The organism is Streptomyces sp. NPDC051020, from assembly GCF_040683105.1.
In the GTDB taxonomy this organism is placed as follows: Bacteria; Actinomycetota; Actinomycetes; order Streptomycetales; family Streptomycetaceae; genus Streptomyces.
This window is the reverse complement of sequence record NZ_JBFBCG010000021.1, coordinates 55338-103384: the sequence shown is the minus strand read 5'-3', so window position 1 is coordinate 103384 and position 48047 is coordinate 55338. Positions and strand designations below refer to the sequence as shown.

The window sequence follows — 48047 nt, the reverse complement described above, 5'->3', positions numbered from 1 at the left end:
TGATGCCCTGGGACGCGGCCCACCGCTGGTTCACCAAGTGGCGCCGGGACGGCACCTGGGACCGCGTCCACGACGAGCTCCGCCGCCAGGTCCGGGTCGGGGCCGGACGCGATCCCGAGCCGTCGGCCGCCGTGATCGACGCCCAGTCGATCAAGACCAGCGAGGGCGGCGAGGCACGTGGGTTCGATGCGGGCAAGCGAACGACAGGGCGAAAGAGACACGTGATCGTGGACACGATGGGCCTGCTGCTGGTCGTCGCGGTCACCTCCGCGTCCGTGCAGGACCGGGCCGGAGGCCGCATCGTCCTGGCCCGTCTCGCGAAGGGATTCCGCACGGTCAGTCTCGTGTGGGCCGACGGCGGATACGCCAACTCCGTTGATTCCAAGCTTCTTTCATGGGCCCGGGATGCGTTGAACATCGTTGTCGAGATCGTGAAGCGGACCGACGACGTCAAGGGCTTCAAGGTCCTGCCCCGCCGCTGGGTGGTGGAGCGAAGTTTCGGCTGGCTGGTCCGAAACCGTCGGCTGGCCCGTGACTACGAACGGCTGACCGCGACCTCCGAGGCCATGATCAAGGTGGCGATGATCCGCTTGATGCTCGTCCGGCTTGCCGGGCAGTCCTTGCGGTGGAGCCATGAATCCCACCGCAAGACCGCACGAGCCGACACCGTCGAGGACTACATCGCAGCGTAATCAACCGGCCACCCGACAGGCTCTCAGAGGTGCGCCACCCCACCCTGTACACGGTCGACCGCGCCTCGGGGGCACTGGGCGGGCCCATCGCGGTCAACGGCCCCGCCGTACCGATGGGCGTCGCCGACGGCAGGCTCGTATTCCTTCAAGTACACATGGAGGGAACGGCGCTGGCCGGCTACGACGGGGTGGCGCGGGTCGACCCGGCGTCGCGGAAGGTCACGTACTCCCGACTGGCCAAGACATACGCGGGGACGCCCGGCATGGCGGACGGCACCGTCTACGTGAGCGGGCAGACCGGTCTCGTCACCGCGCTCGACCCCGCGACCGGCCGGAACAAGTGGTCGCGGCAGACTGGCGTGGAGGGTGCGTCGGGTCCCGTTGCGGGAGCCGACGCGCTGTATTTCAGTTCGGCCACCGGCCGGTTGGTCGCGCTGTCGCCGTACGATGGCAAACCCCTGTGGACAACAGACCCGCAGGCCGATGGTTTGACGGGCGAGCAGGGCGCAAGCCCGCGCGTGACCGTTGCGGGGCGTGCGGTGATCGTGGCCGCGGCCAAGAACACTCTCTTCGCCTTTGACGCCCAGAAGGCGCCGAAGTCGGGCTGACCGGGGCGGCACCGGACGCCGGCAGCTTTCCTTGCCGTGCGGACACCTCGGCGGCTCACTCGGTCGCCTACGCAGCCGGCGACGAGGTGCAGCTGTCTGGGGGGCTGGATCGTCACACTGGTCCGCCGTAGATCCCCCACACCTGCCAAGGGGCAAACAAATACCCAATAACGTACGGTGTGATGAACGCAGCAAGCCGGGCTCGCCGTGACGGAAGTGGCTACGCAGCGCGCGGTGGTCCCGGCTCGTCGAGGCCGGGAGAAGAAGCATGACAATACGCGTCCGGCAGCGGCCCAGGAGCCGCCGCTGCACAGCCCTGCGCACCGGGGCCCCGCTGGTCACTCTGGCGCTCGCCGTCACAGGCTTCGGTGCATCGGTCCCGCCCGGGGCAATAGCCGACTCCCCCCGATCCCTCGCTGCCAGCCATGGCACACGAGACCCGGGTGCCGCCAGTGCACTGCCGAGCCGTACCAGCAGTGATGCTGCCCCGGCCACCGCGAGTACTGCCCCGTCGGCACCTGCCGCCACCTGCACCGACCGATACCTGTCCGGCATGACCACTGCTCAACGGGTCGGACAGCTTTTCATGGGGGGAATCTCCGCGGCCCACCCCGATCAAGCTCAGCTGCGCACTCTGCGCGACAACCATGTGGGGTCAGTCATGCTGACCGGCCGCAGCACCGCCGGTACGACGGCGACCAGAAAGCTCGTCGACGGTTTCCGAGGCCAAGCGGATCGGGTTGCCGACCGGCGGGTCGGCCTCCTGGTCGCGACCGATCAGGAGGGCGGCCGGGTGCAGGTGCTCAACGGCCCCGGCTTCTCGGCCATGCCCAGCGGCCTGACCCAGGGCAGCTGGCCGACCGCGACGCTGCGTACCCAGGCCGCCGGATGGGCCAAGCAGCTCAAGGCTGCTGGGGTCAACCTGAATCTGGCACCGGTCGCCGACGTGGTCCCGGCCGCTCTGGGGACCCGCAACATCCCCATCGGTTCCTTCCAGCGCGAGTACGGCCATACCGCGGACACCGTGACCTCCCACACCGGCGCCTTCGCCGCCGGCTTCGCGCAGTCGGGCGTGATGACCACGCTCAAGCACTTTCCCGGGCTGGGCCAGGTGATCGGCAACACCGACACCACCGCCAACGTCGTGGACTCGGTGACGACCACCGGCAGTTCCAGCCTCACGCCGTTCCGGGCCGGGATCCGGGCCGGGTCACCTTTCGTGATGGTCTCGTCGGCCACCTACACCAAGATCGACCCCAAGCACCTGGCGGCCTTCTCACCGACGGTCATCGATCACCTGCTGCGCAGCCAACTCGGCTTCAAGGGAGTGGTCATCTCGGATGACCTCGGGAACGCGGTCGCGGTACGGTCCTTCAGCCCTGCCCAGCGGGCCGTGAACTTCATCGCGGCCGGCGGAGACATGATCCTCACGGTGCGGCCGAGCATCGTACCCGCGATGACACAGGCCATCCAGACCCGGATGCGACAGGACGCTTCGTTCCGGGCCAAGGTCAACGACAGCGTGCGGCGGATACTCGACGCCAAGAGCAACGCGGGCTTGCTCGACTGCCGCTGAGGCCTTGAAGTATCAGCACGGTGCGAAGCGCTGTGTGCATCCACCCGGGATCAATGGCCACGCCCACAGTGCGTTCCATCCCTGATCCAGGGCCGCGACGGGGCAAACCTTGCCGGTCGCGGCACTAGCGACGGGCGGGCGCCGAATCGGGTGGTGAAGCCGGTGGCGGCGTGGGTGGGCAGGAGCGGGGCCAGCCGACGGAGGGCGGTCGTCCTGCCCGCACCAGGGCGGCTTTCGAGCAGGATCCTCGTCGGCACACTGCCCTCTTCACCCCCGCTTCCGGTGGCGGCCAGGGTGGGCTCGGCCGAACGGGGGTTTTGGGGTGCGGACCGGTGTCGGTGCCGCCGTTGCGGGTATGGCGGCGCGCATGAGCGGAATTGAACTCAGCAGCACCGCGTTCGACGACAAAACGGTGATCCCCCGGCGGTACAGCGGGGAGGGAGAGAACATCTCACCGCCCCTGACCTGGTCGGGGGTGCCCCACGAGGCCACGGAGCTAGTGCTCCTGTGCGAGGACCCGGACGCGCCGGGGACGACCTTTCTGCACTGGCTGGTGACCGGCATCGATCCGGGGACCACCGGGGCGGCGGAGGGCCAGAAGCCCCTGGGGGGCCTGCCGTGGCCCAACGGCTTCGGCCACGTGGGCTGGGGAGGGCCGATGCCGCCACCGGGGCACGGTCCGCACCGTTACTTCTTCCGCCTGTACGCCCTGTCCGAGCCGCTGCCGCTGCACGGACACCCGGGTGCCGAGGACGTGCACCGTGCCCTGAAGGGCAGGGAGCTGGCCTCCGGCACCCTGGTCGGGACCTATCAGCGCTGAGCGCGTCACCGCTGGTCGTAGCCATGGGCGCCGTACAGCCGGACGAACCGGGCCGCGGTGACCGTCCTGCGTTGCACCAGGCCGCGGGCCCGCCGCTCGTACAGCTCGACGCGCTCCCGCCCGCCCTGCCCGATCGGCTGGACGAGCCGGCCACCAGTGCGGAGCTGATCCACGAGCGGCTCAGGCACTCGCGGGAAGGCCGCGCAGACGATGACGGCGTCGTACGGGGCACGGGTCGGCATCCCGAGGGTCCCGTCGCCGAGTACGACTTCGGCATTGCCGACGCCCTGCCGGGCCAGCCGCAGGCGGGCCTCGTCGACCAGGTCGGGCCAGCGCTCGACGCTGACGACGTACGCGGCCAAGCGGGCCAGCAGCGCGGTCTGCCAGCCGTATCCGGTCCCGACCTCCAGGACCTGTTCGTCTCCGGTGAGGCCGAGAGCGGAGACCATCATGGCGATCAGCGAGGGCTGGGTGGTCACCTGCCCGTGGGGGAGCGGAACGGGCGTGTCCCGGTACGCGGATGCCACCTCGTCCGCGGGGACGAATTCGGCCCGGGGGATGCTCCGTACGGCCGCCAGGAGACGGTCGTCGGTCACGCCCACGGCGTGGGCCGCGCGGACCAGGTCCTCGGGGGTCCCTTCAAGGGCCATCGGACCGCGGGGCCGTGGCGGTGGCGCCGGCGGCCCCGGTCGTGGTGCGGTCCAGTCCGACCACGATCCCCTTCGATGTCGAGACGTCCGTCTCGTCCGCGCCGCTCCTGCTCCTGTCCATGTGCCCCATCCGCCGCCCATCCGCCGTGCTGCCGCTCCAGCCCAGTGTCGGCACGTTCCGCGCGCGGCGCGATCCGGGGCGGTCGGGCGCAAGGGGCGACCCATGATCCGGGGGGCGCAGCGCGCCGGCGTCAGGACGGGGCTCCCGGGTCGGTGTACCACAGCAGGGCGCCCACGCCCTCGGACAGCCTCAGCGCACTCTCCGGTACGACGACCAGCTCGGCACCGGTGCCGACGAGGGCCCGGACGAGGGCCTCGTCGGCGCGCTCCTCTCGCGGGGCCCGCACACCGAAGGACACCAGCTCCGCCTCGGTCAGAGCGAGCTGAGTGGGCCGGCAGCCGGCCCAGAGCCGCAGCGAGGATTCGGGCGCACCGAACCGACCGGGACGACGCGTCGTCCCGGTCGGGCAGACAAGCATGCCCCGGTCACAGCCATCCGCAACGTTGCGCCTGCAGAGCCATCTGGAACCGGCTCGTGGCACCCAGCCGGGCCATCAGGATCTGCACCCGGCGGAACAGTGTGCGGCGGCTGATTCCGATCTCCCGGGCGATGACCTCGTCGCTCGCCCCCCCGGCAAGGAGCCACAGCAGGCGGCGGTCGGCGGGCAGCAGGCCGCCCGGCCGGACGGTGCGGCCGTGGAAGGGCAGTGCGTTCTGCCATGCCTGCTCGAACAGTGCCACGAGCGCGGAGAGCAGCCCGCACGGCTGCACGACCAGCATGGTGTTGTGCACATCGGCCTCCTTGATCGACAACGACACGAGCGCGTACACGTCGTCGATGATCACGAGCTTGACCGGCACCGACGGCAGTACCCTGGCCTGTTCACCGGCCTCGATGCACGGTTCGATGACCGCCTCCAGTTGGCCCGGATGCTCCAGCGACTCCCGCGAGTACACGACACGCTGCGTCACACCGCGGGCGAGGGTGGCCAGCGAATCGTCGGTGGCGCCGGAGAGGGGGAAGTACGGCGGTGAGTCGAACTGCCGGATCTGTTCGCGGGCACTGGCCCAGGCCTGGCGCATCCTGGGACCGATGGCTTCCCCGGTGACGACTTCGACGAGATCGTTGTTGTACGCGGCGAGCCGCTGACGCCGGAACGACTCGAACGCGCCTCCGACGGTGATGCGCGACTCGTCGAGCTCGGCCGCCCGGTGCCGGCCGAGGATCTCCAGCCCTGCGCCGGGCGGAACCGGGGCCACCACGTCCCGGCCCTCCACGGCGGCACTGGCCAAGCCTGCGTCGACCAGTTCGCCGTACGCCGCGGCGAGTTCCGCGCCGTCCAGAGCTGCCGCGGCCCCGACCGCGCTCAGCGGAGCGGGCGCCAACTCCAGCAGGGCCGTATAGAGCCGGCCTGCCTCGTGACCGATCCCCAGAAGCCGAAGAGCTTCGCTGAGCTTTGCGTTCGCCATGTGAGGCATTATCGACGGCTCCCGTTCGTTCCGGGCGGGCGGTTCGGGCTGCCCGATGGCCGATCTGTGCCAGTGGCAGTCTTCGGCACCCGGTGGACGCGATGCGGGGTACCGTCCGGGAGCCGCCGACGACCGGTGGCAGCGAGTGCGCCTGGGGCTGCACCGGGAGGGAGTGCGGCCTGTCCGCACGCGCCTCTCTGCCCCTCGTCCTTGAGGAACCCACCCAGAAGAAGGTGTATGAAGTGGCGAAAGGTCGAAAGAACGGTCTCTACCAAGGGATCTCCGAAGAGCTGTCCGCCCTGATGCGGACGGGGTGGGCCGACACCGAGCGGCACGGTCTGCAGCTCAGCGACCAGGCTCCGTACGCGGCCCGCCGCCGCGCCGCGCTCTCCGCCCGTTTTCCCGGCGAACGCCTGGTGATCCCCTCGGGGAACCTCAAGACCCGATCGAACGACGACAGTTACCCGTTCCGGCCGTACTCGGGCTATGTGCACATGACCGGGGACCAGGCCCGTGACGGCGCTCTCGTGCTCGAACCCCGCGCGGACGGCGGCCACGACGCGTACTGCTACCAGCTGCCACGGGACAGCAGGGACAACGACGTCTTCTGGACAGGCGCGACGGCCGAGCTGTGGATGGGCCGGCGCCGTTCCCTCACCGAGTCGGAGCGCGTGCTCGGACTGCCCTGCCGCGACGTCCGCACGGTGGCCCGCGACCTGGCCGCTGCCGCCGGCGCACCGACGCGGATCGTCCGTGGTCACGACCCGTCCCTGGAAGCCGCTGTCACCACCGATGAGGAGCGTGACGCCGAGCTGGAGGAGGCGCTCAGCGAACTCCGCCTCGTGAAGGACGAGTGGGAGATCGCCGAGATCCGCAAGGCTGTGGACTCCACCGTGCGCGGATTCACCGACGTCATCGGGGAGCTTTCCCGGGCGATCGCGTCGTCCGAGCGGTGGATCGAGGGGACCTTCTTCCGACGGGCACGTCTCGAGGGCAACGCCGTCGGCTACGGCTCGATCTGTGCCGCGGGCGAGCATGCCACGATCATGCACTGGACGGACAACGACGGTCCGGTGCGCCCGGGCGATCTGCTCCTGTTCGACGCCGGTGTGGAGACGCACTCCCTCTACACCGCCGACATCACCCGCACACTTCCGATCAACGGGACCTTCACGACGCTGCAGCGCGAGATCTACGACGCGGTGTACGAGGCCCAGGAAGCCGGCATGGCGGCGGTCAAGCCGGGTGCCCTGTACCGCGACTTCCACGAGGCGTCGCAACGCTACCTGGCGGCGCGGCTGGTCGAGTGGGGCTTCATCGACGGCCCCGTCGACCGCGCGTACGAACTCGGCCTGCAGCGCCGCTTCACCATGGCTGGAACCGGCCACATGCTCGGTCTGGACGTCCATGACTGCGCGATGGCCCGGAACGAGGAGTACGTCGACGGCGTGTTGGAGCCAGACATGGTGCTCACCGTCGAGCCAGGCCTGTATTTCCAGGCGGACGATCTGACCGTGCCCGAGGAATGGCGCGGCATCGGCGTCCGGATCGAGGACGACCTGGTCGTCACCGACGGTGGCCACGAGAACCTGTCGGCCAGACTGCCGCGCGCCGCGGACGAAGTCGAGGCGTGGATGGCCCAGTTCGCCGGCTGAGCGGGGCGGCGTGCGCGGTGGGCGACGTACGGCCCCGGGCGGGCGCGGCACGTGCGCCGCGTCCGCCTCGGTGCCTCGGGCGATCTCCGTGGACGGCTGACCGTTGACCGGACTCGGGTGATCGAAGTACTGGCCCAGCCGGCTCCTCACGTCCGATCCACGGTGATCGGACCGCGCATGGACGGTGCGGGGCAAGCCCGGGGCCCGACCCGCACCACGGCTTCACCAGGGACCCGCCGCACGGGTCAGTCCTTGAGGTGTTCCAGGATCCGGTGCATTCCGCTGTTCCAGTTCTCCTTGAGCGCCGCGACCGCCGCGTCGAGGTCGCCGCGCTGGAGGCACTCGGCGATCCGCTCGTGCTCCACCGCGGAACGTTCCAGGATGTCCTGGTCACCCAGGGCCACCTGCTCGTAGCGGTGCATCGTCACCTTCAGGGAGGTGATCAGCTTCATCAGGCGGTCGTTCGTGCAGCCCGACAGGAGCAGGTCGTGCCACGCGTCGTCGTACCGCTCTATGACGTCGTGCGGCGCCTGCGGGGCCGAGAACGCGCGCGCCTCCTCGAGCAGCCGGGGAGCCGTCGCCGCCAGATGCTCGGGGTCGCTGGACTCCAGGGCCAGCGCCTCCAGTGTCGCGACGATCGCGGACAGGTCACGGAATTCCTGCGCGCTGAGCGGTGTGAAGCGGAAGCCCTTGCCGCGCTCACTGGTGATGACGCCCTCACGCTCCAGCGTGATCAGGGCCTCGCGCAGCGGAGTACGGCTGACGCCGAGCTCGGTGGCGAGCTGTCCCTCGTTGATGGGCGCGCCGGTCGCGATCGTGCCGCGCCCGAGGCGCTTGATCAGTTCCTCCTTGACCTGTTCGCGCAGCGGGCGGTTTTCGATTGGCATGTGAGGCTGCCCTCCCCTTCGGTGCGGTCGATTATCCGCTACCCGCGGGTCACGCGGTACCGGCGCCGTCGACCGGGATGATCGCCCCGCTCAGGAACGCCGAGGCGTCCGAGGCGAGGAACGCCACGGTCTGGCCGATGTCGCGGGGCTGCCCGATGCGGCCGAGCGGACGGTCGGCGGCGTCGGCGTAGAACGCGTCGGAGCTCTCGCCGAGCTGGCGGGCCTCCTCGGCGAGCATCCCGGTCGCCGTGTCACCGGGGCAGACGCAGTTCACGCGGATGTTGTCGGGGCCGTGGTCGATGGCCATGGCGCGGGTCATGTTGACGACGGCACCCTTCGACGCGCAGTACGAGACGGCTCGGCCGCCGCCGCGGATGCCCCAGCCGGACCCGGTGTTGACGATGGAGCCGCCGCCCCTGGCGGCCATCCCCGGGATCACGAGGCGGCTCATCAGCATCACCGAGCGGATGTTCACGGCCATCACCAGGTCCCAGTCGTCCTCGGTGATCTCACAGACCGTGGAGCGGCGGATGATGCCGGCGTTGTTGAAGAGTACGTCCACGCCGCCGAACCGCTCCTGCGCCGTGTTCACGACGGCCTCGCAGTCCTCGCGCCGGGACACGTCGCAGCGTACGAACGTCCCTCCGGTGTCCTTCGCCGTCTGTTCGCCGCCTTCCGTGTCGATGTCTGCGATCACCACGCGGGCGCCGAGCTCGGCGAGGACCTGGGCGGTGGCGCGGCCGATACCGGCTCCGCCACCGGTCACGAGGGCGCGCTTGCCATCAAGAGAGATCATCTTGGGCTCCTTCTGGGACGTGGAGGTACGGGTTTCAGGGGGTGTCGGGTCAGGTCGCGAGCCGGTACAGCGACGTACGCCGGCTGCCGGTGATGACAGGGATGTGGCCGGAGAGTTCCGCATCGAGCGCGTCGTCGCCGGTGTCGAGGAGGAGGGGGCGGCCGCCGAGCGCGGACAGTTTCTGTTCGGTGCACAGCACGAGCAGATGATCGCGGCCGCCCGCCGCGCGCAGGACCCGGGGCGAGATCTGCTGATTGCCGCGGCCGAGGAGGAAACCCTGGCCACCGATGGGGGAGAGCGCGATCCAGGCCGGACCGAGCGCGAGGAGGGTGTCCTCGGCGACGTCACGGGCCACGACGCGCGGCCGCTGACCGCTGCGCAGGCTGAGCACGTCGACCCCGGTGAGGGTGGCATCCGCGCCGAGCGCGGCCGCGACGGCGCGGGTGGTGCTCCCGGGGCCGAGTACCAGCAGCCCGTCGCCGACGCGCTCGGCAACGTCGGCCGCGATGCCGCCGACCGCCCCCAGCGCGGTGACGGTGCTGCCGGTCTTGCGCTGCTGTACGCGTACCGGTACGTCGGGGACGGGGAGCCAGCCGAAGAGCCGGGATGTGACGCGGCCTTCGCTCAGGGCATCCTCGTCGCGGTCCATCACCTCGGCGTCCCGCAGCCGTACGGCGCCCTTGCGGGAGACCCATGCAGCGGCGACCTCACCCGCGGCGCGCGGGCTGACGGCGAAGACGGCCGAGTGCATCTTCACACCGGTCGGCACGCCGAGGACGGGGCAGGGCGCGTCCCCGAGAGCGGCGAGCACGTCCCGCGCGGTGCCGTCGCCCCCGGCGAAGAGGAGCAGATCGACGCCTTCGCCAACGACGGCGCGCACCGCGGCTGCTGTGTCCGCGGCCGAGGTGTCCCGACCGTCCTCTGCCGCGTACACGACCCGCGCGGGGAGCCCGGCGGAGGCGACGGAGTCGGCGCCCAGGGAGCCGGCGGCTGTGACGACGAGGATTGGCACGTGGCGGGGGCGCCCCACCCCCGCCAACTCACCCAGTCGCAGCGTCAGTTCACCCAGCGTGGCTGCCGCGCGTGCCCCGGCCAGAGGGCGCGCCCCCAGTGAGAGTGCCACGCGGGGGCGCTCCGAGCCGTCGGTGCCGCCGAGGCCGACCCGGCCACCGAGGCCGGCGACCGGGTTGACTACCAGGCCGATCCTGGGCAGCCGGGTCAACGGGTCGCCTCGCCGAGAACCTTGCGGCGGTAGGCGCGCCAGGAGACCGCCCACGTCGCAGGGTCGTCGAGGGCCTCAGGGCGTACGCGGTGGATGGTCGAACGGTGTGGTGCCGTGCGTACGGTCTCCGGGTCGTCGTAGGCCTCGCGGGCGATCTCTGCGAGGATCGCCGCGTACTCGTCGAGGTCGGCACGCGTGTAGGACTCGGTCGGCTCCAGCGTCATGGGTTCGGGCACGACGTACGGGTGATGGCTCGTCCAGTAGTGGGTGCCGAAGTCCGCGGCGCGCAGGCCGATGTCCTCGGAGTGCAGGCCGGTGTCCTCGTGAAGCTTCTCCCAGCTGTAGCGGACCTGCTCGACGCGCGGGCGCCCGGCCGCGTAGGGGATCGAGACGCCGGGGATCTGCCGGACCTTGTGGAGAAGGTAGTTGTTGTTCAGGACCGCCGTCTCGGCGGCGGCCCGCAGACCCTCAGCGCCGAGCGACATGATCCACGCGTAGGCGCGGACCAGGTTCGGCACGACCCCGTAGAACGGCCGCATCTTGCCGACCGACTCGGGCCGGTCGTCGTCAAGCCGGTAGGCGGACCCGTCGAACTCGACCGTGGGGCGCGGCAGATACGGGGCGAGGTCCGCGGTGACCGCGCACGCGCCGGCCGCCGGACCGCCGCACGCGTGCGGTGTCGAGAACGTCTTGTGCAGGTTGAAGTGGCACAGGTCGAAGCCCGCGTCCCGCGCCCGCGTGATGCCGAGGATGCCGTTGGCGTTGGCCTGGTCGTACGAGCACAGTCCGCCCGCCTCGTGCACGATCCGTACGAAGTCCTCGATGCGCGGGTTGTAGATGCCCGTGTCCTCGGGGTTGGTGATGAGGAGGGCCGCCGTGCGCGGGCCGACCGCCGCCTTGAGGGCTTCGATGTCCGGGTAGCCGTCGGCGTCCGGGTGGAGAGTGATGACCTTGAAGCCGGCCGTCTTCGCACAGGCCGCGTTCGACGGATGGGAGAAGATCGTCGTGATCACCTCATCGCGCTGCTCCAGCTCGCCGCGCGCGGCGAAGTAGGCGCGGATCATGGCGACGTTCGTGTATATCGCCGCGGAGCCCGCGCCTGGCTGGAGCGATACCCGGTCCATGCCGGAGATCTCCTTCAGGAGCTGCTCCAGGCTGTGAATGATCCCGAGGACGCCCTGCACGGTGTCCTCGTCCTGGAGCGGATGCAGCGCGGCGATCCGTGGGTCGCGTACGAACTGGTCGTTGACCTTGGGGCTGTACTTCATGGTGCAGGTGCCCTGGCCGACGTCGATGTTGAGGTCCGCGCCCAGGTTCTCCTGCGACAGGCGCAAGTAGTGGCGCAGGACCTGCTGTTGGGACATTTCAGGGAGGGCGGGTGGCGTCGCGCGGCGCAGTGCGGCGGGTATCTCCACCTGGTCGATCGACGGATCGGCCGCTGGTACGAGAATGCCTCGTTCGCCCGGCGAACCCAGCTCGAAGATCAGTTTCTCGTCCCAGGAGGCCTGCTGGAAACGGCGGAGGCGCGGCTTGTCGGCGACGCGGGCCTCCTCGGGGGAGACGGACACGGGTGCGTGCGGGGCGGTCACTTGACGATCTCCTCGAGGGTCGCGGCGAGTCGGTCGATGTCGGCCTTGGTGTGGACTTCGGTGACGCAGTACGCGGCCTCGTGCGTGCCGGTCGGTGTGCCGCCGAAGATGCCCCGTTCCTTGAGATCGGCGCGGATCTCGGCGGCGGTCCTGTTGCCCGTGTAACGGACGGTGAAGTCGGCAAAGTGCAGGGCGTCGCCGTACGGGACCTCGATGCCGGGCACCTCGGCGAGGCGTCGACGGGCGTACCCGGTGAGCGCGAGGATCGTGTCGCCGATCTCCCGCATGCCCTGCGGTCCCATCAGCGCGAGATAGACCCCGGCGCCGATGCCGTGCAGCGCGGCGGCCGTGCCGACCCACTCCTTGCCCTCCTCGCGCAGTGCGAACGACGTCCGCTCGTAGGCGACGTCACCGAAGCCGTACTCACCCTCGACGGTCGTCGGCACGAGACCGAACAGGCGTGACGGGTACTCGGCGACCAGCATCTCTTCGTCCCGCGTGGCGATGAAGCCCGCGTTGCCGCCGCCGAAGCTCTGGTGGAGGCCGAGCGGCTGGATGTCGCCGCACGCGATGTCCGCGCCGTACGCGGAGGGTGGCGCGAGCACGCCGAGTGTGAGCGGATTGCAGCCCACGACGTACAACGCCCCTGAATCGTGGGCGAGTTCGGCGAGACGGGGCAGTGCCTCGTCGACGATGCCGAGCGCGGAGGGCGAGTCCGCGTACACGGCGGCCGTGTCGCCGACGGCGAGCGCGGCGCGTACGGCGTCGAGGTCGGCGCAGCCGGTGTCCGGGTCGACGGGCACGACCGTCACGTCGTGGTCGGGGCGTACGTAGTCGCGTATCCGGGAGAGCTTGTCGCCGACGACGGCCGTGGCGATGACCACGCGGCGGCGGCCCGTGATCCGGCCGGCCATCCGCAGCGCGGTTCCCGAGGCCTGAAAGCCGTCGTACACCGGGACGTTGACGACCTCGACATCGAGCAGCTCGGCCATCATCGACTGGTACTCCCACAGGGCCTGGAACCGGCCGTGGTCCTCGTAGGGCTCACCCGCGTACGCCGTGAGGAACTCACTGCGGTTGACCACCTCGTCCACGACCGCCGGTACGTGGTGCTGGTAGCAGCCGGAGCCGAGAAAGCTGAGCGCCTGCCGCGTCGAGGTGTTGCGTCCGAGCAACTCATCCATGTGGCGGGTGAGTTCGGCCTCCGAGCGCAGTGGGGTCGGCAGGTCGAGGGGGCGGTGCAGCCGGATGGAGTCCGGGATGTCGGCGTAGAAGTCCTCGACGCTCGCCGCGCCGATCTCCTCGAGCATCGCCTGCCGCACGGCGGGGACCGCGTTGGGGATGTAGGGGTGGATGTAAGAGGGGGCGGATTTCTGGGGTGACGTCATGCCGCGCCTTTCGCGTGAGCCGACGGAAGTCATGAACCACAGCAGCAAAAGTCTTTGGGTGTACGCCTCTTGACGGCAGGGTCCGTCATTCAGTGTTCTGAATACAGCATTAGGCATTCAGGCTCTAGGAGGCAAGAGTGTCAACGAGACCCACCCGACGACTTGTTCTGGCCACAGGTCTGGCGACCGCGGCAACGTCCCTGGTCAGCGCGTGTGCCATGGGCGGTTCGGGCGGCGGAGGCGCCCGCGGCATCAGTGGCAAGGAGGGCGACAAAAAGGGCAAGGTCAGCGGAAAGATCACTGTCTGGTCGTGGGACGTGGCCGCCCAGGCCATGAAGCGACTGGCCCGCACCTTCGAGGAGCGCCACCCCGGCACCACCGTCGATGTCGTCGACATCGGATACGACAACGCCTACGACAAGATCACCGTTGGCCTGCGCGGCGGCTCGGGCCTCGCCGATGTCCTCACGGTCGAGGGCAGCCACATGCCGCGCTACACCGGCAACTTTCCGAGCGGCTTCTACGACCTGACGAGCCTCGGCGGCCGCTACGGCGGCGACTTCGACCGCGCCGCGTGGCGCACCGTCACCGGCAAGGGGGGCGCCGTCCTCGCCCTGCCCTGGGACATCGGCCCCTGCGCGCTCTATTACCGCACGGACCACTTCCGTGCCGCCGGAGTCGACCCCAAGTCTCTCCTGACCTGGGACGACTATGTGGCGGCGGGTGTACGGATCAAGAAGGCCACCGGCCGCAAGCTGCTCATCATGGACTCCACCGACGCGGGCATCCTGCCGATGCTGCTCCAGCAGCAAGGGCAGTCCTACTTCAAGGGCGGCCGGGTCGCCGTCGACACCCCCGAGGCCGTGCAGTCCATGACCCTGATGAAGACCCTGCACGACAAGGGACTCGTCGACTACGAGAAGGGCTGGGACGGGCTCGTCACCGGCACCAAGGAGGGAAAGGCCAGCACCACGCCCACCGCCGCCTGGTGGACGGGTACGCTCACCGAGGAGATGCCCGAGCTGAAAGGGAAGTTCGGGGTGGTTCCCCTGCCCGGGTTCACCGCCGACGGCATCCGCACCTCGAACATCGGCGGCTCCACTCTCTGCGTTCCCGCGCAGAGCAAGAACCCACGCCTGGCCTGGGCGTTCATCGAGTTCCTGCTCACGGGCAAGGCGAACCAGGTCTCCATGCTGAAGCGCGAGGGCCTGTTCCCGGCGTATCTGCCCGCGCTCGACGACCCGTATCTGAGCGCGAAACAGGGGTACTTCGGCGGCCAGGCAGCCCTCGACGTGTTCGCCCGGCTCGCCCGCAACATCCCGCCGGTCGAGAACAACAAGGACGACGCGAAGGCAACCGACATCATGATCTCCGCAGTCACCGGTGTGATGCTGCGGGGCAAGGACCCGCGCGCCACGCTGAGTTCGGCGGCGCGGCAGATCGCCGCGGCCACCGGCCGCGAGAGGGTGAAGTAGCCCGATGGCCGTCCACACCACCCACGACCGGCCGGTCGCACCCGCCCGCGCCCCCGCGGCGACCCGCCGCCGGCGCCCGCGCCCCGTCGCCTGGATCTTCGCCGGACCGGCCGCCGCCCTCTTCGCTCTCTTCTTCGTTTATCCGCTCGGCGCGAGCCTCCTGCAGAGCTTCACCACCGAGGACACGGGCGCCACCCGCTGGGTCGGCCTCGACCAGTACCGGCGCATGATCCACGACCCCGCCTTCGTGGAGTCCCTGCTCAACACGGGGATCATCCTCGTTGTCCAGGTCCCGGTGATGATCGGCCTTGCCCTCGTCCTCGCCGTCCTCCTCAACCAGTCCTGGCTGCGCTTCCGTGGCACCTGGCGCGCGGTCCACTTCCTGCCCGCCGTCACCACACTCGTCGCGTACGCCGTCGTCTTCCAGGTCCTCCTCAAGACCGACGGCGGCCTCGTCAACCAGATGCTCGGCGCCATCGGCATCGGCCCGATCGACTGGCTCAACAGCCCCACGTGGGCCCGTGTTTCACTGATCGCGTCCCTGACCTGGCGCTGGACCGGCTACAACGCCGTCATTCTCCTCGCCGGGCTCCAGGCCATCGGGAAGGAGCAGTACGAGGCCGCAGACATCGATGGCTCCGGCACCCTCTCCACGTACACGCGCGTGATCCTGCCGCAGTTGCGCCCCATCGTCCTGTTCTGCGTGATCACCTCCACCATCGGCACGCTTCAGCTCTTCGACGAGAACTACGTCCTCACGCGCGGCGGACCCGACGACGCGACGCTCACCCCGGTCGTCTACCTCTACAAAGTCGGCTTCCAGCAGCTCGACTTCGGCTACGCCGCCGCCATCGCCTGGGTCGTCGTGGCTCTCATCGCCGCGATCTCCGCCCTCCAGTACGTCGCCTTCGGAAGGGAGCGCCGGCGGTGACCGCACTCCAGCAGCCCCCTGTACGCGTCCACCCCGCCCGGCGCGTCGGCCGCTACGCCGTGCGTCTGTGCCTTGCGGCGGGCGCCGTTGTCAGCCTCGTGCCGTTCCTGTGGATGGCGATCGCCGCGACACACTCCACCTCCGAACTGTTCCACTCCCCGCCACCGGTCCTGCCCGGCGGACGCCTGCTCGACAACCTCGCACGGCTCCAGGACACCATCGGCTTCGGCCGTGTCCTCCTCAACAGCCTCGGCATCGCCGTCGTGCACACCGCGCTCAGCTCGCTGATCTCAGCCATGTGCGGTTACGGGCTCGCCAAGTACCGCTTCCGCGGCCGGGGTCTGCTGCTCGGCGCCGTGCTCACCACCATGATGATCCCGTTCCAGGTGCTGCTCGTGCCGCTGTTCCAGATGATGGCGAGCGTCGGCTGGATCGACTCCTACCAAGCCGTAGTCCTGCCGTTCCTTGCCAACTCCTTCGGTATCCTGCTGATGCGGCAGGGCTTCGTCGACTTCCCCGACGAGCTCATCGAATCGGCCCGCATCGACGGATCCGGCGAGCTGCGCACCTTCTACCAGGTTGTGCTGCCGTGCGTGCGCCCACAGCTCGGCGCCCTGGTCATCTTCACGTTCATGGCGCAGTGGAACAGCTTCATCTGGCCGCTGCTCATGCTCAACTCCGAGGACAAATACACCGTGCCCGTCGCGCTCAACACCCTCACGGGGCTCTCCCATGTCGACTACTCGGGCCTGATGCTCGGCTCGTTGCTTGCGACGCTGCCCCTCATGGCCCTGTTCCTGGTCTTCCAGCGGCAGTTCGTGGCCGGACTGCTCGGCGGGGCGGTAAAGGGATGAGCCGCCTGACCCGGGTCCCGGGCGTCCTCTATGGCGGTGACTACAACCCCGAGCAGTGGCCCGAGAGCGTCTGGGCCGAGGACGCCGAGCTGATGCGCGAGGCCGGCGTCACCATGGTGACCGTCGGCGTCTTCTCCTGGGCGAGACTCCAGCCCGGCCCGGACACCTGGGACTTCGCCTGGTTCGACCGGCTCCTCGACCTGCTGCACGCCCACGGTGTCGCCGTCGACCTGGCGACCGCGACCGCGTCACCCCCCGCCTGGCTCGTGCGCGCCCACCCCGAGATCCTGCCGGTCACGGCCGACGGCGTACGTCTCGAATTCGGCTCGCGCCAGCACTACTGCCCGTCCTCGCCCGTGTACCGCGCCGCCGCCGTGCGCTTGACCCGCACCCTCGTCGAACGCTACGCACACCACCCGGCGCTCGCCCTGTGGCACATCCACAACGAGTACGGGGACCATGTCACCGAGTGCTTCTGCGCCCGCTCCGCCGATCACTTCCGTACCTGGCTGACCGACCGCTACGGCACGATCGACTCCCTCAACCGCGCCTGGGGCACGGCTTTCTGGTCGCAGCGCTACGGCACGTACGCTGAGATCGAACCCCCGCGCACCGCGCCCGGACCGGTCAACCCGACGCAGCTCCTCGACTGGCGGCGCTTCTGCTCCGACGCCCTCCTGGACTGCCACCGCGCCGAGCGCGGCGTCCTGAGCGAGCTGAGCCCGGACATCCCGGCCACCACCAACTTCATGTCGATGTTCAAGGCACTCGACTACTGGAAGTGGGCTGAGCACGAGGACCTCGTCTCCGACGACGCCTACCCGGACCCCGCCGACCCACGCGCCCACGTCAACGCCGCCCTCAACTACGACCTGATGCGCTCGCTCAAGGGCGGCCGCCCCTGGCTGCTCCTCGAGCAGGCGCCGTCCGCGGTCAGCTGGCGCCCGGTCAACGTCCCCAAGAAGTCCGGCCTGCAACGCCTCTGGTCCCTCCAGGCCCTGGCCCGCGGCGCTGACGGCATCATGTACTTCCAGTGGCGTGCCTCCCGCGCGGGCGCCGAGAAATACCACAGCGCACTGTTCCCGCACCGCGGCACAGACTCCCGCGGCTGGCGCGAGACCGTCCGCTTCGGCACCGAGCTCGCCCGGCTCGGCGAGGTCACCGGCGCCACCACCCCCGCGGACGTGGCGATCGTCCTCGACTGGGATTCCTGGTGGGCCCTCGAGGCCGACGATCACCCCTCGGCCCGCATGCGCTGGCGCGACCTCCTGCACCCCTGGTATGCGGCGCTCCACGCCCGCGCAGTCACCGCCGAGTTCGTCCCCCCGCACGCCGACCTCGACGGCTACCGGGCGGTTCTCGCGCCCAATCTCCACCTGCTGCGTCCCGAGAACGCCGAACGCATCGCCGCGTACGTCCAGGGAGGCGGCCACTTCGTGTGCGGACCCTTCAGCGGCGTCGTCGACGGCGACGATCACATCCACGACGGCGGCGCGCCTGGACCGCTGAGAGACGTACTCGGCGTGAGCGTCGACGAGTTCTGGCCGATCCCCGACGGCGAGGCGGTGCAGCTGGCCTCCGGCGCCGAGGCCACCCTGTGGAGCGAGTGGATCGAGACCGAGGGCCCGGAGACCGAGGTCGTCGACGTGTACGCGGCCGGAGAGCTGACCGGCCGCCCCGCCGTCACCCGCCACCCCTACGGCAGCGGCACCGCCTGGTACGCGAGTGCTCACCTCGGCGACGGCATCGGCGCCGTGTTCGACGCAGCCCTGCTGGAGGCCGGTGTGAGGCCCGTGCTCGACGTCCCCGAGGGAGTCGAGTCGACCGTCCGGACCGGCGAGCACGGCACCTACCTCTTCGTCCTCAACCACACGGACCACGACACACAGACGCCATTGACCGGCGCCTGTGCCGCAGGCGGCATCGATCTGCTCACCGGGACGACCGTCCGTGACCACGTACGCCTCGGCCCGCTCGGTGCCGCGGTCCTGCGCATCGCCACCGACTCCCTTGGAGGGACCCAGAAGTGACCGGAAACCGGCCCCTGAGAGCTCTGACCGCACTCCTTCTCGCCGGCGGCGCCCTCGCCGTGCCGCAAGCGGCCTCCGCCCATGAGCACCCGGCGCCGGCGTCCCCGTACGCCGACGTGCTCGACCTGCACGGCACCCCGGCCGCCGCCCTGCCCGGCGATGACGAGGACAACAACCCTGTCACCGTTTTCGCCGACCAAGGGGCCTGGCATGCCTACGCCCTGCCGAAAGCCGGTGACAAGGACGCATACGGCGGCTTCTCCGGGCCCCTTTACATTGCCCAGGAATACCCCTGGTGGCTCAGTAAGTCCTTCAGCCGTATCCGCCTCACCGAAAACGGCCGCACACTCGACCTGGCCGGCGGCGGTGCACCCCGGTTCACGTCCTTGCCCGGCCGGCTCCTCCAGTCGTACGACCTCGGCCACGGACTGCGCCTCACCCTCGAACTCCGCTTCGCGACCGGCCGCAGCGCCCTGGTGCGCGCCCAGGTCCGCAATACCGGCTCGGCGCCCCGCACGCTGGGCGCCGACTGGACGGGCAGCCTGCTGCGGCCCGCCGACAGACCGATGCGCGACGCGCCCTCGCTGACCGCCACCCGCTCGGGCGTCGGCGTCGACTTCGCCGAGGTCCGTGAGACCTGGGACTACCTCACCGACGGCACGGAACGCTTCGAGGTCACCCACAAGGACCGCGTGCGCACCACAGTGGACGGCGACACGTACCGCACCGAGACCACCGAGCCGGTGAGCCTCGCACCGGGTCGCTCGCACAGCTTCGACTGGACCGAGTCCTACACCTTCACCGCCGCCGAGAGGACCCGCGAGAAGGCGACGGTGCGGGACGTCCTCGACCACCCGGCGTCGGTCGTCTCGGCGGGCGACGCACGCTGGCACGGCTACGTCGCCGGAGTGACCCGGAACGTGCCCGCGGACCGGCGGCGCGCCGCCGTGAAGTCCCTGGAGACCCTCGTCACCAACTGGCGCAGCGCAGCGGGGCAGATCAAGCACGACGGGATCACGCCATCGATCTCCTACAAGTGGTTCACCGGCGGTATCTGGGCCTGGGACACCTGGAAGCAGGCCGTGGGCACGGCCCGCTTCGCGCCCGATCTGGCCGAGTCACAGATCCGCTCCATGTTCGACTGGCAGATCACGTCGGACTCCGCGACGCGCCCGCAGGACGCCGGGATGGTCCCCGACGTCATCTTCTACAACGACCCCTCGCGCGGCGGCGGCAACTGGAACGAGCGCAACTCCAAGCCCCCGCTGGCCGCCTGGGCCGTGTGGGAGGTGTACGCGAAGACGGGCGACAAGGCCTTCCTTCGTGAGATGTACCCGAAGCTCGCCGCCTACCAGGCCTGGTGGTACCGCAACCGCGACCACGACCACAACGGCCTCGCCGAGTACGGTGCGACCGTCGACCCCGCCAACAACTCGCCCGAGGAGCGGCGCCTCGCCGCTGCCTGGGAGAGCGGCATGGACAACGCGCCCCGCTTCGACGCCGCCCTCGGCACGAACGTCGTCGCCAACCGCGCGGCCGACGGAACACTCCTCGGCTACTCCCTCAACCAGGAATCCGTCGACCTGAACTCCTATCTCGCCTCTGACCAGGGCAACTTGGCGCGCATCGCGGGCGCGCTCGGCCGCGGTGCCGACGCCGAGCGGTGGAAGCAGCGGTCCGCCGCGACCTCCTCCGCCGTCCGCACCACGATGTACGACCCCACCGACGGCTGGTTCCACGACACCGCGCTGGGCAGCGGCGTGCCGCTCACGGCCCGCGGCCGCGGCATCGAGGGCGCGGTCCCGCTGTGGACCGGCACCGCGTCCAGGACGCAGGCTCGCGCAGTGCGCGACAAGCTGATGGACCCTGGGGAGTTCGCGACGACCGTCCCGTTCCCGACCGTGTCGAAGAGCTCCCCCTACTTCTCGCCGACGGCGTACTGGCGCGGCCCCGTGTGGTTCGACCAGGCCTACTTCGCCTGCGACGGCCTGCGCCGCTACGGCTACGTCAAGGAAGCGAACGCCCTGACGGATCGACTCCTCACCCAAGCGTCAGGCCTCACTGGCAACGGGCCGATCATGGAGAACTATGACCCGACGACGGGAGCACCGCTCAACTCGCCCAACTTCAGCTGGTCGGCCGCTCTGCTGCTGCCGATGCTGACACGGGACAAGCCGTAGTCCCGCAATGTTTGCCCTGCCGGCCACGGCGCGTAGGCGCCGGTCGTCGGCAGGGCGGATTCGCCAGACGATGTAGCGGCGGATCAGGCTGCCCGCTCCACACCCAGCCGAGGCATACCCGACCGCTCCATGATGACCTCCGCGAACCTGCAGCAGAGCGACCGGCCGGTGGTGATTCGGCCCGGGCTGCTCTTGTACGGGTGTAGACAGGGCATCAGTCACGAGGGCGCCCGTCGGGCGCGCACGTCGCGAACGTCAGGGAGGGACTGCTCATGTTCCGGAAGGTACTTGTCGCGAACCGTGGTGAGATCGCCGTCCGCGCATTCCGCGCCGCCTACGAACTGGGCGCGGGAACGGCGGCCGTGTTCCCGTACGAGGACCGCGGCTCGCTGCATCGTCTCAAGGCCGACGAGGCCTACGAGATCGGCCGGAGGGGGCACCCGGTGCGCGCCTACCTGTCGGTCGAGGAGATCGTGGGCGCGGCGCGCAGGGCCGGGGCGGACGCCGTTTACCCCGGGTACGGCTTCCTGTCCGAGAACCCGGATCTGGCCCGGGCCTGCGAGGACGCCGGAATCACGTTCATCGGTCCCAGCGTCGGGGTGCTGGAACTGACCGGCAACAAGGCGCGCGCGGTCGCCGCGGCCCGTGCGGCGGGTGTGCCGGTCCTGGGGTCGTCGCAGCCGTCGACCGACGTGGACGAGCTGGCGGCGGCCGCGGAGGAGATCGGCCTCCCGCTGTTCGTCAAGGCGGTTGCCGGAGGCGGCGGGCGCGGAATGCGGCGAGTGGACGACCCCGCGCACCTGCGCGAGGCCATCGAGGCGGCGTCCCGCGAGGCCGAGTCCGCCTTCGGCGACGCCACGGTGTTCCTGGAGAAGGCGGTCGTCGACCCCCGCCACATCGAGGTGCAGATTCTCGCCGACGGACACGGCGACATCATCCACCTGTTCGAGCGGGACTGCTCGGTGCAGCGGCGCCATCAAAAGGTCCTCGAACTGGCCCCGGCGCCCAACCTCGACCCCGTGATCCGGGACCGCATCTGCGCCGACGCGGTCGCCTTCGCGCACAGCATCGGTTACCGCAACGCCGGCACCGTCGAGTTCCTGCTCGACCGGGAAGGCAACCACGTCTTCATCGAGATGAACCCGCGCATCCAGGTCGAGCACACGGTGACCGAGGAGGTCACCGACGTCGACCTGGTCCAGGCGCAACTGCGCATCGCCGCCGGCGAGACCCTGGCCGACCTCGGTCTCGCGCAGGACGGGATCTGTCTGCGGGGTGCCGCACTGCAGTGCCGGATCACCAGCGAGGACCCGGCCAACGGGTTCCGGCCGGACACCGGCACCATCAGCGCGTACCGCTCGCCGGGCGGCTCCGGCATCAGGCTGGACGGCGGCACCGCCTTCGTCGGTTCCGAGATCAGCGCCCACTTCGACTCCATGCTGGTGAAACTGACCTGCCGGGGCCGCGACTTCGCCACCGCGGTGCGACGGGCCCGGCGCGCGGTGGCCGAGTTCCGCATCCGCGGCGTGGCCACGAACATTCCGTTCCTGCAGGCGGTTCTCGACGACCCGGACTTCCAGGAGGGCCGGGTCACCACGTCGTTCATCGAGGAGCGCCCGCATCTGCTGACCTCGCGCCACTCCGCCGACCGCGGCACCCGCCTGCTCACCTACCTCGCCGACCTCACGGTCAACAAGCCGCACGGTGAGCGCCCGCACCTGATCGACCCCACGACCAAACTGCCGGACATCGCGAACGGCGTACCGCCCGCCGGGTCGAAGCAGCAGCTGACCGAGCTGGGGCCGGAGGGCTTCGCGCGGCGCCTGCGGGAATCACCCGCGGTCGCCGTCACCGACACCACCTTCCGGGACGCCCACCAGTCCCTGCTGGCCACCCGGGTGCGGACGAAGGATCTGCTCGCCGTTGCCCCGGCCGTGGCCCGGACTCTGCCGCAGCTGCTCTCGCTGGAGTGCTGGGGCGGCGCCACCTACGACGTGGCGCTGCGCTTCCTGGCCGAGGACCCCTGGGACCGCCTGGCCCGCCTGCGTGAGGCGGTGCCCAACATCTGCCTGCAGATGCTGCTGCGTGGCCGCAATACGGTCGGCTACACCCCGTACCCCGCGGAGGTCACCACCGCCTTCGTCGAGGAGGCCACCCGGACCGGCATCGACATCTTCCGCATCTTCGACGCGCTCAATGACGTCGGCCGGATGCGGCCGGCGATCGACGCCGTGCGCGAGACCGGATCGGCCGTCGCCGAGGTGGCCCTGTGCTACACCTCGGACCTGTCCGACCTTTCCGAGAAGCTCTACACCCTCGACTACTACCTCCGGCTCGCCGAGCAGATCGTCGAGTCCGGCGCGCACGTCCTGGCGATCAAGGACATGGCGGGGCTGCTCCGGGCACCCGCCGCCGCGAAACTGGTGACCGCGCTGCGCAGGGAGTTCGAGCTGCCGGTCCACCTCCACACCCACGACACGGCCGGCGGTCAGCTGGCCACCTACCTGGCCGCGATCAACGCCGGCGCCGATGCCGTGGACGGAGCGGTGGCCTCGATGGCGGGCACCACCTCGCAGCCCTCGCTGTCGGCGATCGTCGCGGCCACCGACCACTCCGAGCGGCCGACCGGGCTGAGCCTGCGGGCGGTCGGAGACCTCGAACCGTACTGGGAGATCGTGCGCAGGATCTACGCGCCGTTCGAGGCCGGCCCGGCCTCGCCCACCGGGCGCGTGTACGACCACGGGATCCCCGGCGGTCAGCTGTCCAACCTGCGCGTCCAGGCACGGGAGTTGGGCCTCGGTGACCGGTTCGAGGACATTGAGGCGATGTATGCCGCGGCCGACCGCATGCTCGGCCGCCTGGTCAAGGTCACACCGTCGTCCAAAGTGGTCGGCGACCTCGCCCTGCACCTCGTCGGCGCGGGCGTCCCACCGGAGCGGTTCGCCGCCGAGCCCGGCGCGTACGACATCCCGGACTCCGTGATCGGTTTCCTGCGCGGCGAGTTGGGCGACCCGCCCGGCGGCTGGCCGGAGCCGTTCCGCAGCAAGGCCCTCAAGGGCCGCGCCGCGCCCAGGCCGGTCGCCGAACTGTCCGCCGGGGACCGCGACGGACTGGACAAGGACCGGCGGGCCACTCTCAACCGGCTGCTGTTCCCCGGGCCGGCGAAGGAGTTCGAGGCACATCGGGACGCCTACGGCGACACCGGAGTCCTGCCGAGCAAGGACTTCTTCTACGGTCTGCGACCGGGGGAGGAGCATGAGGTGGACCTCGAGCCCGGGGTGCGGCTGCTCATCGCACTGGAGGCGATCGGTGAAGCGGATGAGCGCGGCATGCGCACCGTGATGGCCACGCTCAATGGCCAGCTCCGGCCGATCCAGGTGCGTGACCGCTCGGTGGCTTCGGAACTTCCGGCAGCGGAGAAGGCCGACAAGTCCGACCCGAAACACGTTGCCGCACCGTTCGCCGGGGTGGTGACGCTGTCGGTCGCAGCCGGAGACCGGGTCGAGGCGGGTGCGACCATCGCGACGATCGAGGCGATGAAGATGGAGGCCGCCATCACCGCTCCGGTCGCCGGAGCGGTGGACCGCCTGGCCATCACCTCCGTTCAGCAGGTCGAGGGGGGCGACCTCCTGATGGTGATCGCCCAGCCCCAGTGAGATTGATCGCCCGGGCCCCGGGGCCGTGCAGTCGCCTGCCCGGCTCCGGGACTCCATGGCCGGGAGGTGCACCGGCCGCAAGGGCGGTGAGCTGCTGTCGGCCGGTTCACCACGCATGCGGCGATCCCGCGGTGAACCCTCCCGACCGTCTTTCCGACGCAGAGCCGCGTCGGATCCCCTGGTGAGCCGAGGGCGGTCACTGCTCCCGCATGCCCCACGGAGAGCCATACGCGCTGAGCAGGTCCAGGAAGGGGCGCGCGGGGAAGGCCTCCGGGCCGAGGACCCCCGAGCCGGTCCACGCGCCCGTGGCCAGGAGTTCGAGGGCGACGACCGGGTTGACGGCCGTCTGCCACACCACTGCCTGGGAGCCGTACTCGGCCATCGACCACTGGTTGTCCACCACGTGGTAGAGGTAGACCTCGCGTGACTCGCCGTCCTTGGTGCCGCGCACCCAGGTGCCCGCGCAGGTCTTGCCGTGCATGCGCTCGCCCAGCGTCGCCGGATCCGGCAGGCAGGCGGCCACGACGTCGCGGGGCGACACGCCCACCGGGCCCGCAGCGCTCGGCACGGTCACCGGATCGGTGCGGTCCAGGCCCAGGAGGTGCAGTGTCCTGAGGGTCTGGATGAATTCCTCGCCCAGGCCGTACTTGAAGGTCACGCGCCGCGCGTCGACCCAACGGGGAACAAGCAAAACCTCCTCGTGCTCCACGTTCACGCACTCGACCGGGCCGATGCCCTCGGGGAAGTCGAACACCTCCGGCTCGCTGAAGGGCGCGGTCGTGAACCAGCCGCGGTCCGCTTCGTAGACGACCGGCGGATTGAGACACTCCTCGATGGTGGTCCAGATGCTGAAGGAGGGTGCGAATTCGTAGCCGTCGACGGTGAGGTTCGCGCCGTCGCGGATGCCGATCTCCTCGATCTCATCGAAGAGTTCGTCGGCCGCGTACCGTGCGAAGACATCGGACAGCCCCGGCTCCACACCCATGCCGACGAGAGCCAGCGCGCCCGCCTTCTCCCAGTCGGCAGCCTGTGCGAACTGCGTGTCGCCGAGCATGACCCCGCACTCCTCGTAGGGCCGCTCGGGGTGCGGGCGCGACAGAGACATCGCCATGTCGAGGTAGGTTGCGCCGGCCGCGAGCGCCGCCTGAAAGAGGGGCATCACGAACCGCGGGTCGGTGGCATTGAGCAGGACGTCGCACCCGTGCCGCGTCAGCAGCGCCGTCACTGCGGCCTGATCGGACGCGTCGACGTGCTCGGCACGGAAGCGGCCCGCGGTGCCCGTGAGGGCAGCGACCGCGGCCTCGGCCCGGCTCAGGTCGTAGTCGGCCACGACCATCTCGTCGAAGAACGAGCGCCGGGCCGCGATCCGGGTGATCGCGGTGCCCACACCGCCGGCTCCCACAAGCAGAACACGCATGACACGGACTTCCTCTCTGTGGAGTTGGGGCATGCCCGCGCGGAACGGAGGCGCGGCGCCCCTGCCGGGAGATCCAACGCCGCGCGCTCGGATAAGGTCAATGGTGTTGGCATAAGGACCGGGGCGGGGAGGCGGCGGTGGCGAAAACGGTGGTACCCGAGGAGAAACGGCGGCGCCGCCGTCCCACCAGAAGCGGCACCGTGCTGTCCGAGCAACTGATCGTCGAGACCGCCCTGCGGATGCTGCGTGAGCACGGCAGCACGGGACTCACCGCCCGCCGTCTCGGCCTGGCCCTGAACGCCGACCCCAGCACCCTCTACCGGTACTTCCGCGGCATGGACGATCTGACCCTCGCCATCGGCGACGCCCTCATTGGGCAGGCCCTTCAAGGCTGGCGGCCCACGGGGGAGTGGCGGTCCGATCTGCGCGGCCTCGGGTTGCGCATCCACGCCGTGTATGTCGGGCATCCGCAGGCGGCACTGCTCACCGCGAACCGGGTCACCGGGCGGGCCCACGAGCTGGCCGCCGACGAGGCCATCCTTGACGTACTCCGCACGGCGGGATTCCCGCTGCCGGACACGGTACGGATCTACCACGCCTTCATCGACCAGACCCTGGCCTTCGCCGCGCTCGACGCCGCCTCGCTGGCCCTGCCACGCGAAAGCCTCAGCGCCGACGAGGACATGTGGCGCTCGACGTACGCCCGCCTGCCGCGCACCACACACCCCCGGATCGCCGAGGCGGCGCCACTCCTGGCGACCCGCATGGTCGACAGCGCCTATCCCACGGCCCTGGAGATGCTGCTGGACAGCGCCGCAGCGCAGTGGGAGGCACGACGCTCCCGGCGATAGAGGATCGTCCGGGGCCGAGGGTCACCACGAATCGCCGCACCGGCGCCTGGCCGCCCGGACGGACGGCAGTGCATGTCCGTCCGGGCGACCACCCGGTGCGGGTCACGTGGCGTGCTTGATTTCGATGTGTTTCGCCTCCGGCTTCTCCTCGCCGAGGCCAACGCTGACGGTCAGCATGCCGTCGATGTATTCGGCACGGACATCGTTCTCGTCCGCGCTCTTGGGCAGGGTGACACTGCGGGTCAGGGATCCGTAGCGGATCTCGCTGCGATGCTTGTCCACCTCGCGCTCGGTGCGCTCGGCTCTGATGGTGAGGTTGCCGTCCTCGACCGTGACGTCCAGATCCTTGACCTCGATGCCCGGGAGTTCCGCTCGAATGACGTAGCGGCCTTCCGCGGTGAACTCCTCGATCCTCATGGTGTACAGATCGGCCATCGCCGGCATGGTGAATCGGGTGGGGAAGGCCTCGAACCAGTCCGGCAGATCCGGGAACGGGAACTTCTGCTTGCGTGCGACTACAGCCATGCCCAGACCTCCTCGGTCCTGCGGTTACGACATGTCCAGTCCACTGCGCCACGCTCCCGAACGCAGGGGCCGAACAGTCCGCACCAGGGGTCCGAAGGTCCCTGGAGCCCTTCCTCGCCCTGGGGTGCAGCTCTCCGAACGGGGCCCGCTCGGCCCTCCGCCGCGCCGTCCATGTGCGTACCGTGCAGGTATGAGCTGCGGCCGCAGCCCACGGCTGCTGCTCCGTGCACGCAGACAGGTGGAGGAAGCCATGACAGCTGCCAGTGAACCACTCCCGATCATGCTCGGCGTCGACGCCGCGGAGCCGGCCGATGCGGCCCTGGCTTGGGCCGCCGACGAAGCCGCCCGCCGTGGGGTGCGTCTGCATCTGGTCCACGCCGTGTTGCCCGTGGCCCATCACGTACGCGGCGTCGAGGAGACGGCACACCACAAGGCCTTGCGCCAGCTGGGCGACGAGGCGCTCGACAAGGCGACGGCTCGTGCCCATGAGCGGCAGCCGGGTCTTGAGGTGACGACCTTCATCACGGATGGCAATCCGGCCCCGGTCCTGGTACGGAGGTCCGCTCACGCGCGGCTGGTGGTCCTCGGCTCGCGTCGGCTGGGCCGGCTGGGGGAGATGCTCAGTGCTGTCTCGACGACCGTTCCGGTCAGTGCGCACGCTGCCTGCCCGGTGGCCGTGGTGCCGGAAGCCGGGCGCACCGAGGAGGAGCCGCCGTACCTGGTGGTCGGGGTGGACGCCAGCCGGTCGGCCGAGGCCGCGCTGGAACACGCCTTGGAGGCCGCTGCCTCGCGAGGCGCCTCCGTGCGTGCGGTGTGGGTGTGGCAGCGGCGGCTGCCAGGGCTTTTCGATGAGGACGCTGCGCTCGAGGCGTGCCACAGGCAGCTGCATGAGGCAACTGCGGGGCGGTCCAGCGCCTACCGCGATGTTCCCCTGAGCCACGCGGTGTTGCGAGGGCATCCTGTCGAGGCGTTGGCGGAGGCTTCCGAGCATGCGCTGGCTGTGATCGTCGGCCGCCGTGGCCGGGAGGGTTTCACCGGTATGCGGCTGGGCTCCGTCCCGCATGGGCTGCTGCACAGGGCAACCTGCCCCGTGGTCACTGTGCCGTCGGCCGACGAAGGGATCTGAGACCGGGAGGAGACCGGACCGAAGCGCATACCGCACCGGCCGGTTGTGCGAGCCCCTCGCCCGGCGACTGCGCATGGACGAAACGGCGCGTGGGTTCGCTTCCGGAAGCCGCAAGCACGCCCGAGAGCCCGGTCATCGCCCGACCAGGCCCGGTGAACAGGGCCGTCCAGGACTGGCCGCGGCCGGGCCGGTGTAAAACGGCGCCGACCGTGGGCCGGAGACGCGCCCTGAGCGCGGCGCTGGGCGTACCGGTGCACCTCACCCAACGACGCCGATCTCGCGGCGCCGAGTGGCGTTCCACGGCGACCTGACACCCACCGTCCCGGCACACGAACAGAGCGCCGCCGCACGGTGGGGGCCCTCGCCGCTGTGAGTGGGAAACGCGTTCAAGGCCTGGCCAAAGAACGCGTTCAAGGCCTGGCCAAAGAAGGGCCCGTGCGCAAGGATCACGCTCGCACCACGCCATCCCCCGCTATTCGACACGCCACCGCACCACATCCCAGCACGGGAGGATGTACATGACTCGCCGCACACCCCGCGGCCTGATTGCCGCGGCCACCGCCACCGTGGCTCTGCTCGCTCCGGCCGGAGCGGCCTCGGCCTCGGGCGCAGTCCCAGCCCCGGCCGAACCACAGGCCCGGGTATTCATGGTCAACCCCGTCCAGTCCTCGGGCGACCAGTCGCTCTTCGATGCCAAGGACTCGGCCGACGCCGTTCCCGCCTCGAGCTATGCCTCCGCCGCGTTGCGCAATCTCGACGGCAGTGGCGGACTCTCCGGACGGTGGGCCTACATCAGGTCGGAGACCGGCGCCCCCGCGAAGACCGCCGACGCCGGCACCTACACCCGGCACGACGACCAGTTCGAGCAGGTCATGGCCTACTTCTGGGTCAATGAGGCACAGGAGTACCTGCAGGGCCTCGGCTTCGGCAGCGAACTGCCCGGCGCCAACAACCGTGCGCAGCCCGTCCGTATCAACCAGTGGGGTGCGGACAACTCCTTCTTCACCGACAAGAAGGCCGAGATCCGCTTCGGCAAGGGCGGCGTGGACGATGCCGAGGACGCCGAGGTGATCGTTCACGAGTACGGACACGCGGTGCACAACGCCCAGGTGCCCGGCTTCGGCACCTCCCCGGAGGCCGGGGCGATCGGTGAGGCCTTCGGCGACTACCTGGCAGTCGAGGTCGGCGCCCATGCGGACGCCCGGTACGGCTGGCCCCGCAAGGCCGACCTGGCGTGCGTCGCCGACTGGGACTCGGTCGCCTACAGCGTCGCCCCGCATTGTCTGCGCCGGATCGACGGGAACAAGGTGTACCGGGACCGGGTGGGCGAGGTGCACGCGGACGGCGAGATCTGGTCCCGCGCACTCCTGGACATCCGCGGGGCGCTCGGCGCCAGGGTGGCCGACCGCGTCATCGTCAACGCTCAGTTCGGCTTCGCGCCCGACACCAGCTTCGAGGACGCCGCGGTGACGACGATTGCGACGGCGCAACGCATGTACGGCAAGAGCGCGGCGGACGCGGTCCGTGCCGCGTTCAAGGCCCGCGAGATCCCTGGCATCCAGTAGGCAGTGTGACGGCGGTCACCCCCTTCCCAGGGCGGCCCTCAGCGTGGTCTCGCGTCGGCCTTGAGTCCGTTGCGAGGCCACGCGCCGGCCGGATCTATCACCGATCACTGCTACGGCAGATGTGGCAAGTGCGGGCCGGGGCCCGGGAATTGCATCCTGGCGACAGCCTTTCTGGCGGGGCGCCAACCCTTGGTTCGGCGGTGCCACGTAGACGGAGAAGACTGTGATCCCACGCGGCCGTGGCAGGGATACGGGCCGCCGGGCGCGGGCGCAGGCGGGTGGCCACGAGCGCGGCCGGCACGGCCGGGCGCCGTCGGCCCGGGACCGCCAGGGCCGCGACGGCCGGAGGCAGGACCAGGTAGCAGGCTCCGGCGTTCGACCGGCTGCCCCGCGTCGACCCGCGTGCGTCGCCGTCAATTCACCAGCTGCGCAGCGTACTTGAGGGATGACGGACATGCGCCGCGCGGCCGTCTTCACACATCCATCAAGTTTTCTGCATCTCTTCATCACGGGTTGTGTATGCTCCAGGCGCTTCATCCGCACCACTGGGGGGACTTCCTCATGCGCATACGCCATGCCATATCCACTGTCGCCGCTGCCGGGGCCATCGCGGCTGTTGCCGTTGCCCCGGCGCAGGCAGCCGAGTACTCGTCGGCGCTGAAGATCAAGGGTGTCCAGTACGACGCGCCGGGCCCGGACTCCAACAGGTGCTCCACCGGGAACACCAAGGACGAGTACCTGACGATCAAGAACTACTCGTCGAAGGCGACCGTCAATCTCAAGGGCTACGTCGTCAAGGACGCCGCGGGCAACCGCTTCACCTTCTCGACCAGCCACTACCTCGAGCCCGGCGACTACATAAAGCTGCGGGGAGGCCACGGCACCGACTCCGACGCCAAGAACGTCGTCTACCGCCAGAACTGCAACTTCATCTGGAACAACGACAAGGACACCATCTACCTGTACAAGCCGTCAGGCAGTCGGGCGGACGTCCACGCCTACACCAAGAGCGGCTCCGACCCCGACCGCAACGGCTACATCAATTACCACGGCTGACGCACCATCACCGCAGACCGCGGGGAACGGCGGCAGAGGGTGGGTGCTCTGCCGCCGGCTCACCGGCGGCCCGGCGGGTGGCGCAGGCATCGTGGCGACCGCGGTCGTCGTGGCCCCGCCGCCGGCTACCAGTGCGCGGGACGGGCGAGGGCGGCAGGCAGCTTGGTGGCCGAGTCGCCCTGGGCCGCGTTGAGCTGGGCCTGGGTGAGGAAGATGCTCCCGGTGAGGTCGGCTCCGCTCAGGTCGGCGCCTCGCAAGTCAGCCCCGATCAGGTCGGCCACGCGCAGGTCGGCCTTCTTGAGGTCGGCCCCGATGAGGCAGGCACCGCGGAGACTGGCACCCCGCAGGCGGGCGCCGCCCAGCCTGGCCCCGATCAGCTGGGCTCCCCGGTGGTTCTTCTTGCGGCCGGGCACCTCGGCCCGCACCAGGTCACTGGTCCGCAGCAGCAGAGCGTTCACATCGTCGCGCAGCGCCGCCACGTCAAGGTCCGTGAACGATGCGGCATCCCCCCGGGTGAGGCCGTCGACGCGCTTCAGCGCACGGCGCAGGTCCGGGTGGACGGGGCGGGCCGGCGCGAGGTCGAGGGCCTCGGTGACGTACCAGAGCAGTTCGTGGAGCTGCCGCATCACCGGCAGGACCTCGAACATCGGGCGGGCAGTCTCCGGCGCCTGCCGCCAATCCGTTCCGCCGAAGGTGACCTGCGAGACCTTCTGGCCCGCACCGAAGCAGTCGAACACGGTGCAGCCCTGGAAGCCCTTCTCCCGCAGACGTGTGTGGATGCCGCAGCGGAAGTCCGTCTGAAGGTTCACGCACGGCTTCCCGGCGTCCTTGTCCACCGCGAAGTCTGCGGAACGGGCGAAGGGCAGCGCGACACAGCACAGTCCGAAGCAGCTCGCGCAGTCGGCCTGCAGATCGTTGCGGTCGCTGCTGTCGGACTGGGCCGCGTGCTTCTGGGACAACTGCGTGCTCTCCTGTGGTGAGACGAGCATGGCGGTTTCGCCACGCTCCGAGGCGAGCGCCCATTCTGGCAGACGGCGCGTGCCTGCCGTCCGCGGGAGCACGGCCCCGGGGGGCGGGGGCATGCACCTCGAGGCGTTGTCGTCGGCCTTGGCGGCGGCAGCCCAGGGACGGCCTGGGCCGCGTCCCGACCGAGCCGGACCACAGCCCCGGCAGGCTCCTTCATTGTCCCGGTCGAGGACGGCCGCCGCACTCGCACCTGGATGGCCTGGGCGGACAGCACTGCCATCTGGGGTCGCGCGCTCAGCGGAGAACGGACCGCGCCCGGCCGACCGAAGGAAAGCCCGCAGCTTGTGCCGCTGGCCGGAGCGTACCGGCGTGGCGACCCCGATGGAGGCCGCCGGCCCGGCCTTCAGGCCCTCACCCTGCCCGGTCAACGACGCCGTGCCCGGGGACTGCCGTGCCGAAGTGACGCGATGCCTGGCCCGGCCACCGCGCTTACGGTGGTGAGATGGCAGTCATCAACGGTTGGAGGCGGGAAGCACGAGCCAGGCCTGGCGTGGTGGACGCGCTGCTGTCGGCCGTGCTGTTCGCGCTGTCGGTTGTGGCTTCTGCTGTTGTGCCGGACGAGCACCGGATCGAGTACCGGTGGCAGGGCGTGGTGCTGGCGGCGGTCGGCTGCTCGGCGTTGATGTGGCGGCGCCGTCACCCATTCGGCGTACTGGCTGTCGCGGTCGGCTGCGGAGTGCTTTTTCAGGTGCTCGGATTCCGGGAGAGCCCGGTGGTGGCAAGCCCGGTCGATGTGTCCGTCTACACCGTGGCGGTGCGGACCGACCGGCGCACCACCTGGACCGCGACGTCGATCACGGCCGCAGTCCTGGTGGGGGCGGCCGTGGTGTTCGCCCCGGGATCGTGGCTGGAGCCGGAGAAGGCGGTGATGCTGGCGTGGACGGCTCTGTCGGCCGCCATCGGGGACGCGGTGCGGTCACGCCGTGCCTATGTGGCAGCCGTGGAGGAACGGGCGGAGAACGCGGAGCGGACCCGTGAGCAGGAGGCACAGCAGCGGGTGGCGGCTGAGCGGGTCCGGATCGCGCGCGAGCTGCACGACGTCGTCGCGCACCACATCGCCTTGATCAACGCTCAGGCAGGCGTCGCCGTCCATCTCGCGGAGCGGCAGCCGGAGCAGACACTCGCCGCTCTGGAGAACATCCGGGACACCAGCCGGTCGGCGCTGGATGAACTTCGCGTGACCGTCGGCCTGCTACGGCAGTCGGGTGATCCGGCGACGCCGCGCGATCCGATGCCGGGTCTGACGCAGCTACCGGCTCTGCTGGCGTCGTTCGAAGGCGCCGGCCTGGCTGTCAGGCACAGTCAGCGGGGTGTCAGTGAACCTCTGGCGCCGGCAGTCGACCTGGCCGCCTACCGCATCGTGCAGGAGGCCCTGACCAATGTGCACAAGCACGCCGGCGCGGACCACGCCCGATTGTTCCTGCACTACCGCCCCGAATGGCTGACGATCACCATCGAGGACGACGGACGCGTCGGACCGAACCACCAGCCGACCCAGGGAACGGGGCACGGGCTGATCGGGATGCGCGAGCGGGCAGCCATCGTCGGGGGCACGCTGTACGCGGGAGCCCGCCCGCAGGGCGGCTTCGCTGTGACTGCCGATCTGCCCCTGCGAGCCGCAACGGCCACGGGCGGTCCGGCAACGAACGGACCGCCGAGGAGAGATGGGTATGACGATCCGCGTACTGCTCGCCGATGACCAGGCCCTGCTGAGGGGCACCTTCAGGATGCTGTTCGATTCTGCGGACGACATGGAGACCGTGGGCGAGGCATCCAACGGCCGCGAGGCAGTGGAGCTGGCCCATGCACAGCACCCGGATGTGCTCCTGATGGACATCCGCATGCCCGAGATGGACGGCCTCGCCGCGACGCGGCTGATCGGCGAGTCGGAGGACCTCGCAGAGGTGAAGGTCCTCATTCTGACCACCTTCGAGGAGGACGAGTACGTCGCCGAGGCGCTGCGCGCGGGTGCGAGCGGCTTTCTCGGCAAGGGGGCGCGGCCCGAGGAGCTTCTCGAGGCCGTCCGCACGATCGCCGCCGGGGAGGCGCTGCTGTGCCCGTCTGCCGCCCGAGCGCTGATCACGCGATTCCTGACGCAGCCGGAAGCGTGCCCGGCAGCCATGCACGAGCGGCTGGAGTGCCTGACACCACGGGAACGCGATGTCCTGGCGCTCGTCGCGCTGGGACTGTCGAACGAAGAGATCGCCGATCGCCTGGTCATCAGCCCGCTGACCGCCAAAACCCACGTCAACCGGGCCATGACCAAGCTGGCGGCTCGTGACCGGGCCCAGCTCGTGGTCATCGCCTACCAGAGCGGCCTGGTCAGCCCGGCGATGGAGCCGAGCCGCTCAGCAACATCCGCGTAATCTCCGGCACAGGTACGTGCCGAGTTCCGTCCCCGCTGTAGGCCGGCGGACTCCGTACCACGGACGTGGTACCCCGGAATCGCTGCACGGGGACGATGCGCAAGGGGCCGTCCCCGCGCGAAAGTGAGGTGGTGAACGGAGGTTTCGCAATGATCGAAGCCCACTGCCTGACCAAGAGGTACGGCGACAGAACGGCCGTCGAGGACTTGTCCTTCACGGTCCGCCCCGGCGTCGTGACGGGGTTCCTCGGTCCCAACGGGGCTGGTAAATCCACCACCATGCGGCTCATCCTCGGCCTGGACGCCCCCACCGCGGGGCGTGTCACGGTCAACGGCCGCCCCTATGCAATGCACGAAGCGCCCTTGCGCGAGGTCGGGGCGATGCTGGAGGCCCGCGCCATCCACACCGGCCGCACCGCTTACCACCACCTGCTGGCCCTGGCCGCCACCACTGGCATCCCCCGCCGGCGCGTGAACGAGGTCATCGACCTCGTAGGCCTGCGCGATGTCGCCAACAAGCGGGCCGGCGGGTTCTCCCTGGGCATGGGCCAGCGTCTCGGCATCGCCAGTGCGCTTCTCGGCGACCCTGCCACGGTCATCCTCGACGAGCCGGTCAACGGCCTCGACCCGGAGGGCATCCGGTGGATTCGGAATCTCCTCAAGAGCTTGGCGGGGGAGGGGCGCACGGTGTTCGTCTCGTCGCATTTGATGAACGAGATGGCGCTCACCGCCGAACATCTCGTCGTCATCGGCCGCGGCCGGCTCATCGCCGACACCTCGGTCGAGGAATTCACCCGCGGCGCGGCCCGCACCGTGGTGCGCGTGCGGTGCCCGGAAATCGGCCGCTTGAAACGTCTGCTGGCCGGCCCGGATGTCACCCTCACCTCCTGCGCGCCCCACACCTTGGAGGTAGTCGGCCTGACGAGTGACCACATCGGCACGGTCGCCGCCGTGCACGGGCTCACCCTGCTCGAACTCTCTCCCCAGAGGATCTCTCTGGAGGAGGCATTCATGGAACTGACCCGGGACGCGGTCGAGTACCGCGCCAACAGCACCGGCGAGCCGTTCGAGGTAAGGAGCACGTTGTGACTACGGTCCTTACGTACCCGCTCGACTCGACAGCGCGCCCCGGCAAGGTGACCCTGCGGCGGGTCCTCAAGTCCGAATGGATCAAGCTGCGCACCGTGCGCTCCACGTCGATCACCTTGCTGACCGCCGTGATGGCGATGGTCGGGTTGGGCATGCTGGTCAGTCACCTGCGGGCAGGCCACCTCGACGCGCGGGAACTGGCGCACTTCAACGGAGCCGAGGTCAGCCTGGGCATGTACCGGCCCGCACAGCTGGCCATCGGTGTCCTCGGCGTCATGGTGTTCACGGGTGAGTACTCCACCGGACTGATCCACGCCACGCTCACGGCCGTCCCCAGGCGGCTGCCCATGCTGGTGGCCAAGGCCGCCGTCTTCACCGGCGTCGTCCTCGTCCTGATGACCGCAGCCGCTTTCGCCGCCTTCTTCGGTGGCCAGGCTGTCCTGTCCTCCGCTCACCTGGACACGCATCTCTCCGACCCCGGCGTCACCCGTGTGGTTTTCGGAACCGCCCTCTACCTCACTGTCGTCGGACTGTTCGGCGTTGCCCTGGGCGCCATCATCCGCAGCTCTGCGGGAGCCATCGCCACGCTGGTGGGCATCCTGCTCGTCCTGCCCGGACTGGGCGCCCTGCTTCCGGCCGACTGGGCTCAGCACATCGACCCCTACCTGCCCAGCAACGCCGGACAAGCCGTGCTCTCCGTCGTCCCCGATCCCTCGATGGCCCCCTGGACAGGTCTGTCACTGTTCGCCGGATACGCAGCCGCCCTCCTGGGCCTCGCGGCCTGGCTCCTCAAGCGACGCGACGCCTGATCGGCGCAGGATTCGCCGACCGCACGCCCCGGGCCACAGTCCCGGCGCCCACGGCACCGCGCATCATTCGCTGCGCCGCCGGCCCACCGCATCCCTGATCCACGGCTGAACCTCCTGGATCTTCCCGCTGCTGTTCGCAGCCGCAGTCTTCCGCTCCCGGCGCCGGGCCTGCCCGCAGAGCGGAGGCCCCGCCGATCGAAGGCGACCCACAGCCACCAGGACAGCCCCGCCGAACAGACCACGTCCACCGTGGACGTCACCGAACAGGACCAGGATGGCGCCCGCGCCTGAACTCCATGGCCGCACCGACCGCGCGGCCCCCCCCGCACCGAGAGGACACCCGCCATGTTCACCACACCCCAGGAATGCAGCACGATCCGTGAGCTGCTGGCCGGATACGCACTCAATTCCCTCGCCGCCGACGAAACCACTCTGGTCCGCGCCCACCTGACGACCTGCTCCGCCTGCCGGGACGAACACGACTGCCTCGCAGCGGTGAGCGCGCACCTGCCCCTGCTCCGCGATGCTCTCGCCCGCGACACCGGCCGACGGCAGCAGATGTACGTGCCCGCCCCGGCGGAGGGCTGCCACACGCCCCGTCACCAGCCCCGTCGACGTCGGCCGGCCCGGGGGGTCATGGCCAGGCAGCTCACGCTCACCCAACTGGTGAGCAGGACGCGTGCATCCGGTGAATCCGGCAAGAGCGTAGGCAGGGATGCCCAGGGCTCCCGGGTAACGGCAGACAGGGCGGAGGGGCAGGCCGCGCCTCAGCCTCTCCGCCGGGTGGCCACACCCCGGCCGGCCGCGTGAGGCCGAGGCGGGCCGACCGGGCCCTGTGGTCGCATACGCCTCGCCTGGCTGTTGAGGTTCGATGCCCAGCGCTCCTCCCATGGCCTTGTCAACGACCGGATCGTCGTCGGAGCGCTGGTGTTCGCCCTGCTGGGGGCGGGGGTGCTCAACGCCTGACGGTCAGGCCGCGGGGAATCGCGAAGGCGGTGAGTGCCGCGCTGCCGGGTTCGAGCCGGGCCCACGGGCCCGGGAACAGGAGCACGGCGATGGCCGAGGTCGGGAACTTTCCGTGGACCCCAGCGAGTGCCTGGTCGTCACCTTCTCCGGCCAGGGACAGGACCAGGTCCTGTACGCCTGGTTGATGGCCGATCAGCAGCACGGTCCGCCGCCGCTCCGGAACCGCACGCACCACATCGAGCAGGGCGGAGGCGGTTGCCTCGTAGACCCGCGGTTCGAAGACCACCTCCGGAACCGCACCGAGTTCCGCCGCGACAAGCTCCCATGTCTCACGGGTACGCCTGGAGGTAGAGCAGATGACCAGTTCGGGCACGCACCGAGCCTCGCGCAGCCACCGCCCGGCCGCCGGGGCGTCCCGGCGGCCCCGCCCGGCGAGCGGACGCTCATCGTCGGCTACACCCTCCGGCCAGGCCGACTTGGCGTGCCGCAGCACGATCAGCCGGGTGTGCGCGGACCTGGGCACGGTCTCATCTCGCTTCCGTCGACTGCATGCCACCGACTCCGCGCCTGAGGTCCGCCGCTGCTTGCCCGGATGCCGACGGCACGCCGGGAGCGCTCCGCGGTACGAGCGTGCATCTCGCGGGGGCGAGGAACAGCCATGTTCCCTGACCGGCTCGCAGAATCGTGAGGCCCACGGGTGCTCCCTCAAGCTCGATGGGTCGGTTCCCCCCATGGCGGGCCGGAAACCGGCGGCCCTGACGGGACCAGTCTTGGTCGGCATCCGGCACCGAACCAGTCGATTGCTCCACCCGGCGGAATGGACAAGGAAGCACCCCGGATGCGGACCGGGTTCGTGACGGCGGCGCGGTGGGAGGCCCACCGCCGCCGGAAGTGCGGCTCCTGGGCGAACAGTTCACCGACGAGGGCAGTCAGCCGGGCTGCTGCCGCAGTTGCGTCCCGGCCCCGCCTGTTTGACCCGTGGCCGTCCTCGCGGGCAATCAGCCTGCGATCTCCGTCGGGAACCAGCGACTGCGCCTGTCGGGTGACGTCGCGAGTGTGCAGCCGTGGGAGCCGGGGGGACGCGGCGCCGTCTGGTACCAGCAAGGAATGCCCAGGCGATCGCATCTCCAGCCCGACAATCCGGACCCCGGCTCCCGGCCTGGAAGGCGGAGGTCTCCGGTCCGTGCGGCGTCGCGCCAGGCGATGCGTGGCATCAGAGGTGCCACGCCTCGGGACCTGGGCTCGCAGCGCGCAGCGGCCGACCCGACGCAGGAACTGCATGTGCCCCCCGCGCTGCGGACGGCCGCTGCCTACGCCTGGCGGACGCTCGTCGTGGGAGCTGTCGTCTACGCCGTCTTTTCCGTGCTGGGACGGTTTCACGAGGTTGCGGTAGCAGTCTTCCTCGGCCTGGTTGTCACCGCGTTGTTGCGCCCGGCGGCTGACCTCCTGGCTCGTGTGATGCCGCGGCCACTCGCGGTGGCGGTGACGCTCCTCGGCAGTATCGTCCTGGTCCTCGGCGTGCTGTCCTTGGTCGGTGAGGCGGTCGCTGGAGAACGTGCCGGGCTGGAGCGGCAGTTCAGCGAGGGCCTTGCCAGGATCGAGCGGTGGCTGGAGAAGCCACCGTTCCGGTTGAACCCCGGGGCACTGAGCGACTTGCAGGTCCGGATCGGCCAGTACCTGTCCAGCCATCGGTCCACCCTGATCAGCACGGCGCTCAGCGGCGTGGGCCGGCTGGTCGAGGTGATGACCGTGTTCGCTCTCGCGCTGTTCTGCTCGGTCTTCTTCATCCACTCGGGCGACCGGCAGTGGGACTGGCTGTGCGAACAGTTTCCGGCGACGGCGCGGGAGCGAATGGAGATCGCGGGCCGAGCGGCGTGGCGGACGTTCACCGGGTACACCCACGGCATCGTCGTGGTGGCCACTACCAACTCCGTACTCGTGGGACTTGCCCTCTTCGTACTCGGAGTGCCGCTGGCGATTCCGCTGGCGCTGCTGGAGTTCTTCGCCGCCTTCGTCCCACTGATCGGTTCGCCCATCGCCCTCGCAGTGGCTGCCGTCGTGGCTCTTGCGTCAAAGGGCCCGCTCGTAGCGGTCGTTGTCATCGCGCTGATCGTCATCATCGGCCAGATCGAGGGGCACCTGCTGCACCCGATCGTGATGAGCTGGGCAGTCCGCCTGCATCCAGTCGTGGTCGCACTCTCGGTGATCGGTGGCGCGATCGCGGCGGGGGTGCTCGGAGCGGTGGTGATTGTTCCGCTGGTGTCCGTCGCCTGGTCGGTCCATCAGGCTCTGCAGCGGGCACGGGGATCCAGACAGGCGAACGCCACCCGTACGCGGTCGGCGACCGGCGTGCGCAGGGGGCGAGGGCCGAACCGTCCCGGCGTGTAGCGACCCGGGACCGGATCTTCGACAGCGCCTCCAGCGAATACCTCGATGAGCGCTACGTCCTCTTACGCGAAGTCGATGGCGCAAGCCCGGCACCGTCACCGCTGAGCTGTGCCCCGGCGCCGCCGCTCCTCGTACGCGCCGGGGTGAGCGCCCCAACTGAAAGGGAGCGAGGACGTCTCGCCCGCGGACGGCGGAAAGCGGCATGGTGCCGGACCCGTGCCGGCTGCGACGACGACGCCGCCGTTGCGCCGTGCACGATCTCGCCGGTGTCGGACTGCCGTTGCGCGATCTGCGGGGCGTGGAGCAGGGCCCCGGCACCAAGGCGGTGTGGTGCGAGCTGCCGGGCGGCGGCGACCACACGTCCCATGGTGAGCCCTTCGCGGTCATTCGGGTCGATTCGGCAGGGATGTCCGTGGGCGTGATCGCAAGGTGAATGCTGCTGTACAGTCCGCCCGCCGTGCAGGCTCAGTGGTCGTGACGAAGGAATAGGTACGTGCGAATTCGTTTCAGGTGTGCTGTGTTGCTTCTCCCTCTGTCGCTCTCGCTCGCCGCTTGCGGCACTGAGGACGGGCAGTCGGAGTCGGCTGTGTCGAAGAGCCCGGAGACCAAGGAGTCGCCGAAGGCTTCCGCCGCTTCCGCGCCCGAGTTGCCGGAGGACTTCCTCGACCTCGCCGAGAAGGCGATGGAGGAGGAAAACGCATGGACGTTCTCCGTGAAGGGGCAGGAAGGGCTGACGCTGCGGGGCCAGGAGAGCGCTGCGTCCTACCGGGCCACGGTCCGGCGCGGCATGGTGCCGGAGGGGCTGCACTCGCAGGGCGTCAGCACCAGCAGCAAGGGCGCCAAGGAGAACGAGGAGATTTACGTCGTCGACGGCACGGCGTATCTCAGGAAGGGGGGCGCACCGTGGAAGGACGCGCCCGCTTCCGACCCCGAGATGCAGAACAAGGTCGAGGACCCGGTCGCGGCCATTGAGGAGTTCCGGGCGTACGCGCGGGCCGCCACCGGTGATGAGGTGAAGATGACCGCGGTGGACGGCACGGTCGAACTCCGCGTCGGCAGCGACAAGCAGAAACTGACAGCCGTCCGGGACCGTGCGTGGGTGAAGAAGGCGGTGCGGGAGTTCGACTCCACTGCCGAGCAGCTCCGCACGGCCGGCATCCCGGTGAGCGACGCGCAACTCACCCTGTCCGGCCTGGAGGAAGTGTTGGTCCTGGACGCGACGACGTACCGCGTCGAGAGCCACCGCTTCGAGTTCGGCTTTCTGATCCCTTACGGCGGACAGAACATCACGTTCGAGCAGGACGTACGACAGGAGAACCAGGGCACGTTCAACGGGAAGATCGAGCTTCCTGCCGGCGTGCGTTGACCTGGTCCGTATGGGCCGGGTGCTCCAGAAGGTCCTCGGGCCGTTGGTGGGCAGGCTCGGTTGGACGGTCAGGTTGCCGGGCGGAGCAGTGCGGCGAGGCGGTGGCCGACTCGTTAGATTCTCGTCAGCGGTCACCATGACGACTGGTGCGAATTCAAGGGAACCCTGACGGAGTACCTGGCCGGGCTGGTCACCGGGGCGGTGCAGCCGGTCGGCCTGCCGCCGGACTTTCCCGGTGCGACGCCGGCCATCGAGGCCGACTGGCCGTTTCGGCAGCGTGTGAACGAACCGGCCCGTGGAATCTCTTCCGCGGGCCGGTTCGCATGCCGCGGCATGTCAGGGCGGGCGACGCCCGCCCGCGGATCAGGAGTAGAAGTTGCGCTGCCACCGGTGCTTGGCCAGCACGGCCAGCTGGTCGGTGGAGAGCGGACGCCCGTCGCTCAGGGCCGTGTTGCGCTCGACATTGCGTACGGTTCGCATGCCGGGGATGACGGTGGAAACCGCCGGCGAACTCAGTACGAACCGCAACGCGGTCCCGGCGATCTCATCGGGGGTGAGAGCGAGGTCGGCGACGATCGCGGCCACCCGCTGTTCGACCTGTGCAGGGCGGTCATTGCGGAAGTAGCGGTTGCGCCAGTCACCCTCGGGGAACGTGGTGCCCGCGGTGATCCGACCGGTGAGGCCGCCCTCGTCCAGCGCCACCCGCACGATGACACCGACGCCGTGTTCCTCACAGGCCGGCAGCAACGTGTCGGCGGGTGCCTGGTCGAAGATGTTGTAGATGACCTGCACGCTGTCCACGGCGCCACTGCGTACGAGTGCGAGTGCGAGTGCGCTGTCGGGCTGGTGGTCGTTGATGGAGACGCCGAACAGGCGGATCTTTCCCTCCTGCTTCAGTTCGGCGATCGTCTCCAGCCAGTCGCCACGGCCGACCCAGTCGTCGCTCCACACATGGAACTGCAGTACGTCGAAGTGGTCCAGGCCGCTGGCGCGCAGACTGGTCTCGAGGCTGGTGCGGATGTGTTCGCCGGGGAACGTCTCGACCGGGTCAAGGCCGTGGGGCGCCGGCCATGTGCCGTTCTTCGGTGGCACTTTGGTCGCGACGCGCACCTCGTCGCCGGCCCGCTCGCGCACGACCCGGCCGACGATTCGCTCACTCTCGCCGTAGCCGCGGGCGGTATCGATGAAATTCACACCAAGGTCGATGGCGCGGTGCAGGGCTCGTACGGACTCGTCCTCTGTGGCACCCACCCAGCTGGACTCGCCGATGCCCCACGCGCCGTACCCGATCTCGGACACGGACAGTCCACTTCGCCCCAGCTCGCGGTAGCGCACAGTCATCCTCCACGTCGTGGTCCTCGTCCCGGCCGAGTCAAGGCTTCCGCCAGGAATCACGTTGACGATAGGCGACATGGGTGGCAGGGGCAGGTGGATTTTGCGGGGACCGCTGTCGTGGTCACGGATGTAACCGTCGGCGTGTGCGCGGTGGGTCCGGCGCACCAGCGGCCGGTCGACCACCTCGATCAGGACCGAGCGCGCATGGTCCGAACTCTGCCGAGAGCCCGGGCACGGGCATCAGCGCTCAGGCCGCCCCTACGAGTGGACTACTGCTCGTTCTGGTCGGGGACCACATGTACCGCCGCTTCCTCGGCGGAGGCTGCCGCGCCATCGATTCCCATATCGAGGGCGATCATGCACCTCTCATCGTCTCCGTGTGCGCCCTCGTCGGGCGCGACCAGTCGCCCCGCGCGCAGATCACCTACCTCCCCGTCCCGGAGTTCACCGTCCGTGTCGACGACATCACCGATCCCGTCCCCGTCCGGGGGGTACACGTCCGGCTCCTCCTCGCTGAGGCGCTGGTCGAGACTTTCTCCCTCTCGCTGCTCGGCCGCAGTGACACCATGGTGTTCCACGGCCCATGGCCGCTCAGGGGGCGAATAGCCTGTGTCGAGCGGGTCCTGGCCCGCCCCGTCGTCGAGGGTGTCGGCCGGGTCCAGAAGCCCGGCGTCGTCCTGCACTTCCGAGCCGTCCGGCTGGTAGACCTCGTCACCCATCGTGGTGTCGCCGTCCATGGCACCTCCACTGTCGCGAATGGACCGTCGGGACAAATGTGCCATTTCGCGCCATGTCCTCTCTATCATCATCTGGGGTGTCGGCCGTCGGGACGACCGGAAGCGCTCAGGCGTCCCGACGCACTGCTCAGCGGGGGCCGGTCGGATACGTGCGGGCGCCGCCGGGCCCGAGGTCAGCCGATGTGGACGCGGGGCCGCAGAGCGGGGTCAGGTGCCGCCCGGCGCAGCACCTCGCAGTTCGGCCGATCGGCGGCATGCGCCGATCACCCGCACTCCGCGATCAGCCCTTCTCGTCGGCTGCGCGGGTCCGGTCCGCCCAAGGAGACGCCAGCGGGACGACCCGCAGCGGGGTGCGCGGCGGGCGGGCCCGCCATTCGCGCGGGTAGCCGATCGACACCTCCTCGAACCGCACGCCGTCGTAGTGAGTCACCCGCGGAATGTGCAGGTGTCCGTAGATCACGGCCGCGGCACGGAAGCGGCGGTGCCAGTCCCGGGTGAGTTCCGTCCCGCACCACTGGGCGAACTCCGGGTACCGCAGCACATCGGTCGGTTCCCGCACCAGCGGATAGTGGTTCACCAGGACCGTACGGTGGTTCTCCGGAACGGCGGCCAGTCGGAGCTCGGTCTGCCGTGCCCGCGCACGGCACCAGTCGTCGCGCGTCGGGTACGGGTCGGGGTGGAGGAGGCGCTCGTCGGTGCAGACGACCCCGGTCCTGTGGGCATAGGCGAGGGACTCCTCCTTGGTGGTCGTTCCCGGTGCGCGGAACGTGTAGTCGTACAGCACGAAGAGAGGCGCCACGGTCACCGGCCCCTCTTCGTCCTCCCACACCGGATAGGGATCCTCCGGGGTGACGACGCCCAGCTTCCGGCAGAGCTCGACCAGATGGAGGTACCGCGCCTCGCCCCGCAGCTCCACGGGGTCGCGCGGGTGGGTCCACAGCTCATGGTTCCCGGGGACCCACACGACCTTCGCGAAGCGCTCGCTGAGCATCTTCAGCGTCTGCTCGACGTCGGCGACCTTCTCGGCGACATCCCCTGCCACGACGAGCCAGTCGGCGTCGGTGCCGGGGCGCAGGGACGACACGATGGCACGGTTATCGGCGTAGGCGACGTGCAGGTCGCTGACCGCCAGCAGTTGTCCGTTCAGGGCAAGCCCTCCTCGTTCCGTGGGTTTCGCACCCGGCCGTCCCCGGCACGTCCCGTCAGTGGTGGAACAGTCCCGGACCGGAGCGGGCGAGCGTGACGCCGTGTGCCTGCAAGGCCCGTTCGCCCTTTCCGGCTCCGATCGAACCATCTGGCCCGGCATTGCACGAGACGCCATGACGCCGGGCGTGGTCGCCGAACGGCGGCAGGGCCGATGGGTCCGGTCGCGAAGCCGGTGATCCTCTCGGATGCGGTACGCGTCTGCCGGCACACCGTGGGCGACGTCGTACGAGGTCAGGGCGAGTACGCCTGTTCCGCGCGAAGGTGTGTCCGGCCCGACGGCGAGGGCGGTGACACCCAGGGATCGGGCGATGCCGGGGGCGGGATCGAACGCTGCCCGGGTCCCCTCGTCCTCGTGGCTCCGGCGTTCCTGCGCGGCCGCGTCACTTCCGCCGCTGCCGCAGGGGACGCTGGGCGCGGTACGGGACCTCTGCGACCGTCGTGTCCGGGCCGGGATCCGCCGGCGCCGGCAGGCGGACCGGCCGGTCGCCCTCAGCCGCTGAGATCGACCCGCACACTCAGCAGGTCGGTACCGAGTGCCCGGACTGCCGCGCTGTTGAGGCGCGGCAGTGTCCTGAGCCGGGCGTGCGGGTCGTCCTGCGGGACCGGATGGGCGGTTCCGGCGTGCCAGCGCCCCCTGATCCGGACCCGTACCTCCGGGTTCGCCCGGATGTTGCGTACGTACTGCGACTTCTCGCCGTACTCCGAGACCAGCCAGAATTCCTTGCCGACCCGGCGGCCGCCGACCGGGGTCCGGCGGGGCAGTCCGGACGTGCGTCCCGTGGTCTCCAGGAGGGTCTGGTTCGGCAGCCGGCGGAGCACCGGATTGCCGATCCGCCGCTGGAACGTTGTGACCGCCCGGAACTTCATCTCGTGATAGCGCGACATGGGTGACTCTCCCGTCGTTGCTGGCAGCTCCCGCCGGAGCCGGCCCGAGGACTGTCCCGTCATCCCTGGCGGGTGCGGAACCGACAGCTACGGCACTGTGCCGTGGTGTCGGAACGCGGCGAATACGTCCAGTATGAGGACGCTCCTCCGCCTCGCGACGCACCGCACCGGACGCCACGACCTGTCCGGCCCCGATCCGCCGGACACCCCTGGTCGAGAAGCCGGTCGGGCTGCGGCGTCCGTGGGAGGGGGATCAGCCCAGTGCCCTGCTGTGCAGGAGCAGCAGTGCGATGTCGATCCCGGCCAGGCCGAGCGTGGCCAGGAACGGCAGGCGGCTGTCGGGTGCGGAGCGCAGTGGGAGGCAGACGGCCACAGCCAGGGTCCCGGTCACGACGAGACCGGTCCAGCCCGTCGCGTCCGGCGATCCCGGCGGGCCGAGGACGAGGACGCCCGATGCGGCGAGCAGCGCGAGTGCCGCGACGGTACGGGTCCGGCGTCGGCCCAACCGCTGGGGCAGACCGCGGACGCCCGCGGCCAGGTCGGCGTCGATGTCGGGGAGGACATTGGTGAAGTGCGCGCCGAAGCCGAGGAGCGCGCCCGCGACCACTGGCGTGGCGGCCGGCCAGGGGTGGCCCGGCAGCGCGAGCGTGACGAAGGCGGGCAGGTGGCCGAAGGCGACGGCGTACGGGAGCCAGGACCACGGTGTTCGTTTGAGTCCCAGGTTGTAGGACCAGGCGGCGGCGACCCCGATCAGATGGGCGCCGCCCGCCGCCGCGCCGTTCGCCAGCGACAGGGGGACGCACAGGACAAGTGCGGCACAGGCGGCCACCGCGACGGTTCGGGCCCTCACGGCGCCGTCCACGAGCGGCTTGTCGCGCCGGTTCGCGGCCGTGTCCCGTGCGATGTCGATCCAATCGTTGCTCCAGCCGACGGAGAGCTGCCCGGTGAGCATGGTTAGAGCGACCAGGCAGCTGCCGGACGCATCGCGTCCCGCGGCCACGGCCAGCGCGGTGATCAGGGCGGAGACGGCCAATGCGGGGGCCGGGTGGGCCGACAGGAGCAGGGCGATCGCGACCCGGCCGGGGCGGGGAGCGGCCGCCTGCGCGGCGGCAGGCATCGAGGCGGACACGGAAGCTGCCCGAAAAATGTGATTCATGACGTTCGATCAAAATACGTTATTCGCCCGTATGGTGATGGAATGACGCGAATCATCGCGATCCATGGTGTGCTCCCGCCACACCGATACGAGCAGTCCGAGATCACCCACGCCTTCGCCGATATGTGCCTGCCATCGGGCACCGACCGCGGCGTGCTGGAACGCCTGCACACGTCCGCCACGGTACGAGGCCGCCACTTGGCCCTACCCCTGGAGCGGTACGCCTCCCTGAGCGGATTCGGGGAGGCCAACGACGCGTTCATCGAATCCGCGCTCCGGCTCGGGGAACGGGCGGTGCGCGGTGCCCTGGACCGGGCGGGTCTCGACGCGAGCGAGATCGACCTGGTCATCTCCACCTCGGTCACCGGCATCGCCGCCCCGTCGCTGGAGGCGCGGCTCGCCGGACGGGTCGGGTTGCGGCCCGATGTGAAACGCGTGCCGATCTTCGGTCTGGGCTGTGTGGCAGGAGCCGCCGGACTGGCCCGGGTCCACGACTACCTCGACGGTCACCCCGGACAGGTCGCGCTGCTGCTCTCGGTCGAACTCTGTTCACTGACCCTGCAACGTACCGACGCGTCCGTGCCGAACCTGGTGGCGGGCGCCCTGTTCGGCGACGGCGCCGCCGCGGTCCTCGCGGTCGGCCGGGACCACCCGCACCGTCGGGAACACCAGCGCGGGCCGGAGGTGGTTGCGACCCGCAGCACGCTCTACCCCGGCACCGAACGCAGCCTGGGCTGGGACATCGGCGACGCGGGCTTCCGTATCGTCCTCGGCGCCGACCTCCCCGACCTGGTACGCGAGACGCTCGGCGACGAGGTGCGCTTTTTCCTCTCCGGCCACGACCTCAAGACGCAGGACGTGGCGGCCTGGGTATGCCACCCCGGCGGTCCCCAGGTCCTGGAAGCCGTACGCGAGACGCTCGATCTGCCCGCCCGAGCGCTGGAACCGACCTGGCGTTCGCTGGCCGAGGTCGGCAATCTCTCCTCCGCGTCCGTCCTCCACATCCTCCGGGACACCCTGGCGCTGCACCCGCCACCGCCCGGATCGCCCGGTCTCCTCCTCGCGATGGGGCCGGGCTTCTGCACCGAACAAGTCCTCCTCCGCTGGTAGCCGCCCCGTGATCCCCTACACGGTCCTCATCCTCCTGGTCGCCGTCGAGCGCCTCGCCGAAGTCGTCACCGCCCGGCGCAACGCCGCCTGGAGCCGCCGCAACGCCGGAACGGAGTACGGGCGCGGGCACTACCCCGTCATGGTCGCCCTCCACACCGCGCTGCTGGCCGGCTGCCTGGGGGAGGCCTGGCTGGGCGGCCGCCCCTTCCTGCCCGCGCTCGGCTGGCCGATGCTCGCCCTGGCCCTCGGTGCCCAGGGGCTGCGCTGGTGGTGCATCACCACGCTGGGGCCGCGCTGGAACACCCGCGTCATCGTGGTGCCGGACCTGCCCCTCGTCACTGCCGGACCGTACCGATGGATGGACCACCCCAATTACGTCGCTGTGATCGTCGAGGGTGCCGCGCTGCCGCTCGTCCACACCAACTGGCTCACCGCGACCGGTTTCACACTCCTCAACCTGCCGCTGCTCGCAACCCGCGTGCGGTGCGAGAACGCCGCTCTGGCCGGGGCCGCCCCGGCGCCGACCCCTG

At 70.1% G+C, this 48047-nt stretch carries 42 protein-coding genes and 2 pseudogenes (1 of these 44 only partly in view); 25 read left to right on the top strand and 19 right to left on the bottom strand.

All coding sequences use genetic code 11. The annotated features are described in order from the left end of the window. From AB0N06_RS14355 to AB0N06_RS14340, 4 genes and pseudogenes are all read left to right on the top strand, one after another. Nucleotides 1-692: IS5 family transposase (locus AB0N06_RS14355; protein ID WP_366134984.1), on the top strand; the 692-nt coding region annotated here is incomplete at its 5' end. Between the two features lie 26 nt (nt 693-718). Beyond that, a pseudogene (locus AB0N06_RS14350) lies at nt 719-1300 on the top strand (PQQ-binding-like beta-propeller repeat protein); the annotation flags it as partial. A gap of 553 nt (nt 1301-1853) precedes the next feature. Further along, a complete protein-coding gene (locus tag AB0N06_RS14345) occupies nt 1854-2876 on the top strand; it encodes a glycoside hydrolase family 3 N-terminal domain-containing protein (RefSeq protein WP_366134983.1) in 1023 nt (340 codons plus the stop codon). 367 nt (nt 2877-3243) lie between these two features. Continuing rightward, nucleotides 3244-3696 (top strand): YbhB/YbcL family Raf kinase inhibitor-like protein, encoded by a 453-nt coding sequence (locus tag AB0N06_RS14340; protein ID WP_366134982.1) that lies wholly within the window; start codon nt 3244-3246, stop codon nt 3694-3696. A gap of 5 nt (nt 3697-3701) precedes the next feature. Here AB0N06_RS14340 and AB0N06_RS14335 read toward each other — a convergent pair whose 3' ends face one another. The 4 genes from AB0N06_RS14335 to AB0N06_RS14320 all read right to left on the bottom strand — a co-directional run bounded on the left by AB0N06_RS14335 (nt 3702) and on the right by AB0N06_RS14320 (nt 5876). Continuing rightward, the gene (locus AB0N06_RS14335) at nt 3702-4346 is read right to left on the bottom strand and encodes a protein-L-isoaspartate(D-aspartate) O-methyltransferase (protein ID WP_366134981.1); all 645 of its coding nucleotides are present in this window, start codon (nt 4344-4346) and stop codon (nt 3702-3704) included. After that, nucleotides 4336-4467, bottom strand: a complete 132-nt coding sequence (locus AB0N06_RS14330; protein ID WP_366134980.1) for a hypothetical protein — start codon at nt 4465-4467, stop codon at nt 4336-4338. Before AB0N06_RS14330 ends, AB0N06_RS14335 begins: the two co-directional genes overlap by 11 nt. A gap of 130 nt (nt 4468-4597) precedes the next feature. Next, the gene (locus AB0N06_RS14325) at nt 4598-4885 is read right to left on the bottom strand and encodes a hypothetical protein (RefSeq protein ID WP_366134979.1); all 288 of its coding nucleotides are present in this window, start codon (nt 4883-4885) and stop codon (nt 4598-4600) included. Between the two features lie 7 nt (nt 4886-4892). Then, nucleotides 4893-5876, bottom strand: a complete 984-nt coding sequence (locus tag AB0N06_RS14320; RefSeq protein ID WP_366134978.1) for a LuxR family transcriptional regulator — start codon at nt 5874-5876, stop codon at nt 4893-4895. Nucleotides 5877-6118: 242 nt separating this feature from the next. Between AB0N06_RS14320 and AB0N06_RS14315 the strand changes: the two genes are divergently transcribed. Further along, on the top strand, nt 6119-7531 hold the full coding sequence (locus AB0N06_RS14315; RefSeq protein ID WP_366134977.1) for an aminopeptidase P family protein: 1413 nt from the start codon (nt 6119-6121) through the stop codon (nt 7529-7531). Nucleotides 7532-7550: 19 nt separating this feature from the next. Here AB0N06_RS14315 and AB0N06_RS14310 read toward each other — a convergent pair. The 6 genes and pseudogenes from AB0N06_RS14310 to gcvPA all read right to left on the bottom strand — a co-directional run. After that, nucleotides 7551-7726 (bottom strand): annotated as a pseudogene (locus tag AB0N06_RS14310) (aldehyde dehydrogenase); the annotation flags it as partial. A gap of 50 nt (nt 7727-7776) precedes the next feature. Next, nucleotides 7777-8418 carry a GntR family transcriptional regulator gene (locus AB0N06_RS14305; protein ID WP_366134976.1) on the bottom strand — a complete coding sequence of 214 codons (642 nt, stop codon included), beginning with the start codon at nt 8416-8418 and terminating at the stop codon, nt 7777-7779. Between the two features lie 49 nt (nt 8419-8467). Then, the gene (locus AB0N06_RS14300; protein ID WP_366134975.1) at nt 8468-9214 is read right to left on the bottom strand and encodes an SDR family oxidoreductase; all 747 of its coding nucleotides are present in this window, start codon (nt 9212-9214) and stop codon (nt 8468-8470) included. Between the two features lie 49 nt (nt 9215-9263). Beyond that, nucleotides 9264-10436, bottom strand: coding sequence for an NAD(+)/NADH kinase (locus tag AB0N06_RS14295; RefSeq protein ID WP_366134974.1), 1173 nt, complete (start codon nt 10434-10436; stop codon nt 9264-9266). Then, nucleotides 10433-12025 carry an aminomethyl-transferring glycine dehydrogenase subunit GcvPB gene (gene gcvPB, locus AB0N06_RS14290; RefSeq protein WP_366134973.1) on the bottom strand — a complete coding sequence of 531 codons (1593 nt, stop codon included), beginning with the start codon at nt 12023-12025 and terminating at the stop codon, nt 10433-10435. The genes AB0N06_RS14295 and gcvPB overlap by 4 nt, the downstream gene beginning before the upstream one ends. Continuing rightward, nucleotides 12022-13413 (bottom strand): aminomethyl-transferring glycine dehydrogenase subunit GcvPA, encoded by a 1392-nt coding sequence (gene gcvPA, locus AB0N06_RS14285; RefSeq protein WP_366134972.1) that lies wholly within the window; start codon nt 13411-13413, stop codon nt 12022-12024. The genes gcvPB and gcvPA overlap by 4 nt, the downstream gene beginning before the upstream one ends. A 137-nt stretch (nt 13414-13550) precedes the next feature. Between gcvPA and AB0N06_RS14280 the strand changes: the two genes are divergently transcribed. From AB0N06_RS14280 to AB0N06_RS14255, 6 genes are all read left to right on the top strand, one after another. After that, nucleotides 13551-14888 (top strand): sugar ABC transporter substrate-binding protein, encoded by a 1338-nt coding sequence (locus tag AB0N06_RS14280; RefSeq protein WP_366134971.1) that lies wholly within the window; start codon nt 13551-13553, stop codon nt 14886-14888. 4 nt (nt 14889-14892) lie between these two features. Then, the gene (locus tag AB0N06_RS14275) at nt 14893-15819 is read left to right on the top strand and encodes a sugar ABC transporter permease (RefSeq protein ID WP_366134970.1); all 927 of its coding nucleotides are present in this window, start codon (nt 14893-14895) and stop codon (nt 15817-15819) included. Then, nucleotides 15816-16673 carry a carbohydrate ABC transporter permease gene (locus AB0N06_RS14270; protein ID WP_366134969.1) on the top strand — a complete coding sequence of 286 codons (858 nt, stop codon included), beginning with the start codon at nt 15816-15818 and terminating at the stop codon, nt 16671-16673. Before AB0N06_RS14275 ends, AB0N06_RS14270 begins: the two co-directional genes overlap by 4 nt. Then, nucleotides 16670-18703, top strand: a complete 2034-nt coding sequence (locus AB0N06_RS14265; RefSeq protein WP_366134968.1) for a beta-galactosidase — start codon at nt 16670-16672, stop codon at nt 18701-18703. The genes AB0N06_RS14270 and AB0N06_RS14265 overlap by 4 nt, the downstream gene beginning before the upstream one ends. Further along, a complete protein-coding gene (locus tag AB0N06_RS14260) occupies nt 18700-20883 on the top strand; it encodes a trehalase family glycosidase (RefSeq protein ID WP_366134967.1) in 2184 nt (727 codons plus the stop codon). The genes AB0N06_RS14265 and AB0N06_RS14260 overlap by 4 nt, the downstream gene beginning before the upstream one ends. Nucleotides 20884-21155: 272 nt before the next feature. Continuing rightward, entirely contained in the window at nt 21156-24539 is a 3384-nt protein-coding gene (locus tag AB0N06_RS14255) for a pyruvate carboxylase (RefSeq protein WP_366134966.1), read from the top strand. Between the two features lie 196 nt (nt 24540-24735). Here the strand turns inward: AB0N06_RS14255 and AB0N06_RS14250 are convergent, their stop codons facing one another. Next, entirely contained in the window at nt 24736-25956 is a 1221-nt protein-coding gene (locus tag AB0N06_RS14250) for a saccharopine dehydrogenase C-terminal domain-containing protein (RefSeq protein ID WP_366134965.1), read from the bottom strand. 137 nt (nt 25957-26093) lie between these two features. Here AB0N06_RS14250 and AB0N06_RS14245 point away from each other — a divergent pair, with 137 nt between their 5' ends. Beyond that, nucleotides 26094-26807 (top strand): helix-turn-helix domain-containing protein, encoded by a 714-nt coding sequence (locus AB0N06_RS14245; RefSeq protein WP_366134964.1) that lies wholly within the window; start codon nt 26094-26096, stop codon nt 26805-26807. A gap of 102 nt (nt 26808-26909) precedes the next feature. Here AB0N06_RS14245 and AB0N06_RS14240 read toward each other — a convergent pair whose 3' ends face one another. Then, nucleotides 26910-27332 carry an Hsp20/alpha crystallin family protein gene (locus tag AB0N06_RS14240; RefSeq protein ID WP_366134963.1) on the bottom strand — a complete coding sequence of 141 codons (423 nt, stop codon included), beginning with the start codon at nt 27330-27332 and terminating at the stop codon, nt 26910-26912. A gap of 280 nt (nt 27333-27612) precedes the next feature. Between AB0N06_RS14240 and AB0N06_RS14235 the strand changes: the two genes are divergently transcribed. From AB0N06_RS14235 to AB0N06_RS14225, 3 genes are all read left to right on the top strand, one after another. Continuing rightward, nucleotides 27613-28458, top strand: a complete 846-nt coding sequence (locus AB0N06_RS14235) for a universal stress protein (protein WP_366134962.1) — start codon at nt 27613-27615, stop codon at nt 28456-28458. Nucleotides 28459-28976: 518 nt separating this feature from the next. Beyond that, complete coding sequence (locus AB0N06_RS14230) at nt 28977-30023, top strand: M36 family metallopeptidase (RefSeq protein WP_366134961.1); 1047 nt, start codon at nt 28977-28979, stop codon at nt 30021-30023. 561 nt (nt 30024-30584) lie between these two features. Next, the gene (locus AB0N06_RS14225; RefSeq protein ID WP_366134960.1) at nt 30585-31079 is read left to right on the top strand and encodes a lamin tail domain-containing protein; all 495 of its coding nucleotides are present in this window, start codon (nt 30585-30587) and stop codon (nt 31077-31079) included. Between the two features lie 125 nt (nt 31080-31204). On the opposite strand, the gene AB0N06_RS14220 is transcribed toward AB0N06_RS14225, so the two are convergent. Further along, the gene (locus AB0N06_RS14220) at nt 31205-32038 is read right to left on the bottom strand and encodes a pentapeptide repeat-containing protein (RefSeq protein ID WP_366134959.1); all 834 of its coding nucleotides are present in this window, start codon (nt 32036-32038) and stop codon (nt 31205-31207) included. Nucleotides 32039-32547: 509 nt separating this feature from the next. On the opposite strand from AB0N06_RS14220, the gene AB0N06_RS14215 reads away from it, so the two are divergent. The 5 genes from AB0N06_RS14215 (at nt 32548) to AB0N06_RS14195 (ending at nt 37178) form a co-directional block, all read left to right on the top strand. Continuing rightward, on the top strand, nt 32548-33804 hold the full coding sequence (locus AB0N06_RS14215) for a sensor histidine kinase (RefSeq protein WP_366134958.1): 1257 nt from the start codon (nt 32548-32550) through the stop codon (nt 33802-33804). Next, the gene (locus AB0N06_RS14210; protein ID WP_366134957.1) at nt 33776-34471 is read left to right on the top strand and encodes a response regulator transcription factor; all 696 of its coding nucleotides are present in this window, start codon (nt 33776-33778) and stop codon (nt 34469-34471) included. The genes AB0N06_RS14215 and AB0N06_RS14210 overlap by 29 nt, the downstream gene beginning before the upstream one ends. A 149-nt stretch (nt 34472-34620) precedes the next feature. Then, nucleotides 34621-35559, top strand: coding sequence for an ATP-binding cassette domain-containing protein (locus AB0N06_RS14205; protein ID WP_366134956.1), 939 nt, complete (start codon nt 34621-34623; stop codon nt 35557-35559). Then, a complete protein-coding gene (locus AB0N06_RS14200) occupies nt 35556-36368 on the top strand; it encodes an ABC transporter permease (protein ID WP_366134955.1) in 813 nt (270 codons plus the stop codon). The genes AB0N06_RS14205 and AB0N06_RS14200 overlap by 4 nt, the downstream gene beginning before the upstream one ends. 345 nt (nt 36369-36713) lie before the next feature. Then, entirely contained in the window at nt 36714-37178 is a 465-nt protein-coding gene (locus tag AB0N06_RS14195) for a zf-HC2 domain-containing protein (RefSeq protein WP_366134954.1), read from the top strand. Nucleotides 37179-37323: 145 nt separating this feature from the next. Here AB0N06_RS14195 and AB0N06_RS14190 read toward each other — a convergent pair whose 3' ends face one another. Next, the gene (locus AB0N06_RS14190) at nt 37324-37857 is read right to left on the bottom strand and encodes a histidine phosphatase family protein (RefSeq protein WP_366134953.1); all 534 of its coding nucleotides are present in this window, start codon (nt 37855-37857) and stop codon (nt 37324-37326) included. Between the two features lie 680 nt (nt 37858-38537). Between AB0N06_RS14190 and AB0N06_RS14185 the strand changes: the two genes are divergently transcribed. From AB0N06_RS14185 to AB0N06_RS14175, 3 genes are all read left to right on the top strand, one after another. Next, nucleotides 38538-39722, top strand: a complete 1185-nt coding sequence (locus AB0N06_RS14185) for an AI-2E family transporter (protein WP_366134952.1) — start codon at nt 38538-38540, stop codon at nt 39720-39722. A 250-nt stretch (nt 39723-39972) separates the two neighbouring features. Beyond that, on the top strand, nt 39973-40155 hold the full coding sequence (locus tag AB0N06_RS14180) for a hypothetical protein (RefSeq protein ID WP_366134951.1): 183 nt from the start codon (nt 39973-39975) through the stop codon (nt 40153-40155). 153 nt (nt 40156-40308) lie between these two features. Further along, a complete protein-coding gene (locus tag AB0N06_RS14175; protein ID WP_366134950.1) occupies nt 40309-41088 on the top strand; it encodes a hypothetical protein in 780 nt (259 codons plus the stop codon). Between the two features lie 363 nt (nt 41089-41451). On the opposite strand, the gene AB0N06_RS14170 is transcribed toward AB0N06_RS14175, so the two are convergent. The 5 genes from AB0N06_RS14170 to AB0N06_RS14150 all read right to left on the bottom strand — a co-directional run bounded on the left by AB0N06_RS14170 (nt 41452) and on the right by AB0N06_RS14150 (nt 46407). Continuing rightward, complete coding sequence (locus tag AB0N06_RS14170; protein WP_366134993.1) at nt 41452-42423, bottom strand: aldo/keto reductase; 972 nt, start codon at nt 42421-42423, stop codon at nt 41452-41454. Between the two features lie 269 nt (nt 42424-42692). Continuing rightward, nucleotides 42693-43160 (bottom strand): DUF5709 domain-containing protein, encoded by a 468-nt coding sequence (locus tag AB0N06_RS14165; RefSeq protein WP_366134949.1) that lies wholly within the window; start codon nt 43158-43160, stop codon nt 42693-42695. A gap of 280 nt (nt 43161-43440) precedes the next feature. Continuing rightward, complete coding sequence (locus AB0N06_RS14160; protein WP_366134992.1) at nt 43441-44307, bottom strand: metallophosphoesterase; 867 nt, start codon at nt 44305-44307, stop codon at nt 43441-43443. Nucleotides 44308-44855: 548 nt separating this feature from the next. Then, nucleotides 44856-45251 (bottom strand): nitroreductase family deazaflavin-dependent oxidoreductase, encoded by a 396-nt coding sequence (locus tag AB0N06_RS14155; protein WP_366134948.1) that lies wholly within the window; start codon nt 45249-45251, stop codon nt 44856-44858. 253 nt (nt 45252-45504) lie between these two features. Beyond that, nucleotides 45505-46407 (bottom strand): UbiA family prenyltransferase, encoded by a 903-nt coding sequence (locus AB0N06_RS14150; RefSeq protein WP_366134947.1) that lies wholly within the window; start codon nt 46405-46407, stop codon nt 45505-45507. Between the two features lie 42 nt (nt 46408-46449). Between AB0N06_RS14150 and AB0N06_RS14145 the strand changes: the two genes are divergently transcribed. Together AB0N06_RS14145 and AB0N06_RS14140 are read left to right on the top strand one after the other, a co-directional pair. After that, entirely contained in the window at nt 46450-47517 is a 1068-nt protein-coding gene (locus AB0N06_RS14145) for a 3-oxoacyl-[acyl-carrier-protein] synthase III C-terminal domain-containing protein (protein ID WP_366134946.1), read from the top strand. Between the two features lie 7 nt (nt 47518-47524). Continuing rightward, nucleotides 47525-48047: the 5' portion of an isoprenylcysteine carboxylmethyltransferase family protein gene (locus tag AB0N06_RS14140; RefSeq protein WP_366134945.1), read on the top strand. The gene runs 14 nt beyond the window's last position; only the first 523 of its 537 coding nucleotides appear in the window; the start codon lies at nt 47525-47527; its stop codon lies beyond the right edge, outside the window.

Bases quoted from the DNA above. Each gene is read 5' to 3' on its own strand.
- AB0N06_RS14345 (WP_366134983.1), top strand. From the start codon at position 1,854: ATGACCACTGCTCAACGGGTCGGACAGCTTTTCATGGGGGGAATCTCC.
- AB0N06_RS14340 (WP_366134982.1), top strand. From the start codon at position 3,244: ATGAGCGGAATTGAACTCAGCAGCACCGCGTTCGACGACAAAACGGTG.
- AB0N06_RS14335 (WP_366134981.1), bottom strand. From the start codon at position 4,346: ATGGCCCTTGAAGGGACCCCCGAGGACCTGGTCCGCGCGGCCCACGCC.
- AB0N06_RS14330 (WP_366134980.1), bottom strand. From the start codon at position 4,467: ATGGACAGGAGCAGGAGCGGCGCGGACGAGACGGACGTCTCGACATCG.
- AB0N06_RS14325 (WP_366134979.1), bottom strand. From the start codon at position 4,885: ATGCTTGTCTGCCCGACCGGGACGACGCGTCGTCCCGGTCGGTTCGGT.
- AB0N06_RS14320 (WP_366134978.1), bottom strand. From the start codon at position 5,876: ATGGCGAACGCAAAGCTCAGCGAAGCTCTTCGGCTTCTGGGGATCGGT.
- AB0N06_RS14305 (WP_366134976.1), bottom strand. From the start codon at position 8,418: ATGCCAATCGAAAACCGCCCGCTGCGCGAACAGGTCAAGGAGGAACTG.
- AB0N06_RS14300 (WP_366134975.1), bottom strand. From the start codon at position 9,214: ATGATCTCTCTTGATGGCAAGCGCGCCCTCGTGACCGGTGGCGGAGCC.
- gcvPA (WP_366134972.1), bottom strand. From the start codon at position 13,413: ATGACGTCACCCCAGAAATCCGCCCCCTCTTACATCCACCCCTACATC.
- AB0N06_RS14275 (WP_366134970.1), top strand. From the start codon at position 14,893: ATGGCCGTCCACACCACCCACGACCGGCCGGTCGCACCCGCCCGCGCC.
- AB0N06_RS14265 (WP_366134968.1), top strand. From the start codon at position 16,670: ATGAGCCGCCTGACCCGGGTCCCGGGCGTCCTCTATGGCGGTGACTAC.
- AB0N06_RS14255 (WP_366134966.1), top strand. From the start codon at position 21,156: ATGTTCCGGAAGGTACTTGTCGCGAACCGTGGTGAGATCGCCGTCCGC.
- AB0N06_RS14250 (WP_366134965.1), bottom strand. From the start codon at position 25,956: ATGCGTGTTCTGCTTGTGGGAGCCGGCGGTGTGGGCACCGCGATCACC.
- AB0N06_RS14240 (WP_366134963.1), bottom strand. From the start codon at position 27,332: ATGGCTGTAGTCGCACGCAAGCAGAAGTTCCCGTTCCCGGATCTGCCG.
- AB0N06_RS14235 (WP_366134962.1), top strand. From the start codon at position 27,613: ATGCTCGGCGTCGACGCCGCGGAGCCGGCCGATGCGGCCCTGGCTTGG.
- AB0N06_RS14230 (WP_366134961.1), top strand. From the start codon at position 28,977: ATGACTCGCCGCACACCCCGCGGCCTGATTGCCGCGGCCACCGCCACC.
- AB0N06_RS14225 (WP_366134960.1), top strand. From the start codon at position 30,585: ATGCGCATACGCCATGCCATATCCACTGTCGCCGCTGCCGGGGCCATC.
- AB0N06_RS14215 (WP_366134958.1), top strand. From the start codon at position 32,548: ATGGCAGTCATCAACGGTTGGAGGCGGGAAGCACGAGCCAGGCCTGGC.
- AB0N06_RS14210 (WP_366134957.1), top strand. From the start codon at position 33,776: ATGACGATCCGCGTACTGCTCGCCGATGACCAGGCCCTGCTGAGGGGC.
- AB0N06_RS14205 (WP_366134956.1), top strand. From the start codon at position 34,621: ATGATCGAAGCCCACTGCCTGACCAAGAGGTACGGCGACAGAACGGCC.
- AB0N06_RS14195 (WP_366134954.1), top strand. From the start codon at position 36,714: ATGTTCACCACACCCCAGGAATGCAGCACGATCCGTGAGCTGCTGGCC.
- AB0N06_RS14185 (WP_366134952.1), top strand. From the start codon at position 38,538: ATGCGTGGCATCAGAGGTGCCACGCCTCGGGACCTGGGCTCGCAGCGC.
- AB0N06_RS14165 (WP_366134949.1), bottom strand. From the start codon at position 43,160: ATGGACGGCGACACCACGATGGGTGACGAGGTCTACCAGCCGGACGGC.
- AB0N06_RS14155 (WP_366134948.1), bottom strand. From the start codon at position 45,251: ATGTCGCGCTATCACGAGATGAAGTTCCGGGCGGTCACAACGTTCCAG.
- AB0N06_RS14150 (WP_366134947.1), bottom strand. From the start codon at position 46,407: ATGAATCACATTTTTCGGGCAGCTTCCGTGTCCGCCTCGATGCCTGCC.
- AB0N06_RS14145 (WP_366134946.1), top strand. From the start codon at position 46,450: ATGACGCGAATCATCGCGATCCATGGTGTGCTCCCGCCACACCGATAC.